The organism is Streptomyces sp. NPDC021224 (assembly GCF_044332905.1).
Lineage (GTDB): Bacteria > Actinomycetota > Actinomycetes > Streptomycetales > Streptomycetaceae > Actinacidiphila.
Map to the genome: position 1 here is coordinate 745,403 of NZ_JBIRPW010000001.1, position 56,867 is coordinate 802,269.

General features: G+C 72.3%; 48 protein-coding genes and 2 pseudogenes (2 of these 50 running past the window's edge). 23 read left to right on the forward strand and 27 right to left on the reverse strand.

What is annotated here, in order from left to right:
* Positions 1-4,624, reverse strand: the 5' portion of a protein-coding gene (locus ACH4PY_RS03325; RefSeq protein ID WP_398175354.1) for a caspase family protein. Its footprint begins 86 nt before the window's first position; only the first 4,624 of its 4,710 coding nucleotides appear in the window; it begins with the start codon at positions 4,622-4,624; its stop codon lies off the left edge, out of view.
* A gap of 248 nt (positions 4,625-4,872) precedes the next feature.
* Here ACH4PY_RS03325 and ACH4PY_RS03330 point away from each other — a divergent pair, with 248 nt between their 5' ends.
* The gene (locus ACH4PY_RS03330) at positions 4,873-5,463 is read left to right on the forward strand and encodes a snapalysin family zinc-dependent metalloprotease (RefSeq protein ID WP_398175356.1); all 591 of its coding nucleotides are present in this window, start codon (positions 4,873-4,875) and stop codon (positions 5,461-5,463) included.
* A 131-nt stretch (positions 5,464-5,594) separates the two neighbouring features.
* On the opposite strand, the gene ACH4PY_RS03335 is transcribed toward ACH4PY_RS03330, so the two are convergent.
* Positions 5,595-9,905, reverse strand: a complete 4,311-nt coding sequence (locus ACH4PY_RS03335) for a carboxypeptidase regulatory-like domain-containing protein (protein WP_398175358.1) — start codon at positions 9,903-9,905, stop codon at positions 5,595-5,597.
* Between the two features lie 250 nt (positions 9,906-10,155).
* Between ACH4PY_RS03335 and ACH4PY_RS03340 the strand changes: the two genes are divergently transcribed.
* Positions 10,156-11,202, forward strand: a complete 1,047-nt coding sequence (locus ACH4PY_RS03340) for a LuxR C-terminal-related transcriptional regulator (protein WP_398175360.1) — start codon at positions 10,156-10,158, stop codon at positions 11,200-11,202.
* A 124-nt stretch (positions 11,203-11,326) separates the two neighbouring features.
* Positions 11,327-12,301, forward strand: a complete 975-nt coding sequence (locus ACH4PY_RS03345; RefSeq protein WP_398175362.1) for a hypothetical protein — start codon at positions 11,327-11,329, stop codon at positions 12,299-12,301.
* An 82-nt stretch (positions 12,302-12,383) separates the two neighbouring features.
* Here the strand turns inward: ACH4PY_RS03345 and ACH4PY_RS03350 are convergent, their stop codons facing one another.
* The 3 genes and pseudogenes from ACH4PY_RS03350 to ACH4PY_RS03360 form a co-directional block, all read right to left on the reverse strand.
* Positions 12,384-13,550 (reverse strand): endo-1,4-beta-xylanase, encoded by a 1,167-nt coding sequence (locus ACH4PY_RS03350; RefSeq protein ID WP_398175364.1) that lies wholly within the window; start codon positions 13,548-13,550, stop codon positions 12,384-12,386.
* A 215-nt stretch (positions 13,551-13,765) separates the two neighbouring features.
* A pseudogene (locus ACH4PY_RS03355) lies at positions 13,766-14,113 on the reverse strand (transposase); the annotation flags it as partial.
* A gap of 165 nt (positions 14,114-14,278) precedes the next feature.
* Positions 14,279-15,517 (reverse strand): metallophosphoesterase, encoded by a 1,239-nt coding sequence (locus ACH4PY_RS03360; RefSeq protein WP_398175366.1) that lies wholly within the window; start codon positions 15,515-15,517, stop codon positions 14,279-14,281.
* 183 nt (positions 15,518-15,700) lie between these two features.
* On the opposite strand from ACH4PY_RS03360, the gene ACH4PY_RS03365 reads away from it, so the two are divergent.
* A complete protein-coding gene (locus tag ACH4PY_RS03365) occupies positions 15,701-16,285 on the forward strand; it encodes a TerD family protein (RefSeq protein ID WP_398175368.1) in 585 nt (194 codons plus the stop codon).
* A gap of 141 nt (positions 16,286-16,426) precedes the next feature.
* On the forward strand, positions 16,427-17,035 hold the full coding sequence (locus ACH4PY_RS03370) for a hypothetical protein (RefSeq protein ID WP_398175370.1): 609 nt from the start codon (positions 16,427-16,429) through the stop codon (positions 17,033-17,035).
* 109 nt (positions 17,036-17,144) lie between these two features.
* Here ACH4PY_RS03370 and ACH4PY_RS03375 read toward each other — a convergent pair whose 3' ends face one another.
* Positions 17,145-18,122 carry a LysR family transcriptional regulator gene (locus ACH4PY_RS03375; protein WP_398175372.1) on the reverse strand — a complete coding sequence of 326 codons (978 nt, stop codon included), beginning with the start codon at positions 18,120-18,122 and terminating at the stop codon, positions 17,145-17,147.
* Between the two features lie 65 nt (positions 18,123-18,187).
* On the opposite strand from ACH4PY_RS03375, the gene ACH4PY_RS03380 reads away from it, so the two are divergent.
* Complete coding sequence (locus ACH4PY_RS03380; RefSeq protein ID WP_398175374.1) at positions 18,188-19,099, forward strand: serine hydrolase; 912 nt, start codon at positions 18,188-18,190, stop codon at positions 19,097-19,099.
* An 83-nt stretch (positions 19,100-19,182) separates the two neighbouring features.
* Positions 19,183-20,163, forward strand: a complete 981-nt coding sequence (locus ACH4PY_RS03385; RefSeq protein ID WP_398175376.1) for an MBL fold metallo-hydrolase — start codon at positions 19,183-19,185, stop codon at positions 20,161-20,163.
* Positions 20,164-20,232: 69 nt separating this feature from the next.
* On the opposite strand, the gene ACH4PY_RS03390 is transcribed toward ACH4PY_RS03385, so the two are convergent.
* Both ACH4PY_RS03390 and ACH4PY_RS03395 read right to left on the reverse strand, forming a co-directional pair.
* Complete coding sequence (locus ACH4PY_RS03390) at positions 20,233-20,949, reverse strand: hypothetical protein (RefSeq protein WP_398175378.1); 717 nt, start codon at positions 20,947-20,949, stop codon at positions 20,233-20,235.
* Positions 20,946-21,590, reverse strand: a complete 645-nt coding sequence (locus ACH4PY_RS03395) for an RNA polymerase sigma factor (protein ID WP_398175380.1) — start codon at positions 21,588-21,590, stop codon at positions 20,946-20,948. The genes ACH4PY_RS03390 and ACH4PY_RS03395 overlap by 4 nt, the downstream gene beginning before the upstream one ends.
* Positions 21,591-21,903: 313 nt before the next feature.
* On the opposite strand from ACH4PY_RS03395, the gene ACH4PY_RS03400 reads away from it, so the two are divergent.
* Genes ACH4PY_RS03400 through ACH4PY_RS03410 form a run of 3 tightly spaced genes read left to right on the forward strand, consistent with a single transcriptional unit; the run spans position 21,904 to position 24,529 of the window.
* Positions 21,904-22,233: a hypothetical protein gene (locus tag ACH4PY_RS03400; protein ID WP_398175382.1), complete on the forward strand. Its 330-nt coding sequence runs from the start codon at positions 21,904-21,906 to the stop codon at positions 22,231-22,233.
* The gene (locus ACH4PY_RS03405) at positions 22,233-23,726 is read left to right on the forward strand and encodes a C2 family cysteine protease (protein WP_398175384.1); all 1,494 of its coding nucleotides are present in this window, start codon (positions 22,233-22,235) and stop codon (positions 23,724-23,726) included. The genes ACH4PY_RS03400 and ACH4PY_RS03405 overlap by 1 nt, the downstream gene beginning before the upstream one ends.
* Positions 23,723-24,529 carry a hypothetical protein gene (locus ACH4PY_RS03410; protein WP_398175386.1) on the forward strand — a complete coding sequence of 269 codons (807 nt, stop codon included), beginning with the start codon at positions 23,723-23,725 and terminating at the stop codon, positions 24,527-24,529. Before ACH4PY_RS03405 ends, ACH4PY_RS03410 begins: the two co-directional genes overlap by 4 nt.
* 69 nt (positions 24,530-24,598) lie before the next feature.
* Here the strand turns inward: ACH4PY_RS03410 and ACH4PY_RS03415 are convergent, their stop codons facing one another.
* The 4 genes from ACH4PY_RS03415 to ACH4PY_RS03430 all read right to left on the reverse strand — a co-directional run bounded on the left by ACH4PY_RS03415 (position 24,599) and on the right by ACH4PY_RS03430 (position 27,827).
* Positions 24,599-25,432: a PIG-L family deacetylase gene (locus ACH4PY_RS03415; RefSeq protein WP_398175388.1), complete on the reverse strand. Its 834-nt coding sequence runs from the start codon at positions 25,430-25,432 to the stop codon at positions 24,599-24,601.
* 237 nt (positions 25,433-25,669) lie between these two features.
* Positions 25,670-26,353 (reverse strand): hypothetical protein, encoded by a 684-nt coding sequence (locus ACH4PY_RS03420; RefSeq protein WP_398175390.1) that lies wholly within the window; start codon positions 26,351-26,353, stop codon positions 25,670-25,672.
* Between the two features lie 98 nt (positions 26,354-26,451).
* Positions 26,452-27,285 (reverse strand): hypothetical protein, encoded by an 834-nt coding sequence (locus ACH4PY_RS03425; RefSeq protein ID WP_398175392.1) that lies wholly within the window; start codon positions 27,283-27,285, stop codon positions 26,452-26,454.
* The gene (locus ACH4PY_RS03430; protein WP_398175394.1) at positions 27,282-27,827 is read right to left on the reverse strand and encodes an RNA polymerase sigma factor; all 546 of its coding nucleotides are present in this window, start codon (positions 27,825-27,827) and stop codon (positions 27,282-27,284) included. The genes ACH4PY_RS03425 and ACH4PY_RS03430 overlap by 4 nt, the downstream gene beginning before the upstream one ends.
* Positions 27,828-27,900: 73 nt before the next feature.
* Here ACH4PY_RS03430 and ACH4PY_RS03435 point away from each other — a divergent pair, with 73 nt between their 5' ends.
* The 4 genes from ACH4PY_RS03435 to ACH4PY_RS03450 all read left to right on the forward strand — a co-directional run bounded on the left by ACH4PY_RS03435 (position 27,901) and on the right by ACH4PY_RS03450 (position 33,674).
* Complete coding sequence (locus tag ACH4PY_RS03435; RefSeq protein ID WP_398175396.1) at positions 27,901-28,920, forward strand: serine/threonine-protein kinase; 1,020 nt, start codon at positions 27,901-27,903, stop codon at positions 28,918-28,920.
* Between the two features lie 162 nt (positions 28,921-29,082).
* A complete protein-coding gene (locus ACH4PY_RS03440; RefSeq protein ID WP_398175398.1) occupies positions 29,083-30,162 on the forward strand; it encodes an Ig-like domain-containing protein in 1,080 nt (359 codons plus the stop codon).
* A 198-nt stretch (positions 30,163-30,360) separates the two neighbouring features.
* The gene (locus tag ACH4PY_RS03445) at positions 30,361-33,483 is read left to right on the forward strand and encodes an FG-GAP repeat domain-containing protein (protein WP_398175400.1); all 3,123 of its coding nucleotides are present in this window, start codon (positions 30,361-30,363) and stop codon (positions 33,481-33,483) included.
* A gap of 38 nt (positions 33,484-33,521) precedes the next feature.
* Positions 33,522-33,674 (forward strand): hypothetical protein, encoded by a 153-nt coding sequence (locus ACH4PY_RS03450; protein ID WP_398175402.1) that lies wholly within the window; start codon positions 33,522-33,524, stop codon positions 33,672-33,674.
* Positions 33,675-34,032: 358 nt separating this feature from the next.
* Here ACH4PY_RS03450 and ACH4PY_RS03455 read toward each other — a convergent pair whose 3' ends face one another.
* Positions 34,033-35,583, reverse strand: a complete 1,551-nt coding sequence (locus ACH4PY_RS03455) for a UvrD-helicase domain-containing protein (protein ID WP_398175404.1) — start codon at positions 35,581-35,583, stop codon at positions 34,033-34,035.
* A 779-nt stretch (positions 35,584-36,362) separates the two neighbouring features.
* On the opposite strand from ACH4PY_RS03455, the gene ACH4PY_RS03460 reads away from it, so the two are divergent.
* From ACH4PY_RS03460 to ACH4PY_RS03470, 3 genes are all read left to right on the forward strand, one after another.
* Positions 36,363-36,566 carry a cold-shock protein gene (locus ACH4PY_RS03460; RefSeq protein WP_366568264.1) on the forward strand — a complete coding sequence of 68 codons (204 nt, stop codon included), beginning with the start codon at positions 36,363-36,365 and terminating at the stop codon, positions 36,564-36,566.
* 246 nt (positions 36,567-36,812) lie between these two features.
* Positions 36,813-38,321, forward strand: a complete 1,509-nt coding sequence (locus ACH4PY_RS03465; protein WP_398175406.1) for a DEAD/DEAH box helicase — start codon at positions 36,813-36,815, stop codon at positions 38,319-38,321.
* Positions 38,322-38,380: 59 nt separating this feature from the next.
* Positions 38,381-38,716, forward strand: coding sequence for an SCO5918 family protein (locus tag ACH4PY_RS03470; protein WP_398175408.1), 336 nt, complete (start codon positions 38,381-38,383; stop codon positions 38,714-38,716).
* A gap of 182 nt (positions 38,717-38,898) precedes the next feature.
* Here the strand turns inward: ACH4PY_RS03470 and ACH4PY_RS03475 are convergent, their stop codons facing one another.
* Complete coding sequence (locus ACH4PY_RS03475) at positions 38,899-39,234, reverse strand: MerR family transcriptional regulator (RefSeq protein ID WP_398175410.1); 336 nt, start codon at positions 39,232-39,234, stop codon at positions 38,899-38,901.
* Positions 39,235-39,806: 572 nt separating this feature from the next.
* Between ACH4PY_RS03475 and ACH4PY_RS03480 the strand changes: the two are divergent.
* From ACH4PY_RS03480 to ACH4PY_RS03490, 3 genes and pseudogenes are all read left to right on the forward strand, one after another.
* Positions 39,807-39,950 (forward strand): annotated as a pseudogene (locus tag ACH4PY_RS03480) (DNA-binding protein); the annotation flags it as partial.
* Between the two features lie 1,612 nt (positions 39,951-41,562).
* Entirely contained in the window at positions 41,563-41,718 is a 156-nt protein-coding gene (locus tag ACH4PY_RS03485; protein WP_398175412.1) for a hypothetical protein, read from the forward strand.
* A 34-nt stretch (positions 41,719-41,752) separates the two neighbouring features.
* A complete protein-coding gene (locus tag ACH4PY_RS03490) occupies positions 41,753-43,096 on the forward strand; it encodes a glycosyltransferase (protein ID WP_398175414.1) in 1,344 nt (447 codons plus the stop codon).
* Positions 43,097-43,959: 863 nt separating this feature from the next.
* Here the strand turns inward: ACH4PY_RS03490 and ACH4PY_RS03495 are convergent.
* The 3 genes from ACH4PY_RS03495 to ACH4PY_RS03505 all read right to left on the reverse strand — a co-directional run bounded on the left by ACH4PY_RS03495 (position 43,960) and on the right by ACH4PY_RS03505 (position 45,926).
* Positions 43,960-44,382, reverse strand: coding sequence for a PIN domain-containing protein (locus ACH4PY_RS03495; protein ID WP_398175416.1), 423 nt, complete (start codon positions 44,380-44,382; stop codon positions 43,960-43,962).
* Entirely contained in the window at positions 44,379-44,648 is a 270-nt protein-coding gene (locus ACH4PY_RS03500) for a CopG family transcriptional regulator (RefSeq protein WP_398175418.1), read from the reverse strand. Before ACH4PY_RS03500 ends, ACH4PY_RS03495 begins: the two co-directional genes overlap by 4 nt.
* 687 nt (positions 44,649-45,335) lie before the next feature.
* Positions 45,336-45,926, reverse strand: a complete 591-nt coding sequence (locus ACH4PY_RS03505) for a hypothetical protein (RefSeq protein WP_398175420.1) — start codon at positions 45,924-45,926, stop codon at positions 45,336-45,338.
* Positions 45,927-46,587: 661 nt separating this feature from the next.
* On the opposite strand from ACH4PY_RS03505, the gene ACH4PY_RS03510 reads away from it, so the two are divergent.
* On the forward strand, positions 46,588-46,875 hold the full coding sequence (locus ACH4PY_RS03510) for a hypothetical protein (protein WP_398175422.1): 288 nt from the start codon (positions 46,588-46,590) through the stop codon (positions 46,873-46,875).
* Positions 46,857-47,270, forward strand: coding sequence for a PIN domain-containing protein (locus tag ACH4PY_RS03515; RefSeq protein ID WP_398175424.1), 414 nt, complete (start codon positions 46,857-46,859; stop codon positions 47,268-47,270). The genes ACH4PY_RS03510 and ACH4PY_RS03515 overlap by 19 nt, the downstream gene beginning before the upstream one ends.
* 340 nt (positions 47,271-47,610) lie before the next feature.
* Here ACH4PY_RS03515 and ACH4PY_RS03520 read toward each other — a convergent pair whose 3' ends face one another.
* The 7 genes from ACH4PY_RS03520 to ACH4PY_RS03550 all read right to left on the reverse strand — a co-directional run bounded on the left by ACH4PY_RS03520 (position 47,611) and on the right by ACH4PY_RS03550 (position 53,866).
* Positions 47,611-48,981 carry a DUF4041 domain-containing protein gene (locus ACH4PY_RS03520; RefSeq protein WP_398175426.1) on the reverse strand — a complete coding sequence of 457 codons (1,371 nt, stop codon included), beginning with the start codon at positions 48,979-48,981 and terminating at the stop codon, positions 47,611-47,613.
* A 2-nt stretch (positions 48,982-48,983) separates the two neighbouring features.
* Positions 48,984-50,312, reverse strand: coding sequence for a hypothetical protein (locus ACH4PY_RS03525; protein WP_398175428.1), 1,329 nt, complete (start codon positions 50,310-50,312; stop codon positions 48,984-48,986).
* A gap of 122 nt (positions 50,313-50,434) precedes the next feature.
* Positions 50,435-51,073: a C39 family peptidase gene (locus tag ACH4PY_RS03530; protein WP_398175430.1), complete on the reverse strand. Its 639-nt coding sequence runs from the start codon at positions 51,071-51,073 to the stop codon at positions 50,435-50,437.
* A 129-nt stretch (positions 51,074-51,202) separates the two neighbouring features.
* Complete coding sequence (locus ACH4PY_RS03535) at positions 51,203-51,625, reverse strand: PIN domain nuclease (RefSeq protein ID WP_398175432.1); 423 nt, start codon at positions 51,623-51,625, stop codon at positions 51,203-51,205.
* Positions 51,622-51,804, reverse strand: coding sequence for a type II toxin-antitoxin system VapB family antitoxin (locus ACH4PY_RS03540; protein WP_398176068.1), 183 nt, complete (start codon positions 51,802-51,804; stop codon positions 51,622-51,624). Before ACH4PY_RS03540 ends, ACH4PY_RS03535 begins: the two co-directional genes overlap by 4 nt.
* A gap of 107 nt (positions 51,805-51,911) precedes the next feature.
* Positions 51,912-52,598 carry a response regulator gene (locus ACH4PY_RS03545; protein ID WP_398175434.1) on the reverse strand — a complete coding sequence of 229 codons (687 nt, stop codon included), beginning with the start codon at positions 52,596-52,598 and terminating at the stop codon, positions 51,912-51,914.
* Entirely contained in the window at positions 52,595-53,866 is a 1,272-nt protein-coding gene (locus ACH4PY_RS03550) for a sensor histidine kinase (protein WP_398175436.1), read from the reverse strand. The genes ACH4PY_RS03545 and ACH4PY_RS03550 overlap by 4 nt, the downstream gene beginning before the upstream one ends.
* 220 nt (positions 53,867-54,086) lie before the next feature.
* On the opposite strand from ACH4PY_RS03550, the gene ACH4PY_RS03555 reads away from it, so the two are divergent.
* The gene (locus tag ACH4PY_RS03555) at positions 54,087-55,418 is read left to right on the forward strand and encodes an aspartyl protease family protein (RefSeq protein WP_398175438.1); all 1,332 of its coding nucleotides are present in this window, start codon (positions 54,087-54,089) and stop codon (positions 55,416-55,418) included.
* Between the two features lie 129 nt (positions 55,419-55,547).
* Here the strand turns inward: ACH4PY_RS03555 and ACH4PY_RS03560 are convergent, their stop codons facing one another.
* The 3 genes from ACH4PY_RS03560 to ACH4PY_RS03570 form a co-directional block, all read right to left on the reverse strand.
* Complete coding sequence (locus tag ACH4PY_RS03560) at positions 55,548-55,880, reverse strand: helix-turn-helix domain-containing protein (RefSeq protein ID WP_398175440.1); 333 nt, start codon at positions 55,878-55,880, stop codon at positions 55,548-55,550.
* A complete protein-coding gene (locus tag ACH4PY_RS03565; protein ID WP_398175442.1) occupies positions 55,877-56,263 on the reverse strand; it encodes a type II toxin-antitoxin system RelE/ParE family toxin in 387 nt (128 codons plus the stop codon). The genes ACH4PY_RS03560 and ACH4PY_RS03565 overlap by 4 nt, the downstream gene beginning before the upstream one ends.
* A 171-nt stretch (positions 56,264-56,434) precedes the next feature.
* Positions 56,435-56,867, reverse strand: partial view of an HAD domain-containing protein gene (locus tag ACH4PY_RS03570; protein ID WP_398176070.1) — the 3' portion only. Its footprint extends 74 nt past the window's final position; only the last 433 of its 507 coding nucleotides appear in the window; its start codon lies off the right edge, out of view — the gene reads right to left on this strand; its stop codon occupies positions 56,435-56,437.

A 56,867-nucleotide genomic window follows, 5' to 3' on the forward strand; every position in this document is an offset into this window, starting at 1 on the left:
CCAGTCGCAGGGCCACGGCCACGAGAGCGGAGAGGGAGATCTCCTCGGGAGGGGGCGGTTCGGCCGCGCCGGGCAGGGGGGCGAGGGCGGGGGGTACCGGTCCTTGCCCGTGACCGGCCTTGCGCAGCCAGGCGTCGAGCTTCCGTTCCGCCCGGACGTCCCGCTCGAAGTCCTCGTCGGGCGGCGCGACGTCGTAGCCCAGGTCCGCGAGGACGCGGGTGATCTCGGAGCGGGAGCGGCCGGTGTGGGCGGCCACGGCGTAGATCTGCGGCGGGGTGATCGTGTCGTAGGTGTCGGGGTCGGGGGTGCGGTAGTCGGTGAGGACGGTCAGGTCGTCCGTCGTCAGCTGGGCGAGGGCGGCGGGGCCGACGGCGACGGGCTTCCCGACCCGGGTCACACAGACCGCGATGTCGGCCGCCGAGCAGTCGGTGCGCAGTGCCGCCTCGGCGAGGCTGATCGCGGAGATCTTCTTCCCGTGCGGGGCCCATCTCTGCGGGTACATGCCCGCGCGCAGGAGGAGTGCGTGGTCCTCCGCGCAGCGCTCGCACGAGGTGACGGCGCTCTCCGGGTCGATCCGGAAGCCGAGTTCGGCGAGGCGCTGCGCGGCCCAGGCCGTTGAGCGGCCGGTTCCCTGGGCGGCGGCGAACACGTGGGGGGCGGGCACCGGTGTGTCCGGACCGGGCACCCGGTTCTCGCGGACGAGGAGCGCGCGGTCGTCGTCGTCCAGGTCGTCCGGGTAGGTGCCGGCCGGGGGCAGGACGAAGCCCCAGGTGCGCAGCCGGCGGGCGAGGGCGGGTACGGGAAGTCCGGTGAGCGCGGCCGTGTTGAGCAATTGCGGCACCGACACGGTGTCGGGGGCGGACTGCCCGGGGTGGTCGCCCTGCCCCTCCCAGAGGTAGATGAGGACGGCCCGGTCCTCGGCCGACCAGCCGGAGCACCGCTCGAAGTCGTCGGTGACGTCGAATCCCAGCTCGCGCAGGCGCTTGGCCGCGGCCTCGGACGGGACGTCGGCGTTGAGGGCGCTGAGGCTGATCTGCGCGGCGGACACCGCGGAGCCGGGCCGCTCCCCGGGGTTGGCCGGGTTCAGCGTGTGGAGCAGGTGGAAGTCGTCCGTCCCGGCGTCCTCGGCCCCGGCCAGCGGCGCGGTGCGGTAGCCCAGCTCCCCCATGCGCCGGGCGACGTCTCCGGCGCGCATCCCGGTGGTCCATACGTTCAGCAGCATCGTGCGCGCCGGTACGGGGTCGTGGGGCCGCAGCCAGTGCGGGAGGTGGGGGAGGCCGAGGATCCCGGTGCCGCGCAGATACGGCGACGGGCGGGCGTCCTGGTAGTCGTTGCCCTGCGGACCGCGCAGCCACTGGTCCAGGTTGTGCTGCCAGAAGGCCGCGTGCTGCCAGTTGGTGACCAGCAGGTTCAGGTCCGACGGCCGGGCGGGAGAGGCACCGCCGGGGCGGGGTGCGTGCTCCCTGTCGTCGGCCGGGACGGCGCCGAGCAGCGTGGCGAGGCGCCAGCGCAGGATCGGCTCCGGGATCTGCCGTGCGTAGGCGGCCGCGTAGCGGCGCTGGTCGGCGGGGCGCCGTTCGGGGGTGAGCGCGGGCAGCAGCAGGCCGTCCGGGGGGAAGACGCCGACGTCGTCGAGCGGGGCCCTGCGGCCGTTCACCGGCCAGGGGAGGTCCCTGCCGCGGGCGGCGGCGACGATCGCGTCGGCCAGCGGCAGTGACACCGACCCGACCCGTCCCAGCCAGGAGGGGTTCAGCAGGGCGAGGCCGCCACCGTCGACGAGGCTCCGCGCCACCGCCACCGCGCGTATCTCCAGGGGCCGCCGCCGGAAGTTCTGGAACGTCGCGCGGTCGACGCTGAGTTGCGGACGGTGCCGCCCGTGGAGATTGACGACGATGCCGTGCGGCATCGGCTCGGGTCCGCGGGAGGCGTCCGCGAACAGGCCGTCCGACAGCGCCACACCCCGTCCGCCGATCCACCACAGGTCCGGGTCGGCGGAGCGGAAGACGCCGCCGCCCGGGTCGCGGAAGTCCGGGTTCTCGTACCAGTGCCGTTCCACCGCCCGCTCCGACAGCTCGCCCGGTTCCCACTCCAGGCGGCGGGAGGCGTGCACGGCGGTCGTGCGGTACTGCGCGACCCACAGCACCTCCTCCAGCGTGTCCACGCACGAGACCTGGCCCGCCGCGCGGGACAGCAGCAGCCGCACCGACGTGCCGGTCTCGTCGCCCTCGCCGACGTCCTCGATGCGGAAGAGGTTGCCGGGGCCCGCGATCGTGACCTTCAGGCGGCGGCCGGGGCGGCCGTCGCGGCTCATCCGGCAGGTGTGGACGACGATCTCGTCGGCGAGCATGAAGTAGCTCAGCACGCCGATGCCGAAACGGCTGTTGGGGAACAGCTCGATCTTCGGGTCGAGGGCGGACCAGGCGGCCTGCTCCTCGACGTATTCGGGGAGGTCGACGAAGCGGGCGCCGCCCTGGGCGAAGGTGCGGCTCAGTTCGTGGACGCCCATGCCGATGCCGTTGTCCCGGCATTCGAGGTAGGGGCGGCCCGCGTCGTCCACGCCCTGCCGGAAGGTGATCTCGCCGGTCCAGGGGGGCAGGCGGCGGCCGGAGTTGGTACGCGTCAGGTACTGGGTGCGGGCGTCGCGGTAGCGGACCGCGTCCAGGGCGTTCTGGTACAGCTCGCGGACGGCGAGCTTGCGGTTGCCGTACAGGGATTCGCCCATCAGCAGTTCCTGGACGCGGTCCTCGGCGAGCTGGAAGCGGATGCCGTCGGACAGGTGCGCGGGGGTGTTGCCGGTCAGCCGGACGAGGTCGGCGTCGGCGAAGGGCGGCAGGGCGCGCAGCGGGACGAGGGCGGGGGCGCGGTTGATGTCGCGGAGCAGGGCGTCGGTGCGGTGGGCGTGCTCGCGCAGGGCGATCTGCACGGCGGGGTGGTGGCAGGCGGCGTTGAGGGAGCGGCCGACGCCCGACGCGTGCCACTCGCAGGCGCGCAGCGTGGCGAGGAGGTCGGGCAGGCCGACGTTGTCGGAGATGCCGAGGTGCTCGACGACGATCTCGGGCAGGTCGGCGGGGGAGACGGCCAGCGCGTGCGCGGCCTTGGCGAGCGCGAGGACGAGGTCGTGGCGCACCTCGTGCTCGTCGCCCGTGCTCGCCGCGATCACGTCGCGCGGCTCCTGGGCGCCCTCCGGGACGACGGCGAAGGGCGCGGTGAGCCGGGCCTGGAGGAAGCGGGCGAAGCGGTCGGCGGACAGGGCGCCGTCGATCCAGTCGGGGCGGTCGGGGTCCTCCGGCGTCCGCGGCGGTGCGAGGAGCATCTTGAGGGACTGGGCGCCGTAGACGTCGGGTTGCAGGGCGAGCCAGCGGTGGAAGAGCCACCAGCGGATGCCGGCGGCGTCGGCCGCGCGCTCGTGCGTCCGGTCCAGTGTGCGCAGCCGCCGGACGAGGCGGGGGTGGGTGCGCACGAAGTCCTCGAAGCGGACGCGTTCGGGGCCGGTCGCGCCCTCGGCGAGCAGATGCGCGCGGGCCGCGGTCTCCGTCACCCGGAACGCCTCGGCGACGAGCGGCAGCAGGACGGCGAGCGCGGCCTCGGTCGGGGAGAAGGTGCTGGTGCGCTCCATCCGGCCGATGAGGAAGTGCATGCGCTTCTGCGTGCGCAGGGCGAACTCCGCGTCGTGCCAGGGGTCCTCGGCCAGTGCGCTGGAGGCGTCCTCGAAGCTGCGGGCCAGTTGCGCCGCGAGTGCGGCGCACGCGGCCTTGACCGCTTCCCTGGCCGGGCCGGGGGCCGTGCGCTCCCACGCCGAGTGGCCGGCGACCAGGCCGAGCCAGGGGTGCGCGCGCGGCTGCCGGGCGGGGCCGGGCAGGAGCGCGAAGGCAGCCCGGTCGGTGTCGGAGGCGACCCGGATCCGCTGCGGGGTACGGGGTTTGCCGTACGCGACGTGCAGGTCGTCGATCCGCGACTGGACGCGCAGGGCGAACTCCGCCAGGTCCATGGCGTGTTCGGATCCGGCGACGACGTCGGCGACCGCCCGCGAGAACAGGCTGAAGGAGTCGCCCGTACGGCCCGCCGCCGCGTGGTCCGCCGCCCGGTCCGACGTCCGCACGTAGCGGGCCACTTCGGCGGGGGAGCACGCGTAGACGTGGGCGGCCTTGCGGCGCAGCGCGGCGGCGATCTTCGGGGTGCTCCATCCGCGTACGCCCGCGGGGGACTTGGTGTCCCGTTCGAAGCCCTCCCGGCAGGCGTCGATCAGGAAGACGACCTGGGCGGCGGGCGAGTTCTCCAGCTCCCTGCGCCAGTCGATCTGCACGCAGCAGTCGGCGAAGGGCTCGATGGCGAAGCTGGCGTCCTCCGGGATCAGGTAGTCGGCGCCCTCGAAGTGCTGGCCGTGCCCGCTGAGCAGGACGAGCAGGCAGTCGCCGCGGTCGGCCTCCCGCAGGAAGCGGCTGACCCGGGCGTTCACCGCGGTGCGGGTGATGCCGCGGGCCGATTCGAGGATCTCGGCGGAGGCGAAGCCGCGCTCGGACAGAACGGTCTGCAGCAGCGTCAGGTCGTCGCGGACGAAGGGCAGTGCGGAGATCGCCGGGTCGTCGTACTCGCTCGCCCCGATCAGCAGCGCCTTGTAGGCCACCGGTTGCCCCTCCCGCCCCGCCGCCGTCGTACGCGGCGCGTCAACTCTATGGCGCGGCAGCGCTGTTCAGCGGTCAAAGGGCGCAGGAGCGCGGCCGCGTGGCGCCGGGGGGCGGGCGGCGGCGGGATCCGGCCGAACCCGTGGGGATCGTGCGGGGGATCGTGCGGGGTTCTTGTCATGGACGCGTCTTACGTGGTGCGCTTGTGGTCCACGGGGGGTGACGAGACCTGAGGAGGCGTACGAGGCTCATGATCAAGCGAACAGCCGCCGCGGCGGCGCTGATCACGGCCGTGCTGGCCGTCACCACCGGCACCGGGACGGCGCAGGCCGCGCCGCGGGCGACGACATCGGTGGTCACGCTGACCTACTCCGTCAGCCAGGCGGGACAGTGGTCCGCCGCGATCGCCCAGGGCGTGCAGAACTGGAACGCCGCGCTGCACAACGTGCGCTTCCAGCAGGTGAGTTCGTCCACCTCGGCCAACTTCGTCTACAAGGCCACCTCCGGCTGGCCGCAGACGACGCTGGGACCGATCCTGCCGGGCCACGGCCGCGGGCAGGTGCAGCTGGGCCAGGAGGCGGTGGACGAGGGCTACGACATGACGCGGATCGCCGCGCACGAGACCGGGCACATCCTCGGGCTCCTCGACGACTACAGCGGGCCGTGCTCGGAGCTGATGTCCGGGCACGGCCCCGGCACGGCGTGCACCAACGCGCTGCCGGACGCCGCCGAGGCGGCGGAGGCCGACCGCAACTACGCGGGCGCCGGCGCGGCGCTGCGGGCCGGCCACCAGCAGGTCGTGATCGACGTCTGGTCCGCCCAGGAGTCCGCCGCCCGCTGAGGGCTGACGGCGACCGCCCTCCCCGCAGGCCGTCTTGAGCGGCCGCGCCTGCGGGGCGGCACGGCCCGGACAGGGCAGGAGGGCCCCCGCAGCGGATGCGGGGGCCCTCCGGACCGGTGGTGACCGGGAGGTCAGCCGGTGCGCAGCTCCAGGTCGGCCGTCACCGTGCCGCCGCCTTGCGGGAGGCGGACGGTGCGGCTGGCGGAGCGGTGGCCGGGGGCGGACGCGGTCACCGTGACGGGCTTGCCGCGGGCGTCCAGCCACAGGGCGTACCGGCCGTCGGCGTCGGCGGCCAGCACGTGCCGTCCGCCGTGTCCGGTGACGACGACCGTGGCGCCGGGCAGGGGCGTGCCGCCCTTGCCGGTGATCGTGCCGGTCACCCGGCTCCACCCGGCGGGCGGGCGGACCGTCAGCCGTACCGTGACCAGGGCGATCTGCTCCGGGGTCGGGGCGGACAGGCCCAGCACCGCCTGCTGGACGGACGGTTCGGCGAGCCCGGCCGCGCCCGGGTCGAAGCGCAGGGTGACCTTGGCGTGGTGTCCGGCCGGGATCGTGACGCTGGTGCGGTCGGTGCTCAGCCACGGCACCGCGACCTTGCCCTCCTGGCCGTAGCCGGGCAGCAGGGTGACGTCTGTGAGGACGGCGTCGGAGGACGCGCCGCCCACGCTGTAGAACCCGGTTGCTCCGGCCGCCATCACCCTGGGCGTGGCGGCGTTGGGCAGCGGCGTCCAGCGGTCCGCCGCCGGGTCGTACGCGAAGCCCCGGTTGGTCATCGCCGTGGAGTCGTCGGTGTAGCCGGTGGAGAGCAGCAGTTGCCCGTCCGCGACGGCGACGGCCGAGCTGCCGAGCTGGATCGGCAGCGAGGCGATCTTGTGCCAGGTGTTCTTGGCCGGGTCGTACACGTAGGCGTCGGTCAGCATCTTCCCCGAGGTGCCGCCGACGGGCGCGGAGGTGCCGCCCGCGCAGTACACCTTGCCGCCGATCCCGCCGCACTGGGGGGTCTCCACCGCCACCGGGTAGTCGGCCGCCCTGGACCAGGTGTCCGTGGCGGGGTCGTAGACGGCGACGTCGGCGGAGGTGCCGAAGGTGGACAGGTCGTAGCCGCCCACCGTGTACAGCTTGCCGCCGGCGGACGCGCCCGCGCCGCCGAAGCTGACGGGGTTGCCCGCCGTCAGCGACCAGGAGTCGGTCGCCGGGTCGTAGACCTGGGTGGAGGGCACGACGGCGAGCCGGCCGTCGACGAGCCCGGCACCGCCGGACGCGTAGAGCTTGCCGTCCACGGTGGCGGTGGCGGCCGCGGCCACCGGGTAGGGGGCGTCGGCCTTGCGCTGCCAGCTGCCGGTGGCGGCGTCGTAGGCGGAGAAGGTGTTGAAGAAGGTGGTCGGGCCGTTGCCGCCGAGACCGGCGTAGAGGGTGCCGCCGAGGTTCGCGGCGACCCCGCTGTAGAAGCCGGAGGGCAGGTCCGTCAGGCCCGTCCAGCCGGTGCCGTCGGCGGCGGGGGTGCCGGGCGCGGCCGGTGCGGCTTGGGCGGGCGCCGCCGCGGCGGGAGCCGTGCCGTCCCGGTGCGCACGGGCGAGCGCGGCCGGGTAGTCGAGCACGTCGCCGGGCCCGACGCGTACGGTCTGCGGCGCCGCGCCCTTCGCCGTGGCTGCCGGGGCGGTCGCCGGGGACGTGGTGCGCGGGGTGAGGGTGACGGTGGCCGGGCCGTCGCCGGAGTTGGTGAGGGTCAGGGTGCGGGTGGCCGTGCCGTTCCAGGGCGCGGAGGCGTCCACCTCGGCGGTCGCGGTGACCCGCCCGGCGGGCATGACGAGGCGGGCCCTGCCCACGGTGTCGGCCGCCGCGTGCACCTTCAGCGTGCCCTCGTCGTACGGGTAGAGGGTGCCGCCGACCGTCCGGGAGGGGTGGGTGCCGGGTGAGAAGACGTAGAAGAAGCCGTCGGTGAGCCCGGCGGCGCCCGGCAGCGGGGCCGAGACGGAACCGGGGGCGAAGGGGTCGCCCGCGACGGGGTGCGGCGCCGCGCCCGCGGCGACGGCGACGCCGTCCAGCGGGTCGCCGGTCAGCCCGGCGGTGACGGTGCCGGTGAGCAGCGCGCCCGGGAGCACCGTCAGCGAGGCGCCGCCGACGTGGACGTTGTCGAGCGACACCCCGCCGGTCGCGGTCGCGCCGCCGGTGGTCAGCAGGAAGCGGAAGCGCACCAGGAGGGTGCGCGGGGTGCCGGTCGCCGGCATCCGTACCTCCTCGTGGGAGGTCACCGGTTGGTTGCTGCTCCAGGCGCTGGTCCAGGTGGCGCCGCCGTCGTCGGACCAGCCGACCTCCAGCCGGCCGTCCCGCTGGTGGACGTCGAAGGAGACGACAGGCGTCTCGTCGGCCGTCAGCGCCAGCGGCGCCGCGACGAGCGAGGTGTCGGCGACGGTCGGCAGCGTCTGCAGCGGGACGACCGCGTAACCGCCGTCACCCCCCGTGGGGTTGTTGTCCGCCCGGAACGTCCAGTCCGGGCCCGCGGCCTGCTGCGTCGACCAGTGCGCGGGGAGCGCCGCGGTGCCGAAGCCCTCGGTGCTGCCGCTGACCGACTGCCGGTAGCCGAGCGCGGATCCGTCGGACGCGAAGAGGTCGGCGTCCAGCGCGATGTCCTGCGTGACGGCCTTGGTGCCGGTCGTGACGGTGAGGTCGCGCGGCTGGTACCCGGCGTACTGCGGCAGCGCGTGCAGGGTGTAACTGCCCTTCTCCGGCAGCTCGATGGAGTAGCGGCCGGTGAAGGGGTCGGCGTAGAAGGGCCCGCCGGGCACCCCGTTGTCGATCTGGAGCGCGGTGTACACCGGCCAGCCGTGGCCGGAGCCGTCGGTGACGCGTCCGCTGACGGTCACCGTCGGCACCTTGGTCAGCGTCAGGTCGGCCGTGGTGATCTCCCCGGCCGCCAGGTGGATCTGCCGGGCGTCCGGCGCCGTGTAGTCGAAGAGGGTCGCGTGAAGGGTGTAGTCCCCCTCGGGGAGCGGGAGTCGGTACGTCCCGTCGGTGCCGGTCGTGGTCGACGCTGCGCCCGCGGGGCCGGACGCGGCGACCTGGACGCCCGCCAGCGGCTTGCCGCCGGCGTCGGTCACGGTGCCGGTGACGGAGCTGGAGGGCACGTCGCTGCTGAGCGCCAGCGTGCTGTCCGGCGTGCCGAGACCGGTCGGGCCGTCGTAGCCGGGCCCGGCGGTGCACAGGTACGCGGGCGTGCAGGTGCCGTTGGAGCCGGACGTCACGTCGTGCAGGCTCGCGGTGTGCTCGTACGGGTAGCTGCTCGGGCGGTCCCCGGCGGGTATCGGCCCGGCCAGCGCGTAGGCCGCGGCGATGATCGGGGCCGCGACGCTCGTACCGCCGTACTGCGCCCAGCCGCTGCCCTGGCCGCCGTACGTGTCGTAGACGGCGACACCGGTGTACGGGTCGGCCACCGCGGAGACGTCGGCGACGGTGCGGCCGTCGCAGCCGGTGTCGTGCTGGTAGGAGGGCTTGTCGTGGAGGGGCGAGCACCCGGAGCCGGGGCCGCCGCCCTTGCTGTCCCAGACCGTCTCGCTCCACCCGCGCGCGGTGCCCGCGTCGTGCTTCAGCGAAGTGCCGCCCACCGACGTCACGTTGGGCGAGGACGCGGGGAACTGCACGCCGTACGAGTCGTCGCCGCTGCTCGCGACGATCGCGACGCCGGGGTGGTCGTAGAAGGCGTCGTCGCTGGTGCCCGCCAGGGCGTCGGAGATGCCGTAGCTGTTGGAGACGTATGTCGCGCCGAGCGCGACCGCCGTGTCCACCGAGGCGCCGAGGTCGTCGGAGCTGGAGGTGTCCGCCTCGACCAGGATGATGTCCGCGTGCGGGGCGATCGCCGAGACCATGTCCAGGTCGAGCGAGGTCTCGGTGGCCCAGCCGGTGTCGCCCTGGGGGTAGTCGCCCTGCACACCGCGCTGGTTGACCACGCGGAACTGCCCCGGCTCCAGCGCCGGGAGGCCGAACTGCGCCCGGTAGACGGCGAGATCGGAGGCGGCGTTCGGGTCGTCGTAGGCGTCCACGATCGCGATGGTGGCCCCTGTGCCGCCGTCCGCCGGGAGGTCGTAGGCGCCGAGCAGGTCGGCCGGGGCGTAACCGGCGGGTGCGGCCGCCGCGCGCGAGCGCAGCCCCGGGCCCTGCCGCTCGGTGGACTCCACGCGCCGGGCGAAGCAGCGTGCCATGCCCGGGGAGGCGGGCGCGGCGCAGGAGTCCGTGACGGTGCCGCTCGTGACGGGGGTGCCGTGGGGTGCGGCGGCGGCCGGGGCCGTGGCCGGGGTCGTGGCCGTGTCGGCGGGGGCCGGGGCGGCGGCCGCCGCGGGCTGCACGGACAGCGCGGACAGGGCGGTCAGCCCCAGTGCCGCGGCCGTGACCGCGCCGAGGAGCCCGCGGGCCCCGCGAACGCGCGGTGGAGGTACGGGATGTCGCACGATGCCACCAATCTCTGCGAGGACAGGCGCCACCGGCCGGGCGGGGCAGGTGACGCCTGTCGTCAGGACCCGGGCGTCGGAGGGAGCCCGGGAGTCGGGTTCCGGGCGTCAGGAGGACGCCCGGGAAACGGGGGTCGGGGAGTCGGGGAAGGCACGATCGTGGAATCGGTGGCCGAACACGGTCAAGGCGATCATGCGACAGTGTCGTAAAGTCCTTGTACTACTCATGGGTTCGCCGGAGCATGGCCCTGTGCTCGACATCCTCGGCCTCACCCCCGCTGACCAGGAGCTCTACGCACAGCTCGCGATCCGCCCGGCGGTCACCGCCGAGGAGGCCGACCTTCTCGCCGCCGCCTGCGGCCACCCCGGGACGGCCGCCCCCGCGCTGCGGCGGCTGGCCCGGCTCGGCCTCGTCGCCGCCGATCCGGACGAGCCCGGCCGCTACCGGCCGCTGCCGCCCGACGAGGCCCTCGCCGGAGCGCTCGCCACCCGCGAACGCCGGCTCGCCGCGGCCCGCCGCCGGGTCGCCCGCCTCGCCGCCGCCCACCGCGCCAACGACCCGGGCGCCGAGGGGGACGGCGACGCGGACGCCGGGTCCGGCGGCCTGGTCGAGATCTGCCACGGACCCGAGGCCGCGCTCGCCTGGTACGTGCGCCTCCAGCGCGACGCCCGCCGCCAGATCTGCTTCTTCGACGGCCCGCCCTACCTCTCCGACTACCGCGAGAACCACCTGGAACTGGACCGGCTCTCCCAGGGCGTCCGCTACCGGGTGGTCTACGACCGCAGGGCCGTCAGCGTCCCCGGCCGGGTCGCCGACATCGAGCAGTCCTCGGCGGCGGGCGAGGAGTCCCGCGTCGCCGACGTACCGATGAAACTCGTCGTCAGCGACGCCCCGCTGGCCATGCTGCCGCTGCGCACGGGAGAGGTCGGCTCCTGGCTGATCGTGCACGGCGGGCTGCTGCACCAGGCGCTGGCCGCGCTGTTCGAGAGCTACTGGGAGCGCGCGGTGCCGCTGCGGCTGACGGCCGAGGGCGGCGCGGCCGCGCACAGGACGCCGCCACGGGAGCGCCCGACACCCGACGAGCGCGCGCTGCTCGCCCTGCTGACCGCGGGCCACACCGAGAGCACCATCGCCGGCCACCTGGGCCTGCACGAGCAGACCGTCCACCGCAGGCTGCGCGCCCTGATGAGCCGCCTGGACGCCACGTCCCGCTTCCAGGCGGGCTACGAGGCGGTGCGCCGCGGCTGGCTCGAACGCACGGCGGACCGGGAGGAGGCCCGCACCGATGGCGGCTGAACGGGACGGCGGAGCGGGCGCCCGGCGGGCGGGCCGCGGGGCAGACCAACGGGCGCAGGGCGCGGACGCGTCGGGTGCCACGGCGGACCGACGGCCCCGGAGCGCGCACCGGTCCGGGGGCGGGGTGGCTTCGGGGCGGGCCGCGTTGCGGGTGCTGGGACTCGGGGCGGCGGAGGAGGCCGCGTACGCGCTGCTCGTCGAGACCGGGCCCGTACCGCTCGCCGTGCTCGCCGGGCGGTGGCGGCGCAAGGAGGCGCTGTGCCCGGTGCTGGCCGCACTGCGCGGGCGGGGGCTGGCCGAGCGGCTGCCGGGCGACCCGCCGCGGCACGCCGCCGCGCCGCCCGGCGCCGTACTCGACCGGCTGCTGGCCGAGGAGGAGCACCGTCTGACACGGGCCCGCCACCAGGTCGCGGAGCTGGCGGCCGCCTACCAGGACGCCCGGCGCGGGGACGGCGACGAGTCCCGGTCCGTGGCCGAGGCCGTCACCGGCCGGGCCGCGGTGGGGCGGCGGCTGGCGCGGATCCGGCTCGCCGCCCGCCGCGAGGTGCGCAGCCTCGGCCCGCTCCCCGACCCGCGGCTGCCGTCGGTGGGCGCCGCCCACCGCGCCCTGTACGCCCCGGGCCGGGCGGCCGGGAGCGAGGCGGCCGCGGCGGGGCAGCAGGTCAGGACGCTGCCCGAACTCCCGGTGCGGCTCTGCCTGGTGGACGACCGCTGCGCGGTGCTGGCCCCGGCGGAGGGCGGCGGCGAACCGGACGAGGTCGTGGTGGTGCACCCCTCCGCGCTGCTCGACGCCCTGGCCCTGCTCTTCGAGAGCCTGTGGGACCGCGCCGCCCCCCGCCCCGGCCAGGACGCCCGCCTCGCCGAGCGCCCCGCGGTCCGCGCGGCCGACCACCCGGGCGACCGCCCCGCCGACCCGGACGCCCGGCTGCTCGGCCTGCTCCTCGCGGGCCTCACCGATGCCGCGAGCGCCCGCCAGCTCGGCGTCAGCCAGCGCACGGTGCAGCGCCGTGTCGCCGCCCTGCTGGCCTCGCTCGGTGCCTCGACCCGTTTCCAGGCGGGCGTCCAGTCCGCCTTCCGCACCCTTCCCCCGCCGCACTGAGCCCTTTTCGGTCCGCGGGTGTACGGCGAGGGCCCCGGTCGCAAGGGTGACCGGGGCCCTCGGGTTCGGAAGGGGGTGACGGTTACCTGCCGCCGCCCACGGGGCCGTGCTTCTTCGTTCCGGCCGCGGCCTGGAGGTCCTGCTGGAGCGTGGAGTACACCGGCTTGGGCTGCATGTTCACGTCGTAGAGCAGGCCGTAGCCCTCCCCGCTGAACGTGCCCGGGATCCACGAGCCGCCGTCGTAGACGCCCCACGCGGTGAAGGAGATGCACTGGCTGACGAGTTCGCAGCCCTTGAGCAGCTCGGAGAACTCGTACGGCTGCGCGAACTGCGCGAGCGCGTCGGTGGGCACCTGGGTGGCGGCGTCGTCGACGAAGGTGCGCACGTCGGCCTCGGTGATGGCGACCTTCAGGCCGAGGTCGCCGAAGGCCTGCAGGTCGCCCTGGTAGCGCTGGGCGTCGAAGCCGTACTGCGTGTCGAGGTGGCCCTGCTCGCCGATGCCGTCGATCGGGACGCCCTGCGCGCGGAGCTTCTTGACGAAGTCGTAGACGGCCTGGAACTTGACGTTCGTGCCGTCCTCGCCGGTGATGTTGTAGTCGTTGTACATCAGCAGCGCCTTCGGGTCCGCCTGGTGCGCCCAGCGGAAGACGTCGGCGAGCACGCCCGAGCCGAGGTGCTTGACCCAGAAGTCATCGGCGTTCAGGCCGTCGGCCTGCGGAGTCTCCCAGGAGTTGGCGAAGACCTCGTTGGCCACGTCCCACTGCCACACCTTGCCCTTGAAGTGCGTGACCTCGTCGGTGACGTGCTTGTGCAGGATGTCGCGCAGCTGCGCGTCGCTGATGGTGCCGTTGTCGACGCCGGTGGTCAGCCAGCCCGGCAGCTGGTTGTGCCACATCAGGGTGTGGCCGCGGACCTCCTGGCCGTTCTTCTGGGCGAACGTGACCAGGTCGTCGGCGGCCTTCCAGTTGTAGACGCCCCGGGTGGGCTCGACGGCGTCCCACTTCATGGCGTTCTCCGCGGTGACGGCGGAGAACTGCCCGGCGACGAGGCCGGTGTAGGTCTTGTCGCTGCCCAGCTTGGCGGCGTCCACAGCGGTGCCGAACCGCAGCCCCTGCTTCGAGGCCAGCGCCCGCAGGGAGGTGTCGTCCGGCTTGCCGTTCCCGTGGGCGACGGCGACCGCGGCCGGGACGAGCATGGCGACGGCGACGGCACCGGCGGCGACGACTGCGGATCTGCGTCGGAGCTTCACGGCAGACTCCCGGGGAGTGAATGGTCTCGAAAGTTTCGGACCGATGTTCGATCGGAGCTGAAAGCTAGCTCCGGCGTTCTGGCGGAGTCAATGACGCTGCACGGCCCAGATTCGACGAATTCGCCGTCTCGTATGGCGAGGTGGGGGCCTGGTCGAACCCGGGCACAGCCAGGCATATCCGCGGCTGTGCGCGCGGGGCGGGTCTCCGGTCAGTCCTGGCGTGCCGCGGCGCGCGCGGCCACCGCGTCCACCGCCGCGCGGGACCAGGCGAGTTCGGCGCCGGAGCCGGGCGCCTCGGACAAGGCGGCCCGCAGCGCGTCCCAGACCCGCGCGCCGCTCCACTCGGCGAAGCGGCGGTGCGCGGTGGGTCCGGACGGCCCGAGGCCCGGCGGCAGTTGGCGCCAGGCGCAGCCGGAGGTGGCCACGAACACGATCGCGGCCAGCACCTCCCGGTCGCCGTGCCGCCGCCGTCCGCCGCCCTGCGGCCGTACGGGAACGGCCGGTGCCACGCGCCGGAAGGCCTCCCACAGCGCGTCCGGCACGAGCCGCTCCACGATCGTCACGGCGCCAGGGTAGCCGTCGGACCAAATGAGATGTTTCCGCGGTGTCGCACCGGAGTTAATTGCCCCTGTTTCGCCCCTCGGTGGGGAGGTCGAAACTTTCGATCGGGCGGCCGATCATGCTCACCGCACCCCGGACGCGACGGAGTTGAACGGCGGGGTCCGACGTCAGGCGGTGCCGCCCGCGCGCAGCGTCAGCACCGTGATCTCGCTCGGCGCGAACACCCGGAAGGGCGGCCCCCAGAAGCCGGTGCCGCGGCTGGTGTAGAGCCGGGTGCGCTCGCCGTGCCGGCTCAGGCCCTGCACCACCGGCTGGTCGATGCGGACCAGGAAGCGGAAGGGCCAGATCTGGCCGCCGTGGGTGTGCCCGGAGATCTGCAGGTCGATGCCCGCGGCCGCGGCCTGCGCCACGTACTTGGGCTGGTGGGCGACGAGCAGCACCGGCCGTTCCGGATTCGCCCCCTCCAGCGCGCCGTCCAGGTTCGCCCGGTGCCCGGCCAGGCCCGAGGACTCCGCGGTCACGTCGTCCACCCCCGCGAGCACGAGGGCGTCCCCGCCGCGCTCGACCACGACATGGCGGTTGTGCAGCGGCTCCCAGCCCAGCTCCGCCATGCGGTCCAGCCAGCCCTGGGCCTCGCCGAAGTACTCGTGGTTGCCCGTGACGTAGACCTTCGCGAGTCGCGCCCGTACGGTCCCCAGCGGCGCGGACTGCGCGCGGCGCTGCTCGGGCGTGCCGTCGGCGATGTCCCCCGCGTGCACGACGACGTCCGCGTCGAGCGTGTTGACCACCTCGATGACCCGCGCCGACCAGGCCGCCCGGTCGATGGGCCCGTAGTGCGTGTCGGCCAGGACCACGACCCGGGTCCCGTCCAGCCCGCCGCCCAGCCGCGGCAGCGCGACGTCCACCCGCCGCACCCGCGGCACCCGCATGGCCTCGTAGTGCCCCCACGCCAGCAGCACCGCCGCGACCGCGACGACTCCCAGCGCGACCACCCGCGCCCGGTGGGCGCCCCCGGCACCCAGCGCGATCAGCACGAGGTGCGCCACCCCGCCCAGCACCGACCACGAGAAGAGCACCCACACCACCCCGAGTGTGGTGTCCGCGACGCGCGAGGCCCGGTCGTTGCGCCGTGGCCCGTGGCCCGCGGCCATCAGGAACGGGAAGGCGACCAGCACGGCGGCGAAGACGGCCGTGCCCGCGGCGAAGACCGGGAGCGGCCAGCCCGTGCCGAAGGCGAACAGCGTCGCCCACGGCAGCGCGAACAGCAGCGCCACCACGAGCAGGACCACCACCAGCCCCAGCCCCCGTCGCCGCGACCGCCGTCCACCGCCCGCGTCCGCGGCGGGCTCCGCCACCGCGTCCGTACGCCCGGGCTCCGCCGCCCTGATGGATCCGCTCTCCGCCACTGCCCCGCCCCTCGCCGCCGCCCTGCCGTCCCCTCCATCATCCGGCACGCGCCCGCCACGGGAACGGGCCCGTACGGCGCCCCCGCCCACCGTCCGCGTCGCCGTCCGGGCAGGTGGAGGACAAGACGGTGATCACACGGCACACTTCACATGGCGCAGTGCCAACCGACAAGGGGACCGAGCATGATCACGCTGAAGAAGGACGACGAGCCCGCGGACCTGGGCGGGGTCACCCACCTCTCCATCGGGGTGTCCTGGGACCCGAGCACCGGGAGCAGCGGCGGCCTGATGGGGAAGATCCGGCAGAAAAGCGGCACCGACCTCGACCTGATCGCGATAGCGATGGCGGGCGCCGAGCCGGTCCGGCTGGCCGGGCTCGACTCCCTGGACCCCTTCGGCAACGGCGCGCTGGTGCACAGCGGCGACAACCAGACCGGACGCGGCGACGGCGACGACGAGACGGTGACCGTCGTGCTCGACAAGGTGCCGGACGCCATCACGTCCATCGTCTTCGTCGCCGCCGCCTACAAGAAGCGCAGCGCCTTCCAGAACGCCCGCAACGTCAGCTTCAAGGTCTACGACGCGACGGGCGGCAGCGCCCAGCAGGTCGCCGACATCTGGCCGAGCCTGCTCACCACCGACAACGGGTGCGCGGTGGCCAAGGCGGTCCGCGAGGGCACCGTCTGGAAGCTCCAGGTGATCAACGAGACGGGCAAGATCAAGCAGGGCGACGAGCAGGCGCTGATGCGCTTCGCGATGAGCAAGTAGCGGTGCCCTGCCGTCCGGCCGTCCCGCAGCGTGCCGCGGACGCCGCCGTAGGGGCCCGCCCGCCCACGGGCCCCTACGCTCCTGCACCCGGTCGCAGGGCGGGTGTCACGGTGCCCCGCGCGCACCCGTAGGCTCCGGGCCATGGCACTGCGACCCGACGACTTCCACGCCCACGCCCTGGGCGCAGCCGACGCCGAGGCCCGGCTCCCGTTGTCCCGGATGACGGGGTGGGAGATCAGCCCGTTCGAGCCGGAGGGCCTGCGGGTCGCGCCGCTGCGCCCGCCCGTGCTGCCCGAACCGCCCCGGCACGGCGAGGACCCCGCGGACTGCTCCTCGTGCCGCGCGCGCGACGAGGGCATCTGGCGCGACGACCGCTGGCGGCTCACCCGCATCGAGAAGGTCGGCGTCCCCCTGGTGCTGATGCTGCACCCGCGCGACCACCACGACCTCGACGACCTCCCCGACGACCTGGCGGCGGAACTCGGCGTGCTCACCGCGCACATCGCCCGCCACGTCCAGGCCCTGCCGCACATCGCCCGCGCGCACGTCTACCGCATCGGCGACGGCGGCGCCCACCTGCACGTCTGGTTCTTCGCCCGCCCCGAGGGCCAGGCCCAGCTCTACGGCTCGTGGATGGTCGTCTGGGACGACCTGCTGCCCGAATACCCCGAGGACACCGCCGCCGCGGACGCGGCCCTCGTCGCGGAAGCCCTGACCGCCTCCTACGGCGGCCACCGGCCCACGGCCTGAGGACGCGGGCCGCGCCCAGCCCGCCGTCGCCGGGCCGGTACGCCGCCCTCGCCGCCCTCGCCGTCCACGCCGTCACCGGCTGCGACCGGCGTCGCGCGGCCCGGGCTCCTCATCGCTCGGGCGCGGCCGGGCCGTTGCCGTCGAAGACCACCGACCAGGGGCGCGGGCGGTCGGGGGATTCCGGTGCGGGCTGCCCGGACGGCGCCCCGCCGGCGAGGGCGCGGGCGGCGGTGCGGGCGAAGGCGCGGACCGCCGGGTGCGCCGCGCCGCGCGGCCACACGGCGGACAGCCGCGGGCGCAGCGGGCGGCCCGCCAGCGGACGCCACGCCGTACGCGGCTCCCTGGCCGCGGTGCGCCCGTCGTCGAAGGCGACCCCGTGCCCCGACGCGACCAGGCCGAGCCGGAACTCGGCCGTGCCCGCGTGCCGTACCGCCCCGGGGACGAACCCGGCGGCGCGGCAGGTGGCGAGGATCTCGTCGTACCAGCCGGGGGCCGCCGACCGGGGGAAGAGGACGAGGTCGTGGCCGGACAGCTCCGCGAGCGCGACCTCCGGGCGCCGGGCGGGCGCGGAGGCGCGGTGCAGGACGACGCCCCAGTCGCTCTCGGCTGCCGGGCCCGCCACCAGGTCGTCCGCGGTGCCCAGCGGGTGGTGCAGCAGGCCGGTGTCGAGTTCGCCCGCGCGCAGCAGCCGCAGCTGCTCCGCCTCCTCCGCCTCCCGCGGTTCGATGCGCAGGCCGGGCAACTCCCGCGCACCGGCGGCCAGGAGGGCGTGCAGCGCGGCCGCCGACGTCTGCGGGAGGACGCCCACCCGCAGGGTGTCCGGCTCCTGGGCACCGGCCATGACGGCACGCAAGTGCTGCTCGGCGGCGAGGAGCCGGCGGGCCTCGGCCAGCAGGAGCACCCCCGCGGGCGTGAGGCGCACGTTCCGGCGGGAGCGGTCGAACAGGTCCGTGCCGAGGTGCGCCTCCAGTCGGCGGATGGACTGGCTGAGCGGCGGCTGGGCCATGCCGATGATGTCGGCGGCGCGGCTGAAGTGCAGTTCCTCGGCGACGACGACGAACAGCCGCAGGTGCCGGAGGAGGTCCATCCTGCGAGCCTATGTGAGGGTGGGAGCCGGACACGGGAGCGGGGAGCGGGGAGCGGGGAGCGGGGATGCCGGAGACCGGGACGGTCGGGGAGCGGGTCACCGCGCTGCTCGGCGCGACGGGAGCGACGGTCCGGCTGCATGCCGTCGATCTGCGCGGCGGGCGGGAGGTCGGCGTGGCCGCCGACGAACAGGTCGTCCTGGCCTCGGTGTTCAAGATCCTGCTGGTGCTGGAGTTCGCCCGGCAGGCCGCCGCCGGGCAGATCGACCCGGCCGAACGGGTCGTGCTGACCGCGGCCGACCGGTTCGGCGGCTGGGGCGTCGCCGGATGCGTCGACGACGTGACGATGTCGCTGCGCGACCTGGCCTACTTCACCCTGTCGGTGAGCGACAACACGGCGGCGGACGCGCTGATCCGCCGCGTCGGCCTCGACACGGTACGGCTGCTCGCCGCCGAACTCGGCCTGGACCGCACCCGGGTGGTGGGCGGCCCGCGCGACCTGCTGCGGTCGATGTTCGAGGACGCCGGGGCGCGGGACGCCGCGGAGTTCGCCGCCCGCTACCCGGACCTGGAGCCGCGCCAGGTACGCGGTTTCGCGGCGCTGGACCCGGCGCGTACGACGTCCGCCACGGCCCGTGACGTCACCTCGCTGCTGCGGCTGATCTGGCAGGACCGGGCGGGACCGGCGCAGGCGTGCGCCTGGGTGCGCGAGCTGATGGCCCGGCAGGCCTTCCGGCACCGCCTCGCGTCCGGCTTCCCCGCCGACGTGCGGGTCGCGGCCAAGACCGGGACGCTGCCCGGCCGGCACATCGAGGCGGGCGTCGTGCGGTATCCGGACGGCGGGCAGTACGCGGTGGCGGTCTTCGCCGAGACGCCCGACCTCGCGCCCGCGCAGCCCGCGGTCGACCGGGCGATCGGCCGCGCGGCGCGCCTCGCGGTGGAGCACCTGCGCGCCGCACCGCTGCCCGACCCCGTCTGACCTGGTCCGATACGTGCGCGCATATCACCGCGGACGGTGATCGGTCTTGGACACCGCGCCGCGGCCGGTGCTGTGCTCGTCCCATGAGCGAGACGACACGTACAGGATTCCACCGGCGGCGGCTGCTCCAGGGGGCGGCGGCGGGAGCGGTCGGGGCGGTGGCCGCTTCCGCGCCCACGCCCGCGTCGGCGTCGGCGTCGGCAGCCCGGACCGGGGGCGCGGCCGCGGGCGACGTCACCTTCCAGTGGTTCGGGACCAGCGGCTGGCGCATCGACACGGGCACCCGCACCGTCCTGGTCGACCCGTACCTGACCCGCTTCCCGACCGGCCTGTTCAGCGGCACCTTCGACCCGCGCACCGAACTGACCACCGACGAGGCCCTGGTCGCGGAGCACACCGGCCACCCCGAGACGGTCCTGGTCACCCACAGCCACTGGGACCACTTCACCGACGTGCCCTTCATCGCCACCACGACGGCCACCGCGCGGATCGTCGGCACGGAGACGACGTACCACCTGCTCAGGGCGTACGGCGTCGAGGCGGCCCGGATCGTCGTCGTCAAGGGCGGCGAGGTCCTCGACTTCGACGGCTACACGGTCGAGGTCGTCGCCGGCCGCCACAGCCGCAACGCCGCCCGCGGCTACTTCTCCCCCGGCACCCTCCACGGCCCCGCGATCCCGCCCCGCCCCGCGACGATCGGTGACCTCCCCGAGGGCGACACCCTCGCCTTCCACGTGACCTTCGACGGCGGCCCCTCGGCCTTCTTCATGGGAGCCAGCGACTTCAGCGAACGCGACACCACCGGCCTGCGCCCCGACGTCGCGATGATCGCCCCGCCGACCAGCACCTCGACCCACCGCTACGTCCCCCGCCTGCTGACCGCCCTGGGCAACCCCCGCACCGTCGTCCCCGTCCACTGGGACGACTTCGAGACCCCGCTGTCCCAGCCGCCCCGGCGCGACCCGTCGGTGAACTGGCCCGCCTTCCTCCAGCAGATACGCGAGACCTCCCCCGCCTCCCGCGTCGTCCTCCCGGAGTACCTGACCCCGTACCACTTCGCCTGACGCGTGCCCGCCCTCCTCGCCGGTGACCCGGCGGAGGCCGCCGCCCCCTCCGCGGCGGCCTCCGGGGCGTCAGGTGGCGGAGGTGGGGGTCTGTGTCGGGAGCGGCCTGGGGAGGGCCAGGATCAGCTTCAGCACACTCCCGTGCGGGATTCGCGCGGGGTAGAAGCGGTACGTCCTTTCCCCGCGGAGCACGGACTGGGGAGTGGCCGCCATTTCGAAGGGGGCATGGGGGTCCCCCGGCGTCCACACGCCGGAAGCCGGAAGCAACGAGACCGTCCCCCCGTGGGCGGTGGGGACCGACGTGACGTTGACCGGGACGCCCATCGTCCGCAGGTCCTCCTGCAACCGCGCCGCCGTCGGGCGGGACCTGTCCATGAAGGTCAGGGTGACCACGCCGCCCGCGTCCTTGCGCACGTTGTAGGCGATGATCGCGAGCCCCTGGCGGGAGGGGGTGGGCGCCGATCCCGTCGTGCCGTGCGCGGGCTGCGCGGCCGAGCCGCCGCCGATCCCCCCGACGGCCAGGACGGTGACGGCCGTCGCGGCGACGGCCAGCGGGACGGCCACCAGGGCGAACCGGCGGCGGCGTGACCGGGAGGCGTCCGGGGCGTCGCCGTTCATTCGATCGATCTCGTTCATCAGGCAGTCCTTGAATAGGCGCTGCCGGCCCGCCGGGACGTCCCGTTCCGCCGGGATCCGCAACAGCCGCGCCATCTCCTGGCGTTCGGCCGGTGCGGGACCGGTGGGTTCGGGCGCGAGCGGCGTGGGCCCCGAGGGCTTGCGGCTCATCGGGCTTCCTCCTGAGCGGGCCGGGCCGCGTGGATGCGGCTGCCTTTGACCTGTCCGCGGGAGCGCTGCGGTTCCTTGGTTTTCGCCCTGCTTTCCGCTGAAATCTGCGCGTCCACGAGTTTCTGCAGCTTCTTCCGCGCCCGCGCCAGCCGGGACCGCACGGTGCCGACCGGCACCCCCAGCGCCTGCGCCGCCTCGCGGTAGTTCAGCCCCGACCACACGCACAGCGCGAAGACCTCGCGCTCGGGCCGCCGCAGCTTCCCCAGCGCGTCCCGCACCGCGGCCAGCCGTACGGTGTCGTCGATCCGGCACACCAGCTCCTCGGCGAAGTCCGCCGACGCCTCCTGGGCCGGCAGCCGCGCCATCGCCGCCGCGTAACGGCGCCCGGTCCGGGTGGTGTTGCGCGCCGCGTTGGTCGCGATGCCCAGCAGCCACGGCCGCAGCGAGCCGCCTTCGACGTCGATCCTGCCGCGCAGACGCCACGCCTCCAGGTACGTGAGCGCCATGACGTCCTCGGCGGTCGACCAGTTGCCGGTCAGCCGGAAGGCGTGGTTGTAGACGGACCCGGCGTGCTCGTCGTAGAGCCGCCCGAACGCGGCGGCGTCGCCGGCCCGCAGGCGGACCCGGTCATCCCTCTCCATACCCTCCAGCTGTCCGTCCGCTCGCCCCGGGTTCCCGTGACGCCCGTCACAGGCGGCGGGCGCGTGGCCGTACCAGTCCCCTGCCGTGGCCGTCCGGCCGTGACGGAAAAACGCCGGGGCCCACCGCGTCCCGGCGCCCGCGGGAAGGCCCGGACGAACCGCCCCCGTGCGTGGTCGGGGACATGGCCGTGACGTCGTAGCGGTTGCGTAACAGTCCCCACCGGTCGGCTCGTCACCGTGCGGAACGCGCCATTACGTTGGGCCGGACGGCGCACGAAGCGTGTGCCCGGGGGACTCTACGGGGGAGTGGCCCATGGTTCGGCCGGAACCTGACGGTACGGCGGAGACGCCGCAGCAGATGCGGCAGCGCGCGGACGATCTGCGCGAGTGCGCGCGGACCGCCCGCAAGATCGCGGGCAACCTCGGACCGTATCTGGACAAGGCGGTCGCGCAGGCGACACCGGCGATCTGGACCGGTCCCTACGCCACCTCGACCAGCGGGATGCTCGGCTCCCGCAAGTCGACGCTGCACCGGATGGCGGCCGATCTGACGCAGGACGCGGGGCGCTGGGAGACCGAGGCGCACGACCTGGACGACCGGGCCGCGAAGGCCGACGCCAAGCAGAAGGCCGGGGGCGGCTGATGAGCTTCCACGGTTTCGACACCGCCAAGATCCGCAGCCTGGCCGGCGACCTGGAGACGCTGAGCCAGGGCGCCACCGCCCTGCACCGGGACGTGGCGGGCGTGCTCACCCGCGCGGACGGGCTGATGGCCGGCAAGTCGGCCACCACCAGCCCGCTGCTCCAGCCGCTGGTCGGCTACCCGGTCGGCGGCCGCGCCGGCCTGCCCGGCACCCTCGCCCCCGAACTGCACGACACCCAGGGCTCGATGCTGCGCCGCTGCGACCAGCTCGACGGTGTCCAGCACCTCACGGACGAGGGCTACGCCATCGATCCGGCGCTCTACTTCGGCGACGAGAAGGCGCCCGACGAGAAGAAGATCACCGACCTGCTCTCCGCGGTGAGCGCGCTCGACGGCAAGGACTTCGGGAGCAACGGCAACCGGGACGATCTGCGCAAGCTCCGCGACCAGTTCGGCCAGCTGACCCCGGCCGAGCTGGACGCCCTGCTCTCCAAGGTGCCCGCCGCCGACCTCAAGCGGCTCAACGACCTCGCCGCGGACGACAACGACGGCAGCGGCTGGAAGTGGTGGGACCACAACGGCCTGCCCGACGGGGAGTTCCGCGACTTCGTCAGCTCCCTGGTGAAGAAGGCCGGCCCCTCCCACTGGCCGGCCCTGGAGGCGGCCTTCCCGAGCGTGCAGCCGGGCTTCGACACCACCGACGCCTGGATCGAGGGGTACAACCCGCAGTCCGGCCAGGGCGCCAAGGGCATGCACTACGGCATCCCGGGCGAACCGCTCTTCGCCACCCCGGGCCAGATCGACGTGGACGGCATCGCGCAGGGCCGGTTCGGCGACTGCTGGTACATCTCCTCGCTGACCGCCACCGCGCACGCCAACCCGAAGTTCATCCAGGAGGGGATCAAGCAGAATCCCAACGGCACGGTCGACGTGCGGATCTGGGACAAGGACGGCAACGTGCACTGGGTCACCGTCACCCCCGACCTGCCGATGGACGAGAACGGCAACCTCATGAGCGCCAACGGCAACGGCGAGGTGTGGCCCGCCTACTACGAGAAGGCGTTCGCCCTCATGTACGGCGGCGACAAGGGCGGCGCCCCCGACGGCCACGAGAACGACCCGCGCTACGACCGCAAGGAGCAGGGCGACTACGGCGCCATCGAATGGGACTTCACCGACAAGGCGCCGTCCTACGTCACCGGCCACAAGTCGAAGTCCATCGACAACGACTTCGGCAGCGTCAAGAACTCCTTCGAGTCGCACCACCCGGTCATCGTCGCCACCCGGTCCGACGACGACCTGAAGAAGGACCACCTCAACCCGCAGTTCGACCCGCACTACGTGACACGGCACGTCTTCTACGTGAAGGGCTTCGACGCGGACGGCAAGATGATCCTCGGCAACCCCTGGGGGCCGGGAGGGGACATCCACATCACCGAGCAGCAGTACCACGACTACTTCGACAGCCCGCAGGAACTCCAGGTGGGCGGATGAGCGCCGCGCGCACGGCCACCCGCGCCGCCCTCGGCCTCGGCGCCCTGCTGCTCATGACGACCGCCTGCGGCGCGGGCGGCGATCCGGCCACGGACCCTTCCGGCCCCGCCACGCACCCCACCTCCCCGGCCACGGACCCCACCGCCCCCGCCACGGGCGCCCCGGCACCGGCCGCCGACAAGGGCCCGCGGTGCGAGGGCACGGCGCCCGCGCACGGCCTGCCCGCGCTGCACGTCCTGATCAACGCCGACGCCGCACTGCCCGGCGGAGCCACCGTGCACTACGCCGCCGCCCACGCCGACGGCACGCACCGTACCGCCGACCTCAGCACCGCGGCGGGCACCGGCAGCGGGTCGGGTACGCCGCAGACCGTACGCCCCGCGCAGCGGATCACGGTCGGCGGCCACGCGTACACCGTCGCCCAGATCTGCACCTACCGTGTGGTCCTCACCGGACCCGGGCTCACATCCCCCGCCGACCAGGGAGGCACCATGACATCGCGATGGCCGACGACGCACGACGGCCGGTGGCGGCTGCTGTGGCACCTCCCCGACAGCGGGCCGGGCCAGAACAGCGCGGTGGTCACCAGCATCCTCGACGGCCCGCCGCGCACCTCGATCAACGTCGTGGCCGGCGGCAGGGCGGCCGCGAGCTACGTGGACGTGACGCAGGGCGACACGGTCGAGATCGCGGGCCGGCTGTGGAAGATCGCGACGGTCGACCAGGGCGCCATGGCCGCGGACACCGGCTCCTCCGACTTCACCCCCGGCTACGTCGACCTCCAGCTGATCGGCCCCGCCTGACCCCCGCCACGGGCTCCTCCCCCCGGCCCCCGCGGGCGGGCCGGGGGAGTGCGGCCCCGGGCGGGCGGGTCAGCGCAGTCCGGCGAAGAGGTCGTTCTCGGGGACGGCCGCGCCCGTGGTGTCCCGGACGCGGACGAAGGTCTCCACGCCCATCAGTTCGCCGAAGCGCTCCTTGCCCATCTTGAGGAAGAAGATGTTCTCGCCCTGACTGGCGTGCGCGGCCAGCGAGTCGAACTTCTGGCCGCTGTAGGCGGTGGTGTCCACCCATGTGGTGATCTCGTCGTCGGGCAGGCCGATCTCGGCCATCGCGGCGGTCTCGGCGGGATCCGGCTCGGGCATGTCCGCGCCGAACTCGCGCATGGTCTCGCCGAACCGCTGCATCATCGAGCGGGGCACCGTCGTCCAGTACACCTTCGGTGTCAGCGTCGTCAGCTCCAGCGCCGCCATCGTGATGCGGTGGGCCTGGATGTGGTCCGGGTGGCCGTAGAAGCCGTTCTCGTCGTAGGTGACGACGACGTCGGGCCGGTAGTGCCGCATGAGGTCCGCGAGCCGGGCCGCGCCGTCCGCGACGGGGGTCTTCCAGAAGGACCCCGGGGCGTCGTTGGTCGCCCAGCCCATCATCCCGGAGTCGGCGTAGTCGAGCATCTCCAGGTCGCTGATCTTCAGGACCCCGCAGCTCGCCTCCAGTTCGTGCCGGCGCATCACGGCGACCGCGGCGGGGTCGTGCCCGGCGTCCCCGGGCTTGACGCCCTCCGGGCCGTCACCGCAGCCGCCGTCGGTACAGGTCACGAGCACCGTGCGGATGCCCTCGGCCGCGTACCGCGCGAGGATCCCCCCGGTGCTGGTGGCCTCGTCGTCGGGGTGGGCGTGCACCGCCATGAGCGTCAAGGGCCGGTCGGTCATGAGTCAGTCCTCCTGCGGAGATACGGCGTGATCCGGAGCGCGGGCCGGTCGTCCCACGATGCAGGGTCCCCGGTGCCGGCGGGCGAGGCGACCCGCCGGTCTCCGTGTCCCCCGCCCGCGCGCCGCCGACCCCGCACCCCGTCCAACCGCTCGGGCCGTCCCCCCTGTTCCCGCCCCGGCCCTTCGACCGCCGGGATTCCACGGCGGACGGCGGGGCGGGGCGGAGGCGGAGGTGGGTCAGGAGGCGAGGCGGTTCAGGGCCGCGGTCGTGATGCCCTTGACGTAGGACGGGGCGTCCGTGGGCTGGCCGGTGAGTTCGACGACGGCGACCCTGGTGCCGCTGCGGAGGACCGCGACGCCGCCGGTGGCGGTGCCGTCACCGTTGTAGGACGGGTACCAGTGGCCGGTGCCGCCGCCGGTGGTGAGGGCGTGGGCCGCGCCGTAGTGCCAGTGGCCGGCCGGCTCGTCCTGGCAGTCCTGCACGAGCGCGTTCAGCTGCTTCTCGTACGCGCTCGCCGAGCTGCTGGTGGCGGCGTTCGCGGCCGACTCGGTCAGCAGGCCCTCGGAGTCGAAGGTCCAGGTCACGGACGCGTAGGCGGTGGCCTTGCCCTTCGTCAGGTCACGCAGGGTCTCCTCGCCCGAGCACGCCGAGAGCGCCTGGCGCCCGTCCAGCGACACGGTCGCGCCGACCGGACCGAGGCCCTGCTGGAAGAAGTCCTCGCTCTGCACGAGGGCGGCGGAGCCGAGTGCGGGCGCGGCAGCCGCGGCGGTGCGGGGCGCGACGCTGCGCGCGGACCCGTCGGCGGCGGCCGACTGGATGCCCACGACGCCGGCCGTGACCAACGCGGCGGCGAAGCAGGCCGCGGCGGCGAGACGGTTGCGGCGGACGGACGTGCGCTGGACGGCCTGGTTCTTGGACATCTGGGTCTCCCCCTGCTGGTCGGGACGCCTGCTGCGTCCTCGTACAACCGGGGGAGATGACGCGGGCGGAGGGAAAGTTGGAGCGCTGACCCGCTGTTTCACAGCTGTGACAGAGCGGTCCTGACGACGTGGGACATCGCGTCCGTGCCCAGGCAGGCGTCGACCTCCAGCACCCCGTAGTGGGTGCCGCTGCGGAGCACGGCGATGCCGCCGCAGGGCTCCTCGCCCTCGGGCGCCTTGCCGGTGGTGTTGCGGGATCCCGGGTAGGTGCCCATCCAGCTCGCGCTGACGTCGGGGGCGAGGTCCACCGTCGTGGTGCTGCCGTAGACCCAGTGGCCGGGAACCTCCTCCTGGCAGGGCACCTCCTCCAGCAGCAGGCGCTCGGCGAAGTTCTGCGCCAGGGACGGGCTGTGGGCCTCGGCGGCGACCTCGCGGGCGATCTGCTCGGCGCCCTCCGCGGCCAGGGTGGGGTCGTCCGGGTTGACGCGGCTGCTGGTCGTCAGCCCGCGGAAGTGGGCGCCGGGCCCGCCCAGCGTCTCGGTGAGCGTCTTCTCCCCGGTGCAGGCCGCGTTGGCGTACGAGCCGTCGCCGAAGCGGTCCCGGGCGTAGATCTTCCCCGTGACACCGACCGCGGCGAACGCCGCGGGGCCGACCAGGTCTGCGGTCGTCAGCGGCCCGGTGGCGGCCTTCGGCGGGACGGTGGCGGAGGCCGCGGGCGTGGGCGGCGGGGTGGAGGCGCCGGCCGTCGCGGGAGCGGAAGTGCGGTGGGGCGCGCCGTCCTCCGCCGCGGGGTGCGCGGTGCCGGACGGCGGCGGCAGCACGTAACGGCCGGCCACCAGGCCGCACGCGGCGGCCGCCACCAGCGCGGCGACGGCGGTACGGGGCCGGACGGCGGTACGTCCGCCTCCCGCCGCCGCGGGGCCGCCGCTCACCGGCCGCCCGCCAACTGCTCGCGCATGAAGCGCCGCGCCTGGTGGATGCGGTCCTTGACGGTGCCCAGCGGGACGTCCAGCTCCTCCGCCACCTGGACGTACGTCAGGTCGCCGAGGTCGCGCAGCACGAAGGACTCCACCAGCGCCGGGTGCTGCTGCTCCAGCGCGGTGAGCGCCTCCATCAGGTCGAGCCGGGTGCCGGCGATGACGCTGGTGCTCCGCGGGTCCACGGACTCGGGCAGGTCGGCGTGGCTGTCCTCGGCGCGCCGGCGCATCGAGCGGTAGGTGGACCGGGCGGCGTTGGACGCGATCACCGTCACCCAGCCCAGGAAGGAGCCGTGGCCCCCGTACTCGCCCAGGTGCGTGCTGATGGACAGCAGCGCGTCCTGCGCGGCCTCCTCGGCGTCGGCGTGGTGCGGCAGGAAGCGGGAGCAGCGGCGCAGCACCACCGGCCGGAGCTTGGCCAGCAGGTAGTCCGTCGCCCCCGGGTCCCCCGACTGAGCCGCCGCCACGAGCTTTTCCAGCTCGCCTTCCTCGAACACCCCGAGCCCCCGTCCTGTCCCACACGTCGAACGGAGTTTCCCACTCCCGACGATTCCGGCAGAATGCTGCCACATGCGCAAGCTCGGCCGTTACCTCCTCCTGGACCGGCTCGGGGCAGGCTCCTTCGCGACGGTCTGGAAGGCCTACGACCCGGAGCTGGACACCGAGGTCGCGGTAAAGGTGCTGGCCGAGAACTGGGCGGCCAACGCCGATGTGCGCGACCGGTTCCTGGCCGAGGCGCGGCTCCTGCGCCGGATCGCCAGCCCGCGGGTGGTCCGGGTGCACGACGTCGGGGTGCAGGACGACCGGCCCTACTTCGTCATGGACTACGTGCGCGGCGGCACCCTGGCCGACCAGGTCGGGCGGTGCGGCGCGCAGGAGGCGCTAAGGCTGGCCGCGGAGGCGGGCTACGCGGTCCAGGTCCTGCACGAGGCGGGCGTGGTGCACCGCGACGTCAAGCCGTCCAACCTGCTGCTCTCCACCGACGTGACGCCCGCCGCCGTGCTGGTGGCGGACCTGGGCAGCGCGAAGCAGCTGGCCGACGCGTCCGGGCTGACGGTGACCACGGGCACGCCCGCGTACATGGCGCCGGAGCAGGCCTTCCAGACCGGCGGGTTCGACGGGCGGGCGGACGTGTACGCGCTGGCCGTCGTCACCTACGAGCTGCTGACGGGGCAGAAACCGTTCGGCCCCGGGGGACGCGCCACGGCCCTCATGACGGACCAGCCGGCCGCGTCGACGCTGCCCGCGCTGCCGGCCGGCCAGGAGCTGCCGCCGGGCGTGGCCCTGCTGCTGCGGACCGCGATGTCCGTCGAGCCCGCGGAACGCCCGCAGACCGCACAGGCCTTCGCGGACGCGCTGCTGGCGCCGGTCCCGAAGCGCCGGCCGCAGTCCCCGCAGCAGTCCGGCCCGCGGTCCGAGCCGCGATCCGAGTCGCGGTCCGAGTCGCGGTCCGAGCCGCAGTCCGGCTCGCCTTCCGGGCCGCATTCCGGGCCGCCGGAACGTGCCGGGCGGCTGACCCCGCGCGCGGTCGCGCTGGCGTCGGGCGCGGTGTTCACGGCGGCCACCCTGCTGAGCTGGCTGCTGCGCTGAACCGCGGCTCCCCGCCCCGCGGACGTGGTTTGTCACCACTCTGGAACAGCCTCCCCGGGTGTCAAACATTTCCGCTGCCGCCGGCATCTCCCCAGTGCACGAGGGCGCGACAGCGGTCGCGTTCCCATGACGCACAGGGGATTCAAGGGGAGCGTGGAGAACATGGCACGGAACGCACGAACGGCACCGGGGCGCGGTCGGCGCGGCGGACGCGGGCCCGCCAGGCACATCGGCGCGGCGCTGCTCGCCGCCACGGTCCTGCTGGGCACGGCCGCGTGCCAGGGCGGCACCGCCAAGTCCGCCGGGCCGGGCACGTCGTCGGCGCAGGCCCCGTCGTCCGGCGCCACGACGTCCACCGGAACCGGCACCGGCACCCGCACCGGCACCGCGAGCCCCACCACCACGAGCGCCGCCCCGACGCATCCCGCGGGGCCGCCCATGCTGCTGGAGACGATCACCCCGACGGACGGCGCGAAGGTCGGCGTGGCGATGCCGATATCCGTGAAGTTCACCTCCCCCGTCGCCCGCAGCGCCCGCGCGACGGTCGAGCGGGCGCTGAAGGTCACCACGTCCACCCCGGTCACCGGCGCCTGGCACTGGTTCAGCAGCACCCGCGCGGACTGGCGGCCGAAGGACTACTGGCCCTCGGGCACCCACGTGGACATCGACGCCCGCCTCACCGATGTCGCCGACGGCAACGGCCGCTACGGCATCCACGACTACCACCACGCCTTCACCATCGGCCCGGCCTGGGAGACCAAGGTCGACGCCGCCGCCCACACCATGGACGTCTACCTCGACAAGGTCCGCCAGAAGCACTTCCCGATCGACGCGGGCAGCGCCGAATTCCCCACCTGGGACGGCACCATGGCCGAGATGGGCAAGGCCCCGTCGGTGCACATGACCTCGTGCAGCGTGCACATCAGCTGCACCCCGGGCACGCCCAACTACTACGACGTCACGCTGCCCTGGGACGTCCAGCTCACCACCAGCGGCACCTACGTCCACTTCTCCGACAGCCACCCCAACCCCGGCCAGTCCGGCTCCCACGGCTGCATCCACCTGTCCCTGGCCGACGCCAAGTGGTTCTACGCCCACGCCCACCAGGGCGACCCCGTCACCGTCACCGGCACCCCCCGCGGCCTCGTCCCCGGTGACAACGGCTATGCCGCCTTCACCCTCACCTGGTCCGCCTGGCTCACCGGCAGCGCCACGGGCGCCCAGCAGACCACCACACGGTAAGCAATGGGTAAAGCTTTCCGGAGCGAAGCGGTGCAAACCACATGAAGAAGATCACTTCCCTGCAGGGGCCGACTTTTCGCCGGTCACCCGCCCTACCAGCGCTGTTAATCTCACCATCCGCTCTGTCGACCGCGGCTTGCCGAAGGCGCCGCGTCCGGAGTGGCCAAGTCATCTGAACCACCGCAGACGGAGTGTGGCGTGGCTGTTCGACGGGCTTTCACCGCGGGGCTGGCGGCACTCGTCGTCGCCGCGGCGGTGATCGGTACGGTTCCCGGGAGCGCCTCCGCGGCCGCGAACGCGCCGGCCGAGGTGACGACGCTGCCCGCGCCGCAGCTCGCCGCGTACCGGCAGGACGTTCCGCTCGTCGCCGGGACGACCGGTTTCCTGCACCAGGAGCAGGACCTGTCCGGCTACATCTGGACGGACTACGCCTCGGGCGCGGACTCGGTGCAGACCCGTTTGGCGAGTCTGCCGTTGGCCGACACGAGCTTCCTGTCGGCGGGCGGCGACGTCCTCGCCTACCAGAGCGGTACCACGCTGACGGTCGGCAACCCGGCCACCGGCTCGTGGGCCGACTACCCGCTGCCCCAAACCGGCACCCTGGCCACTGTCGTCAGCGGCGTCGGCATGAACGGAACGCGGGCCGTCGTCCACGAGGGCGACGGGCTGCACCTGCTCGACCTGAACGCCGACGGAACCGTGACGGACGTGCCCGTCACCGGCCTGCCCGCCGGGTCCGACCACACCTCCGTGGCGATCAGCGTCCAGGGCCCGGACGACATCGCCCTGGTGCGCCTGTCGCCGACCTCCGGCAGCTCGTTCACCACCCGGCTCGTCCTGCTGCGGCTGGACACGGCCACCGTCCATCCGGTCCCCGCCACCGTGCCGGCCACGTGGCCCGTCCGCATCTCGGGCGGCTACCTGGTGTGGTCGAAGAGCGGCATCAACGCCCTCAGCGCGGACGACGTCATCGCCGGGACGGCGGGGGCGCCGCTGACGGTGAGCGTCCCTGCCGCAACCTCCCCCATCGACTGGGCGGTGGTCGGCCGGCAGATCGTCCTGCTGACCATGCCCGTGCCGGTGACGTCGCCGGAGATCTACTCCCTCCCGCTGGACGGCGGGCCCGCGGTCCGCATCGACTCGTTGAGCGGCGCGAAGCCGTACGTGCTCACCCGGGGTGCGGGCGGGGTCCTCGCGGTCGGCGGCACAGCGTCCGAGCAGGCGGTCCAGCGGTTCACCGCCGCCGGGGACGGCAGCCTGATCGTCACTTCCCTGCGCCCCCTGCCGCCCCCGGCCGAGACCACCGCCACGCTGTCGATGGTGCACGGCCAGGTGCGTCAGGTGCTGACCGTGCCGCAGTTCGACGCGCCCACGCGCTTCGCGATGGCCACGACGCCGCTGGCGGGCACCCTCAACGGCTCCGCCCAGCCCAGCACGGGCTATATGAGCGCCGGGAACCAAGAGCTCCAGCCGGGTCCCTGCGCGGTGGACGCCACCTGCGTGCGCCTGACGGACGGAGACACCTACGGGCCGGTGTACACCACCACCACGGCGACCTCCGCCCAGGTGTTCATCCCCGGCGTCTCGACCCGGGAGAACTTCTCCTCGGCGGACACCCGCGTGGTGGACGCCGACTCCGACTACGTGGTCATCAACTCCGCCGGCACGCAGTACCTGTGGCAGCCCGGCCAGGGGCAGAGGATCTCCCTGGGCGCCGCGGGCGGCGCGGCCCTGTGGATGGGCACGCTCTGGCGGGCCACCGCGCCGGGCCGGATCCAGGCCGCCACACCCCAGAACGGACTGGGCACCGCGCCCGCCGTCCAGCGGACCATCAGCACCGGGGCGTCCTGCACGCCCAGCGAGGTGCAGGTGGCGCAGCACTGGCTCTACTGGAGCTGCGGCAGCGCCGGGCCGGCGGGCGTCTACGATCTCGCCACCGACAAGGAGTTCGCCGTCGACACGGGTGCCGCCACCCTCGGCGACGGCTACCTCGTCCGCCACGACGCCTCCGGCGAACTGCTGCTGACCGACCTGCACACGGACGCGGTCGGCGCGACCTCCGTCCTGGCCACCCTGCCGCGGCGGGACGGGGTGGACGACGACCGGGGCATCGACTGGACCGTGGACCGCAGCAGCGGTGACGTCGCGTACACGGGCGCCGACAACGTCGTCCACGTGCTGACCACCGGCGTACCCGCGTCCGCGGTCACCGCTCAGGGGGGTGCCTGGAACAACTCCACCACTCCCGGGGAGAACTGGGACTTCGTCTTCTCCGTAAGCCGTCCGCTGGCGAGCTGGCAGCTCGTGCTCCGCCGCGCGACCACCGGGGAGATCGTCCACAGCTACACCGGTGGCCCGGTCGCGGCCAGGGGCTCGACGTCCTGGAACGGCATCCTGCAGAGCGGCGGCAACGCCTTCGACGGCGACTACGACTGGCAGCTGCTGGCAGTCCCCGCGGACACTCCCACCGCCGCACCGGCGCAGGTGGCAACCGGCACGATGTCCGTCCTCTACGGCCGGATGCCCTTCCACTCCTACGGTGAGAACGGCCACTCCACCGTGCTCGGAGTGCTGAAGCAGAATGCCCTCGGGTACAACCCCGGGTACGGCGCGGAGTACACGGGCAACGGCAGGGGCGGCTATTCCAGCCCTTACGTGTCGAGCTACTGGAACATCGGCAGCGGCTCCGGCCAGATCAACGCGGTCGTGCCCTTCGGCGACATGAACGGCGACGGCTTCAACGACTTCGCCGTCCGGACCGGCTCCGGCCTGCTGGAGTACTACCCGAACGGCCCGGCCGGCGACGGCTTCAACACGGGCACCCCGAAGGTGATCGGCAAGGGCTGGAACATCTACAACCGCCTCGTCTCGGCCGGCGACCTGAACCGCGACGGGCACGACGACCTCCTCGCCCGCGACACCGCCGGACAACTGTGGCTGTACCCGGGCACGGGCAAGGGCGGCTTCACCGCCCGGGTCCTGCTCGGCAAGGGCTGGAACACGTACACCAGGATCGTCGGCGTCGGCGATGTGAACGGCGACGGCAACGGCGACCTGATCACCGTCGACAGCACCGGCGGCCTCTGGCGCTACCCGGGCAACGGCAAGGGCAACTTCGCGGCCCGGGCGAAGATCGGCACGGGCTACCAGATCTACACCGCCCTGGTCGCCGCCGGCGACGTCAACGGCCACGGCCTGAACTCCTTCCTGGCCCGCGACGCCCAGGGCGTGCTGTGGCGCTACGACTTCACCGCCGCGGGCGCCCCGCAGACCCGCGTCCGCGTCGGAAGCGGCTGGAACATCTACTCCGACCTCTACTGATCCCCGGCCCACCGCAGCCATGAGGAATCCAGGAGCGCGTGGCGGCTCCGCCGTGGGAGCGGTCGAAGGCGGCGTGTAGCTTCGCGTTCCCCTCCGACTACCGGGAATCCGTGGACCGCTACGGCGGCGGGTCGATCCTCGCGGGCGCCGACCGGTGGCCGGTCCAGGTGCTCGCGCCCTGCCGGTCGTGATGCTGGCCCGCGGCCCCGCGGAGGTCCTGCCCTTCCGGGTGACATGGTCGGCGAACGGCCGGTAGATCAGCCCCTGCACCCGCTCCCCGTCGCGCACGTACGCGCCCGCGGCCTCCAGCTCCCGCACGAGCGGTACGGACGGGGGCACGTCGAGCCCCCAGTGGTCCAGCGCCATCCGCAGGCACGCGACCCCGCACATGCGCCGCGCCCAGAACGCGTACTCCTCGACGGAATCGGCGCCGGACTTCTGCCACGGCGGAGCGTCGGCACTCCGGACGGGGGTGGATGCCGTTGATGCCGGTGTTCGCCTGTCTTCCTGCGAGGTGCTCTCGGCCCAGGTCGTGACGGGAGTCTTCGGCTAGTCGGCGGGCGGCGGACCCAGCGTGTCCCAGGGCGAAGCTGCTCCGTCGGCTGCGGCGAGGCGGGTGGCCGTAGCGGGCCCGTGGTCCGGAAGGGCGCGCTGGGCGGGCGCGGTGCGAGCGGGGGCGTCGGGGTGGCTGTCGAACCAGGTCAGACCGGCGGGGTCGAGGTGCAGGCGGGCGCGGGTGATGGCGACGTAGGCCAGCCGTGCCTCTTCCGGAGGGATCGGCATCGGCAGTGGCCGGCCCTGGGCGTCCGTCTCCTCGTCGGGGGCGGGCTCGAAGTCGGGGCCGATCCGCACGCAGGGCCATTCGCGGCCCTTGGCCTTGTGGGCGGTGGAGACGACGATCTCCGCGTCGTGCTCCTCCGACAGTTTGCGTACGGCGGCCAGGATGACCTCGACACCGTGTTCGTCGACGATGTCCACGAGCGGCAGCAGGTCCTGGCCGGACGGGTCGAACTCGGCGTACTCCTGCAACTCGCCCCAGGTGCTGAACAGTACGAGTTCGGGGTGGGAGGCGCGCCGGCCGGACTTCAGCTGGCCCGCGGCGATCGCGAGTTCCTCCAGGGCTCCCCCGCCACCGACCAGGGCGACGCGGCGGTTGTCCGCGAGGAGCTGCATCACCGCCAGCATCGCGCCGACGTTCGTCCGGCACAAGATCGCGTCCGGTGAGTCGGCCGGTCCGATGGTCGTGGTGATCGCGGGGGTGCCAGTGAGCCTGATGGGCGATTCCACGAGGGTCAGCCAGCGGTTGGCCTCCTGGGCGAGGGCGGGCCCGAAGCGGAAGGACCGGGAGAGCGCGAGCTGTTCGCCGTCGAAGCCGGTCATGACGTCGCGGGCGCCGCGCCAGGAGTAGATCGCCTGGGCGGAGTCACCGACCATGACGAGCTGGGCGTGCGCGCGCTGGTTGGTGAAGATCTCCTCCAGGACCGGGTTGGTGTCCTGGGCCTCGTCCAGCAGCAGGTAGTCGCCGTGGATGGTCGGTTCGGTGAGGGCCCACATCTTCAGGTAGTGGTCGTGCTCGAAGCGCATCGCGCCGCCCACCGGGTTCTGCAGGTCCTCCCAGGCCCTGTGGGCGTAGGGGAGGATGAACTGCGCCAGCTGGTGGTGGAGTTCCTCTTCGTGCAGTCCCCGGAGTCTCGGCACGTGGTGCAGCCGAGGAGTGGCGTCGGCGGAGAAGCAGAACCTGCGGACCGTGCGGACCAAGGCGTAGGCCAGGCCCTTGTTGGTGACCGTCCGGTCGCCGATCCGCAGCTGGGTCCTCGGTGAGATGCCCAGCTCGGCCGCGCTCCGCCAGGCGGGTTTGCGCGGGGATCGCAGGCGCGATTCGAAGCGGCGGCCGACCTCCGCGTAGGCGAGGGAATGGGCGGTGCGGCAGGACACGTTCGGCGGGAACTTCGCCGCGGCGTCGGCGGCGATGGACTTGTTGAAGGCGATGTAGCGGCCGTGGCGACGATCGGCACGCGCGAGCATCGTCAGCGTCGTGGTCTTCCCGGTCCCGGCGCCCGCCTGCAGCGCGAGGTGCTTCCCCGACCGGAACACCGCCACGGCGACTTCCTGTTCCGGTGTCGGCCGACGAACCGCCGCCCCCGTCCGGTCCGTCGGCGCTGCCCTGCCGGCACCGTGCGGAGCAGCCGTGTCCGACGGCGCAGCCCGCTCGGTGAGTTCGGCAAGCCAGGCAGTTGCGACGTCCGCCGCCCTGCGGACCAGGTCCAGGTCGGCCCCGGCATGACTGCGGATACCGAGCCGGCGGTTGATCTCCGCGTTGACCGCGCCGCGACCGCTTACGGTCGCACGGGCCAGCTCGTCCACGAGGCGCCGGAGTTCTGCCCGCGGGTTTGAGGAGGCCGGCGGCCCGGCGGATGAACGGCTCAAGGATCCCTCACACAGGCCGAACCACTGGGGGTGGTTCACCGAGAGTATTCGCCTCCCTGCATCTTGTACAGGAGCGCCCGGACGGGTCCCGACTGACCGCGGTCGACGCCTGCCGGCGTGACGAGGCTGAGCGCGACGTCATCTTTCCCGAACTTCTGTGCTCCGGCCGCCTCAAAACCTGTTCCGGCCGATCCAGAATTTGGCCGGAGGCGCGCGCAGATTTACTTTCGTGGCGGCTGTAATGGAATTATTCGACCTGCTCCGGCCGCTTCGGCGTGCTAGTGTCGTCCCCGTTGCAGTTGTGGTTCCCAGTGCTTCGGGTTTTTCGGCCGGTGTGCGCACTGGCCGAAAAAGGCCTGGTAATTCCGGTATTCTCCGGTCGGGGTAATCATCGCGGCGACACGGCATTCGTACCGTGCGGATCCCGGTGTACTGCCCCGAAGGAGAATGACATGAGTTCAGGTACCGTGAAGTGGTTCAATTCGGAAAAGGGCTTCGGCTTCATCGAGCAGGACGGTGGCGGCGCTGACGTGTTCGCCCACTACTCGAACATCGCCGCCCAGGGCTTCCGTGAGCTGCTCGAAGGCCAGAAGGTGACCTTCGACATCGCGCAGGGCCAGAAGGGCCCGACGGCCGAGAACATTGTTCCTGCCTGACGCGTCTGATACGCCTGACGCGCCTGACACACTCGCAGCTGGGGCCCGCATCCTTCGGGGTGCGGGCCCCAGCTGCGTTCATGCGGCGTCGCGTCACCCTCATGGCCGCCTTTTCGCAGACGTCTGCGCAGGCCGTACGGGGTCACGTTCCTCTTTCGCGTTCCATCCGGCCAACTCTTGCGATTCTCCGTGCCGCTCATCGCTGCGGAAATTCCTTGACGTGTGCCGTATCAAGGAAGGTTCCCCATGAACCGCACACGTACGAACAGCCGCTCATCCCGCACCCGTGACCGCAACGCCGACACGGGGAAGGGTATTCGCTTTGGCTCGACGGGCGGGGGCCGTCCTGGCGGTCCGGCCCGTTCGGGTGGCCGCGGATTCGTGCGACCCGCCCGGACGCAGGGCGAGTTCGCCCTCCCTCGGACGATCAGCCCCGCGCTCCCCGCGGTGGAGAGGTTCGCGGACCTCGACATGCCCGGGGCGCTCGTGGCCGCACTCGACGCTCACGGCCTGACCGTGCCGTTCCCGATCCAGGCGGCGACGCTTCCGAACTCCCTCGTCGGCCGCGATGTCCTGGGCCGGGGACGCACCGGCTCGGGAAAGACGCTCGCCTTCGGCCTGGCCCTGCTGGCCCGTACCGCCGGGCGGCGCGCCGAGGCCGGTCAGCCGCTCGCGCTGGTCCTCGTACCGACCCGCGAGCTGGCGCAGCAGGTCACCGACGCGCTCGCGCCCTACGCCCGCGCCGTGCACCTGCGGCTGGCCACGGTCGTGGGCGGGATGCCGATCGGTCGGCAGACGGCCGCCCTGCGTCATGGCGCGGAGGTCGTCGTCGCGACGCCCGGGCGCCTGAAGGACCTGATCGACCGCGGCCAGTGCCGACTCGACGAGGTGACCGTCACGGTCCTCGACGAGGCCGACCAGATGACGGACATGGGGTTCATGCCGCAGGTCACCGCCTTGCTCGACCAGGTGCGATCCGGCGGGCAGCGCATGCTGTTCTCGGCCACCCTGGACCGCAACGTCGACCTGCTCGTGCGCCGCTACCTGCACGACCCCGTGGTGCACTCCGTCGACCCCTCGGCCGGCGCGGTCACGACCATGGAGCACCATGTGCTCCACGTCCACAGCGCCGACAAGGACGCGGCCACCACCGAGATCGCCGCACGCGACGGCCGCGTGATCCTCTTCCTCGACACCAAGCACGCCGTCGACCGCCTGACCGAGCGCCTTCTGAACAGCGGGGTGCGGGCCGCGTCCCTGCACGGCGGGAAGTCGCAGCCCCAGCGCACCCGTACGCTGGCGCACTTCAAAACGGGTCATGTCAGCGTGCTGGTGGCGACCAACGTCGCCGCACGCGGACTCCACGTCGACGACCTCGACCTCGTCGTCAACGTCGATCCGCCGACCGACCACAAGGACTACCTCCACCGCGGCGGACGCACGGCCCGGGCCGGCGCGTCCGGCAGCGTCGTCACCCTGGTCACGCCCGGCCAGCGCCGCAGCATGGCCCGCTTGATGGCAGAGGCCGGCATCGTTCCGCACACCACACAGGTCCGTGCCGGCGAAGAGGCCCTGCACCGCATCACCGGCGCACAAGCCCCCTCCGGCGTCCCCGTCGTCATCACCGCGCCGACGGCGGAACCCCGACGCAAGCGCGCCGCCGCCTCGCGCGGCCGACGCCGCCCCGCCCCGGCCGCCGGGCGTACGCCCGCCCGACCGGCCGCATCCGGCGCGGCGACCTGGAACCGTCATTGACCAGGGGAGCAGGAAGCCCCTCACCGCTCGCCCCGCCCGCTCCTTCCCTGTGAGGCATCATGCGCTGTGTCATTGCCCGCTTCCCGTTCGACCTGACCAAGAAGGGCGTGCTGGAATCCATGAAGGGCGTCAAGCCCGAGCCGGCCACCGACGACCTCGACCTCGTCGTCATCGGACGGCACCACTACCCCGCCAAACAGGTCGGCCAGGTGATCACCCGCCAGGACCGCCGTGATTTCAGCGCCGCCGAAGTCCTGAGGGCCATGACCCGCCTCGGCTTCAGCTGCCGCCCGCGCCCTGCCGCCGGTCCCGCTCCCGTGGCTGACTCCTACCAGCAGGCTTCCGCCATGCTCGGCAGTCAGCAGCCCGTCCCTCTCACCTACGATCACGCGTGAGCCCGGCGGGCGGTCGAGCCGCCGTCACGGCCGTCACGGCCGTCACCGCCGTCATGGCCGTTACGCCGCCGGGCCCGGGGCGTGGCGCCGCCCGGTGAATCGCCGCCGGACGGACGGTACTCGGGCCGGCACGCGCCTGCGCCGCCTGGGGCGCTCCGGCTCGCCCGGGAGCCGAGCGAGGATCAGGCCGACGGCTCCGATGGGCCCCGACCTCGGAGTTCTTCGTTGATCCGCTGGGCATCCTCAAGCTGATCCTCAAGGATGATGATGCGGCAGGCCGACTCTATGGGCGTTCCGGCATCGACGAGTTCGCGAGCCCGGCCGGCGATACGCAACTGGTAACGGGAGTAGCGGCGGTGACCGCCTTCGGACCGCAGCGGGGTGATCAAGCGGTGTTCACCCAACGCGCGCAGGAAGGCCGGCGTCACGCCGAGCATCTCGGCGGCCCGGCCCATGGTGTAGGCGGGATAGTCGTCGTCGTCGAACTTGTCGGTGGCGCGGGCACTGCTAGGGGGCACAGACCTCTTCTTCCAGGGACGCGTCGAGGGGCCCGAGCGCCGACCGGCGCTCGGGCCCCGAGCTTTCAACACCATCTACCGGCTGACTGCACCGGCTTTCTTCTTCCACAGATCCACCCACATGGGTGTATCCGCGAGGATCGCGGTTGCGTGACCGGGGACCACCTTCCAATCCGGGGCCTGCGGTACCCGGGCGGACGTCGTCCCGACCCCGGGCGATCCTGATGGCGTTCTGCTCCTTACCTCTTCGATCTACGTGCACTTGCCGACAACGCTACCGCTGTGCGACCACTGGGTCGCTCAGCCCGGCAGCCAGCGAAGGAACCCTCCTGTACCTGGCTCCGCCACTCCGCCGCCGGGCCGCTACCGCGTTGAACTGCTCGCGCGGCAGTTCGTCCCTGCCGCGCCTCACTGACTTTCAGGCTACGTCGAAGACACTAACCCTCCTCGGCGTCAATGTCTACCTCAGCCGCTACAGATTTTCTTCAGTGTCGAACCACCGTATTGTGCAGCTCAGAGAGAGGGAACGACCCCGTACCGGGCTGAAGCGACGGACAGAGGGGGACGGCGACCTGCGCGGCCGCGACCACGCCGTCGACGCCGCGGTCGCAGAGGCGCCCCTACGCCAGCAGCGCCCTGCCGCCCCGCTGACCTCCGACACCAACGACACCGGCGACATGGCAATGCTCTGCGGCAACCGAGTGCGCCTGGTCTCCGCGCAGTCGCAGCGACTGCGACGGGGAGCCTCCGGCTGGAACCCGTCCGAACTCCGAACGGACGAAGGGCCCCAGCGCGGACGGTGGGGCCCTTCGACGTCGTGCCCGGTGAGGCACTGGCGGAGGCTACGAGAACCGAACTCGTGAGGGGTTGCCCCCAACACGCTTTCCAACTCTTCGCCGCAGGGTTCAGGCGGATCCATCGACGTCCTGACCTGTGGCGAGTGAGCTGGACAGGCGCGGGCTGGACCGGGCTGAACGGCCACGAATGCCACTGCTTCTGCAACTGCCCGAGCGCACGTCCGATCACGTGTGCCTGGTGGGCGGTCCAGCTTTTCGAAGTCCGCCGGGCGCCATGTGCCGTCGAAGGCGGCGCGCTCGGGGCCGTAGATACGGAAGTAGGCGAACCAGCCGCGGCCGGGGACGGTCTGGATACAGCGGCCGGTGGTGCCTGGGGGCTCGTCGGAGCCGAAGCGCAGGTCCACGTGGTCGGCGCCTGCGGTGTCGCGCAGGCCGGCCCATTCCCGGGCACGGTCGTCCCAGACGGTCCGGTCGGGTCGGGGGAAGGCGAAGGCGGCGACCAGCATCTCGTCGCGTCCCTGGCGCGCGTCGGCGGTCAGCAGGGCGGCCGACTCGTCGGGGTCGAAGGGGCGGCCCGCCTGGATACCGAGTTCGGCGAGCGTTCCCAGGGCCGGCCGCATCTCGTCCACGGCGGGTTCGGTGTCGATGACGTGGTGCAGGACCCGCCAGAACTCCAGGCCGTCCTCCCAGGCCAGCGGTGTGGTGTCCATCGGCAGGTCGTCGCATGGCAGCGTGGTGAAGACGGGCGGGTCCTCCCGCCGGTCGCAGGGGTGGAAGCGCACCGAGGCCAGCAACCTCCGGGCCGCTGCGAGGTCGCCGTCGAACGGCAGTGCGCGCAGGGCGCAGAGGACGTGCCAGGTGTCGCTGCGAACGGCCTCGTAGCCCCCGAGGGGCCCGTGGCCGCCGTGGCCGGGCGGCAGGTTGACGACCAGCGGGCCGCTCGCGCGCAGGTCGAGGCCGCTGCCCAGGCAGGGGGGTCGGAGTTGAGGGTGAAGCCCACGTGGTGGGGCCTGGCGACCAGCAGCGGGGCGGAGCGGTTGTCGACCGCTCCGGCCCGGGCGGGTGCCGCGAAGGATCACCTCCATGGACAGCGTCGGGTAGAAGAACCGGTAGGCCTCCACCGCGCGCGGGTGGTCCACGTCGGCATGGATACGCGGGACCGCGTGCGCCTCCGGGTAGCCGTGGCGGAACGGCACTCCGCCGGTCGTGCCCGTCGTCATGCGCCGCCTCCTGTCCCTGCTCGTCGGCTCGGCCACCTGCCACGTCGGCGTGCGGGCGGGGACGGTCACCTGACCCGTTACCGCCCCGGGTGCTCAGCCATGCGTCCGCGTCGCCTGCCGCACCGCAATGTGCCTGTGCCGGGTTCCCTGCGGCCGGCTCGCCGAACTGACGAGCCTTCACTCGTGCGGGTCATCGTGGGAGCGCTCGTCACCTGGTCGGTCTCCGTGTGCGGGCCCCGCCGCTCCGGTCGTGCCAGCGTGGCGTCAGGCCGGTGCGCCGCGCGGCGCACCCTACGGATGCAGGAGGACGCATGTACCACAACCAGCTGGCGCACACCGGGACCGGCGTCATAGTGATCGGCGGTCTGACTCTGGCCGGCTGGTGGATGGTCGCCGCGGCGCTGGTGCTCGTGGTGCTCGGTGCGGTGTGCGTGCGGTATGGCTTCCGGCGCGGCACGGGTCTGTAGCGGGCCGCCCGGCGCCGGGCGGCAGCCGGTGTGCGTGGCCGTGACCCGGCGGCGGCGTGCGGCGGTGCTGGCGGGTGCTGCGGCGGCGGGCATCATCGCCGTGACCCTGTCGGCGTATGCGCTGCGGGCTTGGCTGACCGCTCGCGGTACCGCCTCGGGCCCGGCGTTCTGGGCCTGGACGCCGCTGGCCGGGCTGCTGCTCGCGCAGACCGCCCTCTACCTGTGCGAACGGCCCACCCGAGCAGATCGGCAGGGGCAGGAGCGGCTTGACGCACTGGACGTCACCGTGCTGATGCCGGTCTTCAACGAGGACAACGGCTACCTGCGGGCGGCTCTGGCCTCCTTGCTGGCGCAGACGCGGCTGCCGGACTCGGTGCACGTCGTGGACGACGGTTCCGAGCTCTCCCACCGGGCCGTGCGCCGCTGGTGGATGCGCGCCGCCAGGGAGCACGGGGTGCGCACCTCGTGGCACCGTACCCCCAACCGCGGCAAGCGGCAGGCGCAGGTGCTCGCGGCCCGCCACTGCCCGCAGGCCGACGTTTTCGTCACCGTGGACTCCGACGCACAGCTCGCGCCCGACGCGCTGCACGAGGTGCTTCAACCGCTTGCGGACGACCGGGTCCAGGCGGTGGCGGGCCTGGTGCTGGCCCGCAACAACCGCAGCGGCCTGCTGAGCCGGGTGACGGACCTGTGGTACGTGACCTCGCAGATGGTCGAGCGGGCGTCCCTGTCGCCGTTGGGCGGGGTCATGGTCGCCTCGGGGTCGCTGGCCGCCTACCGCGCGGAGCTGCTCACCGACCACGCTGACGGGTACCTGTCGGAGACGTTCTTCGGCCGCCCCGTGACGTTCTCCGACGACTCCCTGCTCACCCTGTACGCGCTGGCCCGCGGCCGGGTCGTCCAGCAGCCGACGGCGGTGGTCTTCACCGCGATGCCCGAAAAGGTCGGCCACCACCTGCGGCAGTACCTGCGCTGGATGCGCGGCTCCAGCCTGCGCGCCCTGTGGCGGGTGCGCTACCTGCCCGTCCACCACCCGGCGCTGCTCGCCCAGATCCTGCGGTGGTTCCAGCAGCTCGCCTCGACCGCGGCCCTGCTGTGGCTGGTCGCACTGCACCTGCGCCCCGGTGCGCAGCCCTCCGCTCTGCTGCTGGCCGTCCCGCTGCTGCTGACCTGCGGCCAGACGCTGCGCTACCTGGTCCTGCGCCGCTCCGACCAGACCCTCGCCTCCCAGCTCGCGACGTGGGCACTGACCCCGCTGGCGGTGCTCTGGTCCTGGATGGTGCTCCGCCCGACCCGCTGGTACGGCGCCCTCACCTGCTGGAAGACCGGCTGGGGCACCCGCCAGGCCGGGGCCGAGGTAAAGCTCGACCCCGCATGAGACCCATGCACGCCATGAACCTCCGGGAGGGCGCCGTGCGTACGCATCGCAAGCGCGTCAGGGAAGCCGCGTGACCTCGGTCGAGGCCGGTGCCGATCTCCCCGGACCGGGTGGCCCTGTAGAAGCGCAGGAGATCACGTCCCTCGGACGACAGTCCCAGGAAACCGCCTTGATTGCTCTCCAGCGCCTGGCTGTATCGCAGACTTCCCCTGCGCTCGGCCTGTTGTCGGTCCGTTTCTCGTCCTCATTCTCCGCGGCCGTGGAGACGTGGGCGGCCAGCTCTGTGGACGAGCGAACCTGGACGTGTGAGGTGTTGCTCAGCTCGTCGAGGATCTCGCTGACGGCGTTGAATTCGTCCCTGTTCACCGGCAGTCCTTCCGTCGCTCTCGGATGGCGTGAGCCGAAGGACGGTAGGACACCGCAGGGGAGCGCAATCAAGTGCGCACGAGGGGCCCATGCAAGTATCCGGCCCCCTCCCGGATGGTCCGACCACGCAGGCTTCATGTCTCTTCTGACCCAGGCGCCGCGATCTTTGAGAGGTGCTGCCGCATCGTGCGTCGAGCGAGGAGGTCAGATGGCTGTGGTCGAGCTGACCGCGCGTTCCCAAGACTGCATCCGTCGACGTCGAAGGGCTCCGCTGCAAGCAGCGGAGCCCTTCGACACCGTGCCCGGTGAGGCACTGGCGGAGGATACGAGATTCGCGCTCATGAGCGGTTGCCCCCCAACACGCTTTCCAACCGGTCACGTCGGCGTTCACCGGGGAGCAGGGGCATTCTGACCTGCGGCGGAACAGGCGTCTGGGTGCGTAGCGGACGGCCCCGGACGTGGCCGAACGAGACCAGAACTGAGACCGGAGGACCGCGTCATACCCCCTTGACGACGATCGTGTCCGGGACCAGTTTCTCCAGGTCATCGACGTCCGAGGTGAAGACCGTGACCTGCCCCTTCTGCTGTCGTGCCACCACGGCGAGCACTGCGTCGATCGCGTACTTGTGCCCGTGCAACTTGGTGTCGGCCAGAAGCCGACGGGCCTGTCGGGCCTCGTCCTTTCCGATGTCGGCGACCTTGAGCCGAGAGAGCACCCAGTCCCACCGCTGCTCGGTGGTCCTGCCGTCGTACGCCTCGACCAGCGTCATAGGAGACGTCACCACCTCGGCCTCGCCCCGCGCCGCGAGGTCCAGCCAGGCGATCATCTTCCGGTCACCTCGCACAGCCAGGGACAAGGCTTCGCAGTCGAGGACGAAGACCCGGAGCGGTGGCCCGTGCTCACCGCTTCGCTTCTTCATGCGGCCTCTCCGGCACTGCCCGGCCGACGGTGCGCGTGCTCGGCATCGAGACGGCTCAATTCATCGAGTGCGGCAGAGCGCTCATCCTCGGTGACGGGCCCATGCTCTTCCTCCAACCAGTCGACGAGTTCCACCAGCCGGTCCCGATCGCGCTTGGCCCGCAGCGCCTCGGCGACGTACGCGGAAAGGCCACGCTCGGCCGCCTCCGCTCGGATCTCGTCCAGGAGATCCTCGGGAATCGTCACCGTTACCTTCTTACTCGCCATACAAACAACCATACTCCCCGTGCTCAGAGCCTGCCATCTCGGTGCGTGCGGAATGGTCGGTGATCACGACAGCGGGTCCTTGACCGGCGGTTACCGGGGCGGCGCGGGCCTGAGGCTGCGGATACGGGAAAGCGTGAAGACGCGCTCGTCTTCGCCAGTGTGGCCGGCCAAGGCGGCTACGTATTCGATGGTGATCGCCTCGCCGACGGCGACGGCATGGACGAGTTGGCGAACGTCGGTGAAAGACGACATGCTCGCGTGCCCGGCAATGATCTCCTCGGTATCGGAGATGGACGGGGCTGCTGTCCGGGTCCGGCTCGGGCCGGGCCTACGGGGCGGCTTGCAGCCTGACGGTCAGCTCCCGCGGGTTGCCGCTCGCGAGCGCGCAGCCGTGTCCAGTGGTGTCAGGGATGGGGGAATTACCGTGTCTAGCCTCGAAGCAGCCCGCATCGCGATGGGCGAGCCGGACGGCCGCACTTGCCCGCCTCGGGGACGTACTGGCACCGCTGAACGCAAGGCGCCGCTCCGGAGTTCTGCGAGCTGCGGCAACCCGACAGCGGAGCTTCCGTGCTCGTCGGCCCGCGGGCGCACTCGCCGTCCTCCGGTTCGGACGACCTGCCCGTCCACCGGAGCGGAGCGCTGCCGACCGCCGGGCAGGCGGCTCGGCCGGCGAGATCGGCAGGGGGCTCACAGCATGGTGCCGAGCTGGCGATCGTCGAGGAAGTGCAGGGTCGCAGCTATGGTTTCGAAGTCCGGGTCTGTCCAGTCGTCGTAGGTCGTCAGGATCACCATGATTCCGTCCCGGCGCTCGGCGTACCCCGTCCAGGGGTCGCCCTGGTTCGGGTGGGAGACGAGTTTCCACGCTCCCGTGCCAACAGGAGTGCACGAGCCCGGCGAGAAGTCGGTGGCGCCGTAGGTGTCGGGGTCCGGGCGGTATCCACCGGTATCCGCGATCAGGAAGGGAACCGCTGCGCAGGGGTCGGTGCCACCCGGTGCCACGAGTGCGATGGCACCCATGTCCGTGTCGTCGCCAGGGAACTTCATCACGATGCGGAAGCCGTGTACGTCTCCTTCGACCCTGCTCACTCTGGTCCCGGGCCAGTTGACCGCTCGCAAGAGGGTGCGGTCGACATCGCTGTGGGAGTGCCGCCAGTCGGCGGCCGCGACGCCGGGGTCGCCTCCGCCGCAGGCGTTCAGGGCTAAGACGGTAAGGCCAGCGGCGACGGCAGCCGTTCCGCGCGAGCCGCGCGTCGTGAACGGGGTGGTTCTCTTCCGCATGGCGGCTGCCTCCGGTCGACTTGGTGGTTGAGCCGTCATGGTCCCGCGAGGGGCCTGGCAGCAGCATGAGTACGCATACTCAGCGGTGTGCGGCCGGGCGGCCAGACCGACGTCTCGCCGAGTCCCGTGCCAGGCGTCGGCCCGTCGGCGTCCCACAAGTGGAAGGAACTGCACGAGGCTGCCGACCCGCGGGACGGCCGGCTGCATGACGCCCGTCACACCGCAGGCACCGTCGTCGACGCGATCTCTGCCCGCATGCGCCGCCGCCACCAGCACCTGACCGACCGCGTCCTCCATGACACGCCGCCGAGATCGGCGAACAGCTCTGAACGCGCCCGGACGGCAGCCCCCGCCGACTGATCACGGCAACTGCAACCCTCAACGTCGAAGGGCCCCACCGCGAGCGGTGGGGCCCTTCGAGTCGTGCCCGGTGAGGCACTGGCGGAGGATACGAGATTCGAACTCGTGAGGGGTTGCCCCCAACACGCTTTCCAACTGTCCGCCACTGCGTCCCGGACGGGGTAGAAGCATCCTGGCCTGCAATGAAGTCCTCGTCGCCGTAAGTGCCGGACGGAGGTGGACAGCAGGGAACGCAACCAGAACTGCAACGAGGCAGGGGCTGAGACTGCACGATTTCCTACTCGTTTGATAATCTAGCCCGGTGACTGACGAACCCGGATACAGCATCGGCGAGGGGCCGGCGACGCGGGTCAGCCTGTCTCTCCCCGAGGGGACGGCGGAGGCGATCCGCCAGCGCGTGGGGCGGCGTGAGTTCTCGGCGTTCATCACCGCGGCGGTCGAGCGCGAGCTCCGCGGCCAGATCCTGGACGAGTACCTAGCCGAGTACGAGCGCCGGAAAGGCCCCGTCTCCGCGGAGGAGCAGGAGCGCGCTCGGCAGGTCTTCGACGAGGTGTTCGCCGAGGAGAGTCAGTGGCCCGCCGCAAGCTGAACCACGAGGGCACCCTCGTCCTCGACTGCGAAGGGCTCTCAAAGTTCGTCAGCGACCACGAACCCGTCGTCGCCCTCATCAGCGAAGCTCGCAAACGCGGCATGGAAGTGGTCATCAGCGCTCTGACCATCATCGAAGCCACCCACAGCAAAATGGACAAGGCCAGACTGGCCTGGGTCCTCTCCGGCCTCCGCATAGTCCCCGTCGGAGACGAGGAAGCCAAAGCCGCCTCCGCCCTCCTGCTCGATGCCGGCCTGCACGGCCACAAGTACGCCATCGACGCCGTCGTCGCAGAAGCGGCCCTACGCCAGCAGCGCCCTGTCGTCCTGCTGACCTCCGACACCGACGACATGGCAAAGCTCTGCGGCGACCGAGTACGTCTCGTTTCCGTGTAGCTGCCCCGACCGGAACGAGAGGGCTCCGCCAGGAGCCGTCCTGGCCGGACACGTTGATGGCCCCCGCTGCGAGCAGCGGGGGCCATCAACGTCGTGCCCGGTGAGGCACTGGCGGAGGATACGAGATTCGAACTCGTGAGGGGTTGCCCCCAACACGCTTTCCAAATCTCTGTCCCGTCGTACGCCGGAGTTCGTCACCGTTCTGAGCTGGGGCTCAGCACGGGCCGACGTGCCGTTCGGACCTCCGTGAACAGGGGCGAATGCAGCCCGAACTGCACCCCTTCGGTCGTCGTCCGACCGCCCTCTCATCGGGCCTGCTCACAGCGAACAGCAAGCGCGTTCAGCTCTGCTGCGGCCACCGACCGCGGCTCTGGAAGTACTCGGGCGCCGCGGGTTCCTCCGTGAACTCGAGCAGGCCGCCCACCTCGTCCGCCAGGAGTGCGCGGACCTCAGCCGGTGTGGCGAAGAAGAATTCGCGCCGTTGGTTGACGAAGTTGACCCGTCGGCCGGCGAAGGCCCTGTGGAGCCGGGTTTCCAGGGCCACCGCGTCGTTGGAGAAGAACATGGCGTGGACGTCGTACCGGAACGGCACGGAAGCGTCGCCGAGTTCCCGAACGCGGTCCATGGGATCGAGGCGGCGGGTCATGCCGATCTTGACGATGTTCGGGCCGAACGCGCCGATGTTGGAGATGACGTACACGTAACCGGCCCGGATGTTCGCGATGCGGTAGTCGTTGGCGGCGATGGCCTCCTCGATGGCAGCCAGGCGGCCCGAGAGTTCCGTCACGGCGTCGTTGTCGCCCTTGGCACGGAGGGAAGCCAACGCGCCGACGTAATGCGCTCGTTCCTTCTCGAGTCGTTCCCTCTCGGCGGCCAGCTCCTGCTCCGCCCGGCGTTGTTCACGCAGGAGCTGACGCTCCTGACGGGCGTGCTCGCGCTCTTCCTGCACTTTCATCTGGAAGTCGGCGGTCAGTTCGAGCTCGGCGACGCGCAGCGCGTGGTATTCGGGGTTGATCCGCATCTCCATGATCGCCCCCAGTCTTTCGATGGCGGTGACCGCCGACTCCAGCCGTTTCAGGGCGGTGCGCACGTTTCCCGACTTGAGCGAGCGAACGCAGTTGTCGGCCTCGGCGTTGTAGGCGCGCAGCATCAGCCGGGACAGATCACCGACCAGCCTCCGTCCTCGGGCCAGGGAACCGTCGAAGGTGAACATGTCGGCTGCGAGGATCGCGCGGCTCCCTTTGACGGCTTCGCCGATCCTGTCTTCGAGGCTGCGCAACCGGTCCTTGTAGGCCGCGGCGTTCTCCAAGGGATGGTGGTAGCGGTAGATGCCGACATCCTGCAGTGCACGCTGGTCGTCGAGATCGACGAGGTCGGCGCCCCCTTGTGCGGCTCCGAGCGCTGTTTCGAGGGCGGCGATGCGGGCCAGCAGCGGGGCGGGGTCGACGCCGCTTGGCAGTGGCGGAGTCGGTGGGTCCGCCGGGGAGGGGGCCGGTCCGCTCGGCGTCCTCTGCTCCGATTCGGCGGGCGTCCCAGCCCCCCGACCGGTCTCGGGCTTGCCTGCATCGACGTCCCGCCCGTCCCCGGCGTCGGGCAGGAAGAGGCGCCAGCCGGGCGGCGGAGCCGGCCAGGCCGGATCAGGGTTCCACCCCGGCGGGGGTGTCCAGCCCTCGGGCGGCGTGGGCCACCCCGGCGGTGGGTTGAAGCGCATCCTCATTGTCCCCGAACACGGACGCCGCGGCTGGTGTCCGCCGGGGCCAGGTCGAACGGCGACTTCGACAGAGCGGCACCGAGGTACCCCAACGTGTCCTGCGGGATCGCTTTGGTCAGATCGAAGCTGTTGAACGTCTCACGGTCCGCCGCCACGACAACCAGTGGCACGGTGGTCGGGCGGCCGGTCGCCGTGTCGACCGTGTCGACGCCGACCGCCAGCGCGATCGAGTGGACCTTGCCCGCACGGTCGGCCTCGAAGACCTCGTGCAGACAGCGGACCGCGACCTGCCAGACCGCCTTCGCGTACCGCTCCTTCTTCTCGCGAACGGGCAGGTTGGTCGACGTGATCTCGTCCTTCGCCTTCACGTACCGGTACGCCTTCACCGAAGGCATGGACGAAGGCTCCGGAACGCTGACGTTGAGCGAGAGTTCGCGGGACCCGAGGCTGAACGCGTGGTCGTGCTCGACCGGGAAGACCTCAGGGTAGAGCGAGTTCGACAGCACGAGGCCGACGTACTCCTCGATGGCGGATTCGACGTCGAAGGCAAGGTCGTTGACCAGCTGGGCGACCTCGGCGTTGTGGGCCGACGCCTCGGCCTCGCGCCTCCCGCACTCCTGCCTGTACTTCTCCTCGGCCGCCGACAGCTCCGCGAGGCGCTTGGCCTCGGACTTATCCCGCTGCGCCGCCTTCTCGACAAACCTGCCGCGGGCGGCCTCCGTGGCGCGCTCCCAGTGGTGGTGCGCGTCCGCAAAGGCCGTTCGGGCGTTCTCGACAGCCTGTTGGTGCCGCTTCTTGCCGCCGAACATGGCGGAGAGCCCGCCGGGCACGGGCGGCTCCTCGTACACGGGCTCAAGCGGGTAGTCCGGCTTCGGGACCGCAGGAGCCGGAACAGCCAGTCGGCCGGGCTCGAACGGAGGATGCTCGACCTCCGAGATCTTCAGGGATTCGAGGTCGACGTAGTCGTCCATCTCCAGGGCCCACGCGAGCACTCCGTCGATGTCGGCGAGATCTCCGGCCAGGCTCGCGTTCATCGACTCGACCTCGGCGAGCCGTGACTCCACGTGGAGCCGCGCGGCCTCACGCTCGGCGGCCTTCTTCTCCGCGGCCGAGGCGCGCGCCGCCGCCACCTGCGCGCGCTCGAACGCCTTCGCCGCTCGTTCCGCCTGCCGCTGCGCCGCGAGATGAGCCCGATGGGCAGCCGCCTCCTGCTGGCGCCGACGCTTTTCCGCCTGCTGCGCCTGGTAGTTGAGCTCGGCGAAGAAGCCGCGACGTTTCCCCATGACATCCCCCCACAGGAACCGGCGCCCGAGAACCAGAACGTCGAACATTCACCGTAGCCAAGATCGTCGCCGCCAGCGGGGTGAACTAAGAATTACGGGCGGATGTGCCCTTTCTGCCCGCCGCAGGCACGGTGTATCCCGCGAGAAGGATGTTGTCGAGGGTCAGGGGATCACTGTGCGCCTTCCGTCCGGCCCCCGAGTACGATCCCGCGGCCGGCGTAGAACCGTTCCAGCGCCGCCCACGGGACGCGGGCGTGCTGCTGCGACAGTCCGGGGAAGCCGGAGGGGTTGTTGAGCTCCACCCCTTCGGTGTTCGCGTTGACGACCAGGACCAGGTGGCCGCCCTTGCCCGGCGGTTCGGTCTCGGGGGTGCGGATGCCCGGGTGGACGGAGACCATCACCAGCCGGCCGGCGGCGATCTCCTCCCGGATCCCGGCGAAGGTCAGTTCCGGGGCGACCCTCACGTAAAGGCCCCACCGGCGGGCGACGTGGCCGGCGAACGGCCGGTAGATCAGCCCCTTCACCTGCTCGCCGTCGCGGACGTACGCGCCCGCGGCCTCCAGTTCCCGCACCAGCGGTACGGACGGGGGCACGTCCAGACCCCAGTGGTCCAGCGCCATCCGCAGGCACGCGACCCCGCACATGCGGCGTGCCCAGAAGGCGTACTCCTCGACCGAGTCGGCGCCGGACTTCTGCCACAGCGGATCGTAGGCCGCCGACCTGGTACCCGTGACGAACTCGGGCACCAGCTCGGCGGATTCCCACTGCGAGTGGTACGGAACGAGCCGTTTTGTCGTGGAGCCAGTCATAGCTCCACAGTCTTGCCTACGGAACGTAGGACGGCGTGGTGGACCCGGTCGCGACGACGTGTCCGATCAGGCTGTCGTAGGAGATGCCCGCGGCCTTGGTCATGGTGGCGAGGTTCTCGTGTTGTCAGGCTATTTCCCGGTATCGGGGCCGTACCACTGGAGAGGTTGACCGGTGACGGCGGCGATGCAGTCGAAATTCCGGTCACGATGGAGCAGGGTCAGTCCCTGGAGCTCTGCGGTCGCCGCAACTACCAGGTCTACCGCGCCCGCACTCCGGTGCTGACCTTTGCGGGTCAGCAGCTCCTGGACCCGCCAGGCGCGATCGTAGGCCCGGTCATCCACGGGCACCCAGCCGAAGAGCAGGCGCATGTCCTCGATGCTGCGTGCCCGGTCCTCAGCAGAGCGCGCGCTGGAGAAGAACTCCAGCTCGGTCACGGGGCAGGTCGCGATGAGTCCCGCTGCTGCTGCCCGATCCCAGCCGTACTGCCCGGCGTCCCCCCGCAGGAAGCGGGCGAGGGCGCTGGTGTCGATCAGGAACTGCGCCGAACTCATCGACGGTAGTTCCTCTTGTCCTCGCAGAGATCCAGGTCAAAGCTGCCCTCGTCCGCGGCTGAGCGCAGCCGGTTGAGCGCCAGGGCGCGCCGCCGGTTGTCCAGCACCTCGCGGAGAGCCGTGTTGACCGTGTCCTTCTTCGTGCTCGTGCCCAGTGCCTGGGCTACATCGGCCAGCAGCTCGTCGTCACCCGAACTGCAGTCGGCGCGCTCACTTCCTGTCTGCCGGCTCCCTGGTCCAGGTGCACCGCACCAACTCGTCGATGGCCGGTGTGGGGTTCGCGGCCTCAGGCGTCGGATGGGTCGTTGGGCCGCACGAGTCCGGATTCGTAGACGTAGACCACGGCTTGTACTCGATCGCGCAGGTGGAGTTTGGCAAGTATGCGGCTGACATGGGTTTTCACGGTTCCCTCGGTGACGTGGATGCACGCGCCGATCTCGGCGTTGGACAGGCCCCGGGCCATGAGTACCAGTACCTCGCGTTCGCGTTCGGTCAGCGCTTCCAGGTCGGTGGCAGCGGTGAGGTGCAGTGACCGCGTGCCGACGTAGCGGTTGATGAGCCGGCGGGTCACGCTGGGCGCCACCACCGCGTCGCCGCGGACCACCACGCGGACAGCCGACAGCAGGTCGGCGGCCAGGGTGTCCTTGAGCAGGAAGCCGCTGGCGCCTGCGTGGAGGGCGGCATAGACGTATTCGTCGAGATCGAAGGTGGTCAGTACCAGTACCCGGACGTGTCCCGCGGCGGCGCTGATGCGGCGGGTCGCCTCGACACCGTCCACGTCGGGCATGCGAATATCCATCAGGACGATGTCGGGCCGGAGTTCGACAGCCAGGGCCGCCGCTTCGGCACCGTCGCCCGCCTCACCGACCACCTCCATGTCCGGGGCGTTCTCCACGATCATGCGGAAGCCGGTACGGACCAGAGCTTGATCATCCACGAGGAGCACGCGGATCGCGTCCTGCACGCGGATCACGCGTCCTGACCGTCGATGGGAAGACCGGCCCGGACGACGAACCCGCCCCGGTCGCCGGGCGCGGCGCTGAGGTGGCCGCCGAGAAGCTTCACCCGCCGATGCATGCCCGGCAGCCCGTTGCCGCCGCCGGCCGTACCCCGGTCGTCGCCGCTGATGCCCAGGCCATCGTCGCTGACCTCAATGGCGACCTCGGCGTGGCCGTATGAGACGACGACATCCGCGGTCGCGCCGGCACCGGCGTGTTTGATGACGTTGGTCAGTGCCTCCTGCACGATGCGGTAGGCCGACAGGTCGACAGGCGACGGCAGGGCCGCAGGGGTCCCGTCGATACGCAGACGCACCGGCGTGCCTGCGTGCCGTACCCGGGTGAGCAGGCTGGGCAGTCGGGTGAGCCCGGGCGGCGAATGCCAGGCGTCCTCCATCTCGCCGAGCGCGGCGAGTACCCGGCGCATATCGGCCAGGGCGTCGCGGCCGGTGGCGACGATCGTCTGCAGGGCGGCGCGGGTGTCGCCGGGGCGGTTGTCCAACGCCGCCTCGGCGCCCTGTGCCTGAACGACGATCAGTGACAGGCCATGGGCGACCACGTCGTGGACCTCGCGGCTGATCCGTCCGCGCTCGGCGGCCACCGCGAGTGCGGCCTGATGGTCCCGTTCCCGCTCCAGTCCCTGGGCGCGCGCGTGAAGCTGTTCGAGGTACGCGCGCCGGTTGCGGCTCCCGTACCCGACCGCCCACACGGCGATCAGCCCCGATCCCAGCACGGGCAGGCCGCGCCACGGACTGGACCCGCTGCCGTGACAGGCCCCTTCCATGCCGTCGGCCCCGGCCCCGGCCCCGACCTCGGTCCCGGCCGGCCCGGACGGGACGACATGACGACTGCACACCTGAAAGGCCGGCATCCGCAGCGGCTGATCGACGGGCGAGCCACCGATCAGCCAGGCCGCACCCAGCAGCAGCCCGCCCAGGGTCGAGAGCGAAGCGGGCCGCGAGCACCGGGACGCGACCGTGTAGAGGAGGATCGGCACCGCCAGATCCATGACCGTGGGAAGAACGCCTACGGCCGCGCGCGCTCCCGCGGACAGTGCGCACAGGATGAGCATCGCCACCGGCTGGTGCCGCCGCAGAGTGACGCCGACCATGGTGAGCACTGTGGCGACCCACCACACCCACAACACGCCCGGCCCGCTCCACCCACCGCCGCCAGGTCGGTCGGCCTGGGTCCGTACCAAGTCGAACGCATCGTTCATCAGCAGGCAGACCACGAAAAGCACGCAAGCCAGTGCAGCGTCCGGAAGCACCGGCCGGCCGACCCAGGCGCGGAGGGTGAGAGCCGCAGGAGCGTTCATGATCGGATGAGCCTACGGGCGGTCCCTGTGCCGCCGCATCTGTCGTACGGAGGATGCGGAAGCGCCGTCGTACATCCCGCGACAGACGCGGCTGTCGGGCCGCGGGCAGACGCGTGGGGCGGCCGGCGCGCGGCAAGGTCGTGGCATGAACCACACGAGGGAGAACGACGACGTCCGCGACGGCCTCAGCCGACGCGCTCTTCTACGACGGGCGGGGCTGGTTGCCGGTGCGAGCGCGGTCCTGCCGCTACTGGGAGCCGCGGGCTACCCGTTGGCGTCAGCCGCCGGTTCCGCGGCCCACCCGGCGGCCCCGGGCAATGACCCCGACCAGTTGTTCCGGTCGGGCGAGTTCGCCGCCGCCGGGCGGGGCTACGCACGACTGCTGCGCGACGATCCTGGCAATGCGCACGCCGCAGGGCAACTGGGGTACATCGCCCTGCTGTCCAACCGGTTCGCCCGCGCCGAGCACTACCTCAGCCAGGCGCACGGCTTGGCCCCCGACGACACGAACATCAAGCGGCGGCTCGCGGACTGCTTCGTGCGCCAGGACATGTTCGCTCGCGCCGTACCGCTGCTGCCGCCCGCCCCAGCTGCCCAGGCCGCGCAGTTCGCAGAAATGGACGGTCGGCCCTACGAGTTGCACGGCGCGCAGGCCACCCGGGTGCCCTTCCTCGACATCGACCCGCTGCCCCAGGTGAAGGCTTCCGTGAACGGGCGGGCACCAGGGACGTTCGTCCTCGACACCGGAGCCATGGGCCTGACCCTCACCACCGATGCGGCGGAGGAGGCAGGGCTCAGCGCCGTCTCCTCGATGACGGCGAACATCAACGGCAGGGCCGTCACGACCTTCCTCGGTGTCGCACCGTCGCTGCGGCTCGGGGAGATCGAACTGCGCAACGTGCCCGTCAGCTGGACGGACGGGTCGATCATGGCCTTTCCGAACGGCGTCGTCGCGGCCGGCACCATCGGAACCGCGCTCTTCTACCACTTCCTGACCACGATCGATTACCAGGGCCGGGCACTCGTCCTGCGGCGGAAGACGAGTGCACAGCAACGGGCGTTCCGCGCCGAGGCCGCCCGCGCCGCCCTCCGCCCGCAGCCGCTGTGGCTGGCCGGCGACCACCTCCCCTGCACGCTGGGGAAGCTCAACGAATACGGCCCGCAGATGGTCGTCATGGACACCGGCAGCATTTCCAACGGCCTCAACACGACCGCGGCGAACGCCGAGCGGGCCGGCATCACGATCGACTGGGACCACCCGATTCTGGTCAACGGCGGTACGACCACGATCTATCCGATCGCCCCGGACCGGATAAGCATCGGAGACGCGGTCGGTCGGCACCTTCCCGGCTCCGTCGGACCGACACCGTGGGAGGGCCAGACCGGGTTCGACCTCATCGGCAACTTCACCCACGAGTTCTTCAAGCCGTTCGCCGTCACCTTCGACTACGTCGGCATGAACCTCTTCATCGGCTGACCGCCACCGCGCGTCCTGTGCTGAGGCAAAAACGAAGGGCCCCACCGCGAGCGGTGGGGCCCTTCGACGTCGTGCCCGGTGAGGCCGTCGGACGGGGCTGAATGAGACCAGAACTGAGACCAGTGGCCTTCACGCCGCGTGGGGGATGAAGGCGACAGAGGAGGTGTCCCCGTCGAGGGCGATGTTGAGCGACGCGTCGAGTGCGCCGGCGAGACGGGCGAGAAGGGGAAGGGTGGGGATGGTGCCACCGAGTTCGAGCTTGGACACCTGGGGCTGCGTCATGCGAGCTCGTCGGACGAGTTCGGTCTGCGAGATTCCCAGTTCGATCCGGCGGTCGTACACCGCTTGCCCGAGGTCGAAGGCCATACGGATCTCCGTACGCGTCGCTTCCACATCGGGAGGTTCAGCGTAGCCTTCCGCGACCTTCCGCTCGCGGGCGAGCTTCCACTGGGCGTGGTTCACGGGCCTTCTCCTTTCGTCACATCGCGGGTGAACTCGTCGTGGGCGGTGTGGCGCTCGGCCTCGCATGCCTTTCTGGCCTGCTTGGCCCGGTCCACTTCCGCGTCCTCCCGCATTCGCGTCTTGCGGAAAACGGTCAGCAGCACGATCCGGCGATCGGGGACGAGCCAGTAGGTCAGACGGACGGCGTTGCCGTCGTGGCCGAGGCTGAATCGCAGTTCCCGTAACCCGTCGCCGAGGTATCGGGCGTAGGGCTCGGAGAGGGTGGTGGGCGCGTCGAGCAGACGTTCAGCCGCGTGCTCGGCTACGAGACAGCCGCGATCGGACAGGGTGTCCAGCCAGCGCCGGACTTCCGGTTCGACCTCGATCTCCCAACCATCGCTCATCTAGCTGGCTATATAGATAGCCAAATGTATGGGCGAGCAGGGATGCAGCCGGCCAATACGTCAACGGACATCGACCGGACGCCGTCCGGCGACATGCTCCGAGCGACGGAGACGAGCGGGCTCAGGCCCATCCGCCGCATCGGCTTGCACATGAAGGGCTCCGAAGGACGACTACTCCGCTTGCAGCCACGCGTCGAGGGCGGCGAAGTCCGCCGCGGTGAGTCCGTGACGGTGGTCGACGCGACGCAGGAAGGCGCGGGCGGGGTGGTGAACTTCGGCCCAGGTGCGGTCAGCGTCGGTGATCTCGTCGTCGAGCCAGACGAAGGGTCGTCCGGCTGCCCAGTCGAGTAGCGTGCGGGTCTTCCAGTGCAGGCCGGCTGGCTCGGGCTCCCCGGACGGCTCCGGCCAGGTCACCACCGGGAGCTGCGGCAGTCCCAGGAGCGGCGCGAGGCACTCGTTGGCCTCGGACTCCCATGTGGTGGCCCACACCAGGTCGCAGGGCAGCGCCAGCAGCTTGGGGCCGAGCGCCGGATCGACCCTGGCCAGTAGTGGATTGGCGTCGGCCTCCTGCGGCACGTACGTCGGGTAACCGCCCGGGTACTGC

Excerpts from the sequence above, each read along its gene's own strand:
- ACH4PY_RS03330 (WP_398175356.1), top strand. The coding sequence starts at position 4,873 with ATGATCAAGCGAACAGCCGCCGCGGCGGCGCTGATCACGGCCGTGCTG.
- ACH4PY_RS03365 (WP_398175368.1), top strand. The coding sequence starts at position 15,701 with ATGATCACGCTGAAGAAGGACGACGAGCCCGCGGACCTGGGCGGGGTC.
- ACH4PY_RS03370 (WP_398175370.1), top strand. The coding sequence starts at position 16,427 with ATGGCACTGCGACCCGACGACTTCCACGCCCACGCCCTGGGCGCAGCC.
- ACH4PY_RS03375 (WP_398175372.1), bottom strand. The coding sequence starts at position 18,122 with ATGGACCTCCTCCGGCACCTGCGGCTGTTCGTCGTCGTCGCCGAGGAA.
- ACH4PY_RS03380 (WP_398175374.1), top strand. The coding sequence starts at position 18,188 with ATGCCGGAGACCGGGACGGTCGGGGAGCGGGTCACCGCGCTGCTCGGC.
- ACH4PY_RS03385 (WP_398175376.1), top strand. The coding sequence starts at position 19,183 with ATGAGCGAGACGACACGTACAGGATTCCACCGGCGGCGGCTGCTCCAG.
- ACH4PY_RS03390 (WP_398175378.1), bottom strand. The coding sequence starts at position 20,949 with ATGAGCCGCAAGCCCTCGGGGCCCACGCCGCTCGCGCCCGAACCCACC.
- ACH4PY_RS03395 (WP_398175380.1), bottom strand. The coding sequence starts at position 21,590 with ATGGAGAGGGATGACCGGGTCCGCCTGCGGGCCGGCGACGCCGCCGCG.
- ACH4PY_RS03400 (WP_398175382.1), top strand. The coding sequence starts at position 21,904 with ATGGTTCGGCCGGAACCTGACGGTACGGCGGAGACGCCGCAGCAGATG.
- ACH4PY_RS03405 (WP_398175384.1), top strand. The coding sequence starts at position 22,233 with ATGAGCTTCCACGGTTTCGACACCGCCAAGATCCGCAGCCTGGCCGGC.
- ACH4PY_RS03410 (WP_398175386.1), top strand. The coding sequence starts at position 23,723 with ATGAGCGCCGCGCGCACGGCCACCCGCGCCGCCCTCGGCCTCGGCGCC.
- ACH4PY_RS03415 (WP_398175388.1), bottom strand. The coding sequence starts at position 25,432 with ATGACCGACCGGCCCTTGACGCTCATGGCGGTGCACGCCCACCCCGAC.
- ACH4PY_RS03420 (WP_398175390.1), bottom strand. The coding sequence starts at position 26,353 with ATGTCCAAGAACCAGGCCGTCCAGCGCACGTCCGTCCGCCGCAACCGT.
- ACH4PY_RS03435 (WP_398175396.1), top strand. The coding sequence starts at position 27,901 with ATGCGCAAGCTCGGCCGTTACCTCCTCCTGGACCGGCTCGGGGCAGGC.
- ACH4PY_RS03440 (WP_398175398.1), top strand. The coding sequence starts at position 29,083 with ATGGCACGGAACGCACGAACGGCACCGGGGCGCGGTCGGCGCGGCGGA.
- ACH4PY_RS03460 (WP_366568264.1), top strand. The coding sequence starts at position 36,363 with ATGAGTTCAGGTACCGTGAAGTGGTTCAATTCGGAAAAGGGCTTCGGC.
- ACH4PY_RS03465 (WP_398175406.1), top strand. The coding sequence starts at position 36,813 with ATGAACCGCACACGTACGAACAGCCGCTCATCCCGCACCCGTGACCGC.
- ACH4PY_RS03470 (WP_398175408.1), top strand. The coding sequence starts at position 38,381 with ATGCGCTGTGTCATTGCCCGCTTCCCGTTCGACCTGACCAAGAAGGGC.
- ACH4PY_RS03485 (WP_398175412.1), top strand. The coding sequence starts at position 41,563 with ATGTACCACAACCAGCTGGCGCACACCGGGACCGGCGTCATAGTGATC.
- ACH4PY_RS03495 (WP_398175416.1), bottom strand. The coding sequence starts at position 44,382 with ATGAAGAAGCGAAGCGGTGAGCACGGGCCACCGCTCCGGGTCTTCGTC.
- ACH4PY_RS03500 (WP_398175418.1), bottom strand. The coding sequence starts at position 44,648 with ATGGCGAGTAAGAAGGTAACGGTGACGATTCCCGAGGATCTCCTGGAC.
- ACH4PY_RS03505 (WP_398175420.1), bottom strand. The coding sequence starts at position 45,926 with ATGCGGAAGAGAACCACCCCGTTCACGACGCGCGGCTCGCGCGGAACG.
- ACH4PY_RS03520 (WP_398175426.1), bottom strand. The coding sequence starts at position 48,981 with ATGCGCTTCAACCCACCGCCGGGGTGGCCCACGCCGCCCGAGGGCTGG.
- ACH4PY_RS03525 (WP_398175428.1), bottom strand. The coding sequence starts at position 50,312 with ATGTTCGACGTTCTGGTTCTCGGGCGCCGGTTCCTGTGGGGGGATGTC.
- ACH4PY_RS03530 (WP_398175430.1), bottom strand. The coding sequence starts at position 51,073 with ATGACTGGCTCCACGACAAAACGGCTCGTTCCGTACCACTCGCAGTGG.
- ACH4PY_RS03535 (WP_398175432.1), bottom strand. The coding sequence starts at position 51,625 with ATGAGTTCGGCGCAGTTCCTGATCGACACCAGCGCCCTCGCCCGCTTC.
- ACH4PY_RS03555 (WP_398175438.1), top strand. The coding sequence starts at position 54,087 with ATGAACCACACGAGGGAGAACGACGACGTCCGCGACGGCCTCAGCCGA.
- ACH4PY_RS03565 (WP_398175442.1), bottom strand. The coding sequence starts at position 56,263 with ATGAGCGATGGTTGGGAGATCGAGGTCGAACCGGAAGTCCGGCGCTGG.